We start from the raw sequence: 55,579 nt of genomic DNA, 5'->3' as shown, positions 1-55,579 counted from the left end.
TGAACTCAGGTTCAGTTATCACAAACTGGGAAACACATGAGAAGTATGGATGGGGCAGTCCTGCCGTGTTCCCGAAATTCTCTATCTTAGATCCACAGAATACATTCACTGTGCCAAGGGACCAGACGATTTACGGTATGGTCGATATGATGTCACATGTATTTGAACAGTATTTCAATAATGCAACACACACGCCGCTGCAAGACAGAATGTGTGAATCTACACTGAAAACTGTCATTGAAACAGCTCCTAAACTTCTTGACAATCTTGAGAGCTATGAGCACAGGGAAACGATCCTTTATTCCGGAACAATTGCCTTGAACGGAATGCTTCAAATGGGTTACCGCGGCGACTGGGCTACTCACAATATTGAACACGCAGTTTCTGCTGTTTATGACATCCCGCACGCAGGGGGTCTGGCCATCCTGTTCCCTAACTGGATGAGGCATAATATTGATGTGAATCCGGAACGCTTCGCCCAGATGGCTGTACGCGTATTCGATGTAAATCCTGAAGGGAAGTCTGCTAAAGAAACCGGCCTTGAAGGAATCGATAAACTGTCCGAGTTCTGGAGCAGCATCGGAGCACCTTCCCGTTTAGCGGATTATGACATCGCCGATGAAAAAATCGATGAAATGACCGAAAAAGCCATGGCAAATGGAGAGTTCGGTAACTTTAACTCATTAAAACATGAAGACGTGAAAGCTATTCTAAAAGCTTCACTTTAATACAAAAACAGGCTGATTCACCGGTGAATCAGCCTGTTTTGATAAAAATTAAAATGTATCCGTTTACAGTTCAGTCCTTTCTTGATTCTCTCTTTTTGTTTCGGTAAAGTGTTTACTGTAGGCAGCTTATAGAAAAGATGAAGCCGAAGTTCAAGATTTTCGTTTAGTTTTGCCAGCTGACAGGTAAGAATAAAAACGACTAAAATCAATTGGAGGAAAATAATATGACACATGTACGCTTTGATTATTCAAAAGCATTGCCTTTCTTTGGCGAACATGAACTTACATACTTAAAAGATGCTGTAAAAACAGCACACAAATCCCTGCATGAAGGAACAGGTGCAGGAAACGATTTTCTAGGGTGGATTGACCTTCCGGAAAATTATGATAAAGAGGAGTTCTCCCGGATTCAAAAGGCTTCTGAGAAAATTCAGAACGACTCCAATGTCCTTCTTGTCATTGGAATTGGCGGGTCTTACCTTGGTGCGAGAGCGGCTCTTGAAATGCTGAACCACAGCTTCTACAATGCCCTTCCTGGGGAAAAACGCAAGACTCCTCAAGTCCTTTTCTTAGGAAACAACATCAGCTCTACCTACATGACTGACTTGATGGATCTTCTTGAAAATAAAGATTTCTCCATTAATGTTATTTCCAAGTCAGGCACAACGACGGAGCCTGCCATCGCGTTCCGTATCTTCCGCAAAAAATTAGAAGAAAAATACGGTGTAGAAGAAGCTAGAAAACGTATCTACGCAACAACGGACAAAGCAAAAGGTGCCCTTAAAACACTTGCTAATGATGAAGGATATGAAACTTTCGTTGTACCTGATGATGTAGGAGGACGTTATTCTGTCCTGACAGCTGTCGGTCTTCTGCCGATTGCAGCAAGCGGTATTGACATTGAATCAATGATGAGCGGTGCTGCTGCAGCCCGTACCGACTTTGATACAGAAGAGTTGGAATCAAACCCTGCGTACCAGTATGCGGCAGTACGAAACGTCCTTTATAACAAAGGCAAAACAATTGAAATGCTGATCAACTATGAGCCAGGCCTGCAATACTTCTCCGAGTGGTGGAAGCAGCTGTTTGGTGAAAGTGAAGGAAAAGACCAAAAAGGAATTTTCCCTGCATCAGCGAATTTCTCTACAGACCTTCATTCTATGGGACAATATGTCCAGGAAGGAAGAAGGGATCTGTTCGAAACAGTAATCAAAGTTTCTGAACCGCGCCACGAGCTGACGATCGAGGAAGCTGAAAGCGATTTGGACGGCTTAAATTACCTTGCTGGTCAAACTGTTGATTTCGTTAACAACAAGGCATTTGAAGGGACTTTGCTTGCCCATACAGATGGCGGTGTGCCAAATCTTATCGTTGAGATTCCGGCTATGGACGCATACACATTCGGTTACCTTGTGTACTTCTTTGAGAAAGCTTGTGCCATCAGCGGTTACCTGCTTGGCGTCAATCCATTCGACCAGCCGGGAGTGGAAGCATACAAAGTAAATATGTTCGCTCTTCTTGGAAAACCAGGATTCGAAGAAAAGAAAGCTGAGCTTGAAAAGCGACTTAAATAATATTGAAAAAGAAGCTGACATCCGTATGGGTGTCAGCTTCTTTTTGTGTCTCAAAGTACTTTTTCGCGTTTTATGACTTATCCCACCCACTCTGGGAAAAACTAACCGAAAAGAAAGGAGTGTTAGGAATGATTGAACTTCCTTCTAAACTGGAGGGGCAGCATTTTCAGCTATATAAGTTGGAGCAGCTGTTAAAGCCGCTGGGATATGATATCGGCGGCAATTGGGATTATGACCATGGTTATTTCGATTATAAAATTGATGACGAAGTCGGATATCAGTTTCTGCGTCTGCCTTTCGCATCTGTAGATGGACAGCTCGATTCAAGAGGAGCGACCGTGGAGTTCGGAAGGCCGTTCCTGCTTTCACATAAATACCAGCGGGGACTGGATGACCATGCGTCGACTGGTACGTTTTCCGGGACAACCAACCAGTTCTCGGAACCCCAGGATCCAGACGCCAGTTTTCCTGATGAATATATCTCTGTCGGGGTCGAATTGGTAAAAGAACTGGAAGACCAGCTGCTCAGATAATCACTTCTCACTCGAGATGACCAGCAGCCCGTCATCTGGGTTGATTACAGTCTCACGGGGAGGGTTCACAGTTGTGTGCCCTCCTTTTTTGACGCCCAGAAGGATGATATTCTTTTCTAAAAGGATGCTGCTCAATTCGCTGAAGGTTTTTTCACACCATTCCGGTGCTGTTCCGACCACTTTAAGGTTATTGCCTTTTAAATGGTTTAACAGCTCCAATATAGTGGTGCTCATCCCTTTGGATAAAATGCTGTCCATAATGATGTAGCTTGTCTGCTTATTGGTTTGGATGACCTCATCGGCGCCCGCCCTTTCAGCATTCGCTATATGGTCACTGGTCAAAATTTCCGCAACACAATACAGTTCAGGCGCGATTCCCTTCATTGCCAGCAAGGTCATCACGGAGTTCATATCAGCATCTATTTCATTTTTATTTTGGTCGGCTGTTATGACGGCTATGGAGGCCTCTCTGATCCCTGCCTTTATGAGGATATCATCACGGAATGCCTCACCTTTTATAAAGTGGATATAATGATTTCTGTACGGATTTTCTTTAAGAGTGTTATCAATCAATGTGATGTCATGTTTACTGTCAAATGTATACAGCTGGTCAATGATTTCCCTGGAACGCTCATTCCATCCGACAATGATGGTGTGGTCTTTCCCTGAGTAGGAAGCTTTTCCTTCCAGATAGGCATTCTGGTTCGTGACAGTGGAAGTTGCCAGTGATACAAAGTAAGTGGTTAAAAAACCGGCTCCTAATAGGATCAACAGCATTGCCATAATTCTGCCCGTTGCCGTCAACGGGACATAATCTCCATAACCCACTGTGGAGGTTGTAATGATAGCCCACCAGATCCCATCAAAAATCGTTGGGAAATTTTCTGGTTCAATTAGATGAATCAGTATGCCAAAGCCGGAAATAGCAGTCATGGCAATTAGAAATGTCCTCACCAGGATTGGCCATCTTAAAAATCTCTGATAAAAAGAAATACTCATTTGTAAAGCTCTCCTTTCCCACATTCCTATACATTATTCCCGGTTTTCATAAAAATAAAAGGCCCCTCCAGAGGAGAGCCCCAATATAAATTACTGAATATCGATTTTCTGGATTTGCTTGAAACCATCCAAACTGTAAGCCTGAATTTCCTCAGGTGATAATGTGTAGAGGTTTTCACCTATATAGATCATTCTTTGGATCTGGTTCTCCCAGCGTTCATAGATTTCATTCTTTTCGGATTGAACCAATTTGGCTTTTTGAACAATGCCTTTTTCAGGAGTGATCTCAAAAGCAAGAGCCCCCTGATAATCAAAGACCTGTTCATACATGCTGCCTTCTTTTTCATGATAAACGGAAACCGGAAAACCAAACAAGTTTCTTTCACGATGCTGGAAAAGTGCTTTATGGTCTTCGAGCAAATAAGAGTGGGTTCCGCGTCCGCCGATGATTTCGGTATCCTTCTCTTTAGGATTATGAAAATCAGAAACATCGAATAAGGAAATCTTCATGCCGGCTGTCAGGACCCTGGGTTCTGCATTTGGCATTTTATCATCCTTGACCAGTTTCGTGTCATAACCGAATCCGATCAAGTGATTTTCGTCCAATGGATGAAGATAGCTGCTGAACCCTGGAATTTTCAGCTCTCCCAAGACTTCGGGAGAGTGAGGGTCACTCGTGTCTATCACGAATAGGGGATCGACCTGTTTGAATGTTACCATATATGCTTTGTCCCCCATGAACCGCACGGAATAAATCCGCTCGCCCTTGGCCAGGTCCTCGACTTTCCCGATAGGCTTCAGATTTTCATCCAGGATGTAAAGGTTATTGGCTGAAGGAGTCCGTTCATCTCCCCACGAATTCCCCTTTGTCGTTGCAATCCTGAAATTCCCTTCATATTCATCCATCGAAAACTGGTTGAGAATGGTCCCTTTAACATTAGCCATGGCTGCAAAATCGATATTGGATTTGTCAATTGAAAATTTATACACCTCGGTATCAGCTGAATCCCATGCACTTTCCCTAGCCGGATTGTACCTGGTTAAAGCCAGGTAGAGATTCTCCTTAGACATATAGATTTGATGGCCGCTGCCAAGATAAGACTCAACATTGATCTCTGATGATAGGTTATCAAGGTCTAATGCAGCAAATAATGAGAAATTGGTTTCAGTGGATTGCGGCATATATTTAATGCTTTCATAATCCAATAACACGGGTTCCTCACCATTTAAACTATCCGTTATACGCGGCCGCAAATCAGCATTCTCTTTGTCTTCCAAAATCCAATAATCTGGGTAATGGTTAGCGACAAGATATACAAAAGAACCTACCTTCCGGGCTGCAGCATAATTTCCTTCCATGCCGAATTCCCGCAGCAGTTCCGGTTTCTTTTTATCGGCGACATCATAGATGTATGTTTTCATCATTCCATGCATCGGCATATCCAATGCTTGAACTGCTTCTTTTTCAGGGAAGGCACTATTGGAATATCCATCATTCCAGCTGTTTCCGATGACAACAAGTTTATTTCCTTGTAAAAACAAGTGCTGGGGGGAGAAGTTATGGTCAAAAGTAACAGAAGAGGCAACCTCCATTTCGGCAGCGGGGACCGCTTTTGTAATGATCAGCTTCTGGGAGGCAATCTGGTAAATGTAAGAACCGTCAGTTTTGACGAGATCCGCTTCATCCACGCCCTGTACTTGATTGTTGGTCGTACTGTGATCAGCCGAGGCAGATTCGCTCTCCATTGCAGCATTTCCGCCTGTATCAGCGGTATCGGCTGATTCTTCTGTTGCAGATCCGTCAAACATTGAAAACTTCGGTCTGTTCTCTTTTTCTCTTTTGATCGCATATTTGAAATATTGATTAAGGTCTTTTTTTGATTTTACTTCCGGGAGAGTGGGGACAACAGCAAATTCTACCGTTTTATCTCCGCGAACAGGAAGGCCCAGAGATGATTTGACCTCAGAGGAAATATGCAGGGTGAAAAATTCAGATTCAGCAGCATAACCATGTTCCGGAGGATGGATGGTGACACTTTTTCGATCCTCACTGATGGACACCTTGACAGGAACTTTATCTCCTTCAGCATCTACGACATAGAATGAATTCTCGTCTGTCTTTCTAATTGGCTCCGAAAATTCCAAGTTCCACGTTTTATCAGAAAGAACAATGTTCCTATCAGAACTTATGGCGCCGGTCTCGACAGCAGGCTGTTTAAAATAAACAAAAACAATCGTTACAGCAAGCAGGAGACCAGCGGCACCAATCCATAACTTTTTCATCTTCTTCACTCCTATCATTTCATTTGTTACTGAAGTAGACGAAGATGAAACAAGAATGTTACATAAAAGGGAAAATAAACCTCAGCGCATCTTTGCAATGACTCCATTATGAACCTTGATATATCCGGACTTCAGTATATCAAGCCCATTTTCATACATATATAATCCCATCTGTTCGACGGTCATCAGCTCGCGGTAGGTGTGATTCATCACATCTGCAAAAATATTATAGTAGATGCGGGATCGCAGTTGATTCCGGGGAGTCGTCATAATCACATAGCCATTTGGTTTAAGAAATTTGCGGTGCCATTCAACCACTTCAGGTTTATACTCATCCGGAAAATGTTCCAGGAGACCGACGGAGATCACGATATCAAATTCATTACCATAAGAGAGATTGCGAATATCATCCACTACATACTCAATATTAAGGTCGTCTTTATAGTAAACCTTCGGCTGTCCGGTATGGGGGTTGACGCCCAGGAATGGATAGGAATCTGGAAAATGTTCAAATCTGGTCGTCTTACAGTACTCATCATAATCGACCATCACGACCTTTGAACCAGGATACATAGCGGCAAGCTGCATAGCTTCGTATCCCTCGGCAGCTCCGAGAAATAGGATCCTTGGTTTAGAAACATCCAATCCTTCAAAAAGTGTCCGTTTGCCTCGGGGGTCCCAGATGCCGTCTTGAATCCGATGGACATAATTCCATAGCTGAATCCGCACAACATCGCCAAGGGCAGACTTGATTTCACCAGGTTTGAAAGATTTAAGACTGGCAACGAATCTTTCTTTCTCTTTTTGCTGTTCCAGCGGAATATCCTTTGAAAACCACTCATGAAAGGATTTGTTGAAATATTGCCAGGAAGTATGGGCGCTCATGGGCTTTCCGTGTTCTTCTTCATATTGCTTTCTGTCAGCAGAGTAATTCTTCACTTCAAAAGGGCGGCCGACATCTTTCCAAGACAGCAGGGACCAGTCACGGATGGTGTCCACCTTTACAAATTTGTTATATTCATTCTCAGAAAAATTTCGCAGGTCCATGCGGAAATTCTTCTGCATTTCACTCGTGCCGATATGTGATTCATCGAATGGCTTGATCTCTTCCAGCAGCAATTCAGCTTGTCCCATAGTTTCCTCCTATAAGTATCAGAATTTTCTTTCATTATAAAAGGTTGGGAAAGCGTTTACAATAAAATCAGGGAAAAAGAAAAAGAAAGATAGAAAATTTTTATAAAACTACTTGATAAAACGGATTAAAGTTTATATAATAAAAAGCGTCGAAACATTATATTACGGGGCATTAGCTCAGCTGGGAGAGCGCTTCGCTGGCAGCGAAGAGGTCAGCGGTTCGAGCCCGCTATGCTCCATTACTGGTAACAAACGGTCAGTCACTTTTTATAGAGGCTGGCCGTTTGTTTTTTATTGATGAGATTAGTGTTAAAATATATAGGTTCCAGTAAAAAAGCTTTGCTGGAGTATGTTTACATAGTTAATTTGTCAGTACATTAAAAAGGTCGTGTAAAAATGCGTGACAGTAAAAGGTTAGAGAAGTTAAGGAAAAAGCTATCATCAGTACAATTGATTGTTTTATTCTATGTGTTGGCAGTAGTTGTTTCTACGATTCTGCTGAGTCTTCCAGGTGTACACAGGCCCGGGGTGCAATGGTCGTTCATAGATGCCGTATTTACCTCAGTCAGTGCCATCAGTGTAACTGGGCTTACAGTTGTTTCTACTGCAGATACATTCAGTATACCGGGTTATTTCGTTCTGGCATTCATACTGCAATTCGGCGGGATTGGAATCATGACCCTTGGTACGTTTATCTGGCTGCTGTTTGGCAAGAAGATCGGATTGAAGGACCGGCGTTTGATTATGACGGACCAAAACCGTTCGACTTTTTCCGGATTGGTTCAGCTGATGAAGCAGATTTTGATCATCATCATCAGTATAGAGCTGATTGGTGCATTGATCTTGGGGATTCACTTCCTGCATTACTTCCCGACTTGGGAAGAGGCTTTTGTACAGGGATTTTTTGCATCGGTCAGTGCCACTACCAATGCAGGTTTTGACATCACTGGTACTTCTTTAGTGCCGTTTGCCAATGATTACTTTGTCCAGTTCATCAATATTGTCTTATTGATTCTCGGAGCCATCGGATTCCCGGTGCTCATTGAGCTGAAAGATTTCATCAAGAGCGGCGGAAGTTCCCATTACAGGTTTACGCTGTTCACTAAATTAACAACCCTGACTTTCTTTATTCTTATCATTATAGGAGCAGTACTCATTTACTTGTTTGAAAGAAACCATTTCTTTACGGGAAAACCATGGCATGAGTCCTTATTCTATTCTTTATTTCAGTCGGTCTCCACACGGAACGGCGGACTTGCCACAATGGATGTAAGTGAATTTTCAAGCCCGACGTTGCTGATTCTCAGCGGGTTGATGTTTATCGGGGCATCGCCAAGCAGTGTCGGCGGGGGAATCCGTACGACAACATTTGCCATTATGATCTTAAGCATTTTCTTTTATGCAAAGGGGAAAGACACCATCAAGGTATTTGGACGCGAGGTGGACCCGGATGATATACACAGATCTTTTATAGTCATCACTACAGCTGTCATGATTTGCAGTTCCGCGGTTATGCTGATGACCTATCTCGAACCGTCGTTTAGTATCATGGAGATTATTTTTGAAGTTTGCTCTGCTTTTGGAACCACTGGATTATCTATGGGAATAACAACAGAATTGGGTACGGCCGGAAAATGGATCATCATTGCCTTGATGTTCATTGGAAGGATAGGGATCTTCTCGTTCTTATTCTTGATTCGAGGAAAAGCTGTGAAAGAATCTTATCACTATCCTAAGGAAAGAGTGATTATCGGGTGATAAGCAAAAAAAGAGTAGTGGCCAGAAGAAAAAGGTCCTACTCTTTTTTTTTTTATACTTTCTGAGAATCATTGCTAATGAGGTTGATCAGCTTATCATAAGAGGAACGTAATTTTTCACTCATTGCCTTGATCACATTCTGTTTAAACTTAACATTTTGCATAAGCAAATGTTCAATGAACAATAAAGGGACTTTCATTAAAATAGTTTGATCTGTTGGCCTGATCACCAGATGGTCGGTATCGGATTCAAGAAGGGTGAAGGATTCCCCTTTTTCAACAGATTTTACTTTTAGGGGGATTTGTTTAGCATTTTCATAGTAAAGTTCCAATTCCCCTGTGAGTACGATGATCAATTCTTCTTCTGAAAGACACTCTTTAATATGTTCAGGTGTCTGGACTTCTATCAGCGTTGAGGCAGCTACTACTTTCTTCATTACTTGATTATCGAGGCCTTGAAAGATTGGCAGACTTTTCAAGTAAAGCATATATTGGGATTTCACCACAGATCTTCCTCCATCTTTCGTTAATTTCCATAGTAGATGAGCAATCAGCAGGTTTGACATAATGAAAGGAAGAGTGACGAGCAGCACGTGTAAATCAAGTAGTCAGTTGCCTCAATTTTTTCATAACGCTCCTCCTTTAGCAGTGGAAAGTCACCCTCTAAGAAATGGCACGTGGAAACAGTATATTGTTTTCCAGGTGAATATGCTCAAATAAGTCGCTTTCCAGGGCCTCCAGCCGCTGATAAACCAGTCTGTATGTCCCGCATGCTCCTTCAGGAGGGGTAAAATCATTCGTGACTTCCCGAAGTTCTTTCAGTATCTTGCCTGCAGAAACGTGCTCTGTTTCAAGTTCATTGATTATTTCCTGAATTTTTTCCTTGCTCTCAGCTGTTGGATTTTCCTCGTAAGACAAAATTAATGGAAAGTCTTCCGTTTCTTCTTTGACCGTATGTTGTATCAACTCCGATTTAATGTCGTAAAACAGCTTATGGATTCTGCCCAAATGAGGGTGGCGCTCACCGTGGACACGGTATACCTTCGTGACATAAGGGCTTAACAAAGGCAGTTCTTCATTTAGGTACTTGTGATGCTTATCGATGATATAGTCAATCAACTCTGAAGAAGAACTTTTCTCCCAATCAATTGTTTTTTCATTTAAATCTCTGGAATTCTTATATAGGTTATTTAGTTCTGAAAGTACTTCGTTTGAAGAAAGCTTTCTTTCTTCAATTGCTTCGATTAATGGGCGGTTTCCCCCGCAGCAGAAATCAATGCGGTAGGATTTGAATAGATCACTGGCTTTCGGGAATTTCTTTACGATGTCACTTATTAAAGCTTCTCCTGTAAATGTTTGTTCCATTGTAATCCCTCCATTTAGTCTTTCTGATTATAAGATATCAAAAGAACCCTTGATGTTTTGTGATGCATATCACATAGCAGTGAAAAAAATTAAGATACTTCAGATTCGAGGAGGTTGCAGTCGATGATGAGGCATCCTTTTTCATCGATTTCCAAGAGCCCTTTTTTTCGAAGGTAGTTAAGGTTCCTGCTGATGGTTTCCCTGGTGGTTCCGATCATGTTCGCGAGTTCCCTGTTGGTAAACTGGGTGGTGATTTTCCACTTTTCACCGTGGGCGCATCCGTTTGAACTGGCTAAACGGATCAGCAGCATAATGATTTGTTCATAGGTATTGTGAAGAATCTGTTCTTCAAGCCTGTTGTGCAAATCTACAATTTTTTCCCCCAGGACCTTGAATATCTTTATACAGAGCTCGGGATTGTGAAGGAGGACCTTTTCAAACTCTGCGATTGGTATGACGATGAGCTGTGCATTCTCGATGATTTCTGCATTGGCAGGGAAGGAACCCTTGCGGAAAAAGCCGGCATGAGGGAACATATCCCCGGCTTCCAGTACAGAAACAATTTGTTCCCTGCCCGATAAATCCGTCTTGTAGATTTTCACTTTACCGGAGTAGATAAAGAATACGCGGTCCAGTTTGTCTTCCTGCATGAAGACAATGGAACGCCTGTTATAGATTCTCGAAGATGAGATATTGATAAAGGGCATGAGTTCGTCCTTTGAAAGATCCTTGAACAAAGATACTGCTTTCAAATGATTTTCAATGTCATTTCTCTTCATGAAAAACCTCCTTCTGCCTTATTGATGAGCAGCCTTTTTCTTCCCGCGAATACTTTTAGGTATATAAACACAGGCGGGTTCACTCTCTAGATAATCTCCTGTGAGAGCATAAGCCCTTGAGCGGGAACCCCCGCATACATATCTGAACTCGCATTGTCCGCATTTTCCTTTATAGGAATCTGGATTTCTCAGCTCTTTAAAGATAGGGGAGTGACGATAAATCTCGGGAAGCGGTGTCACCCGGACATTCCCTGCTTTAACAGGAAGAAGCCCGCTCGGATAGACGTCTCCGATATGTGAAATGAAAACAAAACCATTTCCGTCATTGACCCCTCTGGGAGCCCTGCCCAGACCATCAAAACTGCCGGTCTTTCCTGCTTGAAGAGCATCTTTATATTGGATGGACTTGGTTTCATCCTTGTTCCGCTGCATTTTATCCGTAATGACTACCCTGCGGTAATGCTGTGCGGCCGTGGTTTTAATATCAAAAGGAACTCTTTTGCTTAAGTCATTCAGCCAGCGGAAGACTTTTTCGTGCTGAACGGGAGTGATCATATCTTTTTCTTTTCCCCTTCCTATTGGTACCAGGAAAAACACACTCCATAAGACGCAATTCAGTTTTTCAACCAGTTCGGCCATTTCTTCCAAAACATCCACATTATATCTTGAGATGACCGTGTTGATTTGAAGAGGCAGCTCCAGCTCATGGATATACTCAATGGCATTCATCGTCAGATTGAATGAGCCGCTCGTACCACGAAAGTGATCATGAATTTCTGCCGTCGGACCATCCAAACTGAATGCCCATCTGGAAAGCCCTGCATCCTTGGCTTTTTTGATCGCTTCTTTTGTTACATTAGGAGTTGCGCTTGGTGTCATGGAAACTCTCAGGCCTTTTTGGATGGCATAAGAGGCGATATCATAAACATCCGGACGCATCAGCGGATCGCCTCCGGTAAAGACGAGTAAAGGGTTATCCATCTCATAGATGGAGTCAATCAATTTCTTCCCTTCTTCAAAATCCAGTTCCAGGGGGTGACGGTGATGCTGTGCTTCTGCCCTGCAGTGCAGGCAGTGGAGTTCGCAGGCTCTCGTCAGTTCCCAGATGACGATGAAAGGATTTTCATTAAAGTCCCGATCAAACATTGAAACTCCTCCATTCCTTAATTTACTTCCATGGTAAGGAAAAGAAGACAATGTGTAAGTGAAGTACATCACATAGAGAAAAGAAAAGTTTCATTATAATGAGGCCGAAAGATGAAAAAAGGGGGAGAGTAAGTTGAAACCACTACTTCCAAAACAGCATGGTGCCTGGGCGATGTTACTGGTTCCATTTATTTTGGGGATAACCGAAAGTTCATTTAAATTTCCGCATATCCCATTATTGATAGGCTGGCTGTTTCTTTACCTCGCTACTTATCCAATGTTGATGCTGGTAAAAGGAAAGAAAAAAAGTGAGTATGTAAAATGGTCGTTCATTTATTTGGGTATAAGCCTGGTTATGCTTATCACTGTGCTCCTGTTCAACTGGAGAATGTTCTATTTTGGTGTTGCTATGATTCCATTTTTCCTGGTCAATATTTATTTTGCAAAAAAGAAAAAGGAGAGGGCTTTTACCAATGATGTTATAGCGATTATTGTATTTTGTATCGGCGGACTGGCCAGTTATTACTTGGGAGCTGGAGTGATTGATACAGAGGGATGGTCACTGGCGGCCTATTCATTTTTGTTCTTTCTGGGAAGCACTTTTTTTGTGAAAATGATGATAAGGGAGAAGAAGAATAAGACATTCCGTTTGTATTCTTGGGGTTACCATATATTGCTGCTGATCATGCTGCCAATATTCAGTCCAACATATCTAATGGTCGTTCCGTTCATTTCTAGTATTGTCAGGGCATTTTTGTTATATGGACGGAAGTTGAGCATCATGCAATTAGGAATCAGTGAGATTATTAATTCAGTATTTTTCTTGATCAGTATGATCATTCTTTTATAAATTGACTAAGCAAAAAAAGGAATTACCACACTCGGGTAATTCCTTTTTTTGATATTAAACTGTCTTCTTTTCAATGAGAGCAGCAAGGTTTTCGTAGTGTTCGAACAGCAGGGAGCCTTCTCCGTAGATAGCTTGTGTTTCAGAATCCTGATCCGGTTCTTGGATCGGCAGCTGTGCCAGCAAATCTGCTCCGAGGGTTTCTGCCAGGATTTCTCCTCCACCGCTTCCAAATAGATGATATTTCTTCTGGCTGTCCTCGGGTTGGAAGTAGGACATATTTTCGACTACACCAAGAATGTCATGCTTTGCCTTAAGTGCCATTGTTCCGGCTCTTTCAGCAACTAGTGCCGCGGTTTGATGGGGCGTTGTCACAATGATTTCTTTGCTTTGAGGAATGTGGTGGTGCATATCCAAGGCAATGTCACCGGTTCCCGGAGGCATATCCAGAATACAGTAATCTAACTCACCCCACATGACATCTTTACTGAAATGTTCCACCATCTTTCCGAGCATCGGCCCTCTCCACACGACGGGTTCATTATTTTTTATCAAGAATCCCATCGACATGACCTTGACCCCGTGTGATTCGACAGGAATGATCTTTCCATTGAACGTTTTAGGGCGGTCTTTAAGATTCATGATTTTAGGAACGCTGAATCCGTATATATCAAGGTCAATTAATGCGACGTTCTTACCTCTTCTTGCCAGGGATATAGCAAGATTCGTTGATACTGTGGATTTTCCGACTCCGCCTTTTCCGCTGGTAACTGCAATAACATGTTCTGCTAACATTTTTAACACCTCATAAAATTTATTTGATGAAATTCCCCGCCATGTGATGAACTTCACAGTGCAAACTGAACTCTTTCATTACAATGAAGGAAATTGCTGCATCAGTAACTTGATTCAACCCTAACAAAAATTGAGTTCCTTAGATGTAAAAAAAGTCACATGGGGGGTTTGGAATAGTGAAGTCATTAGAACGTTCATTTTATTCTAAAACGAGCAAATACGCTTTCTTCATTATTTTGTTTCTATTGTTTACGATCTGGGTCGGGACTGAAAAGTTTCTTCATTTTGATATGGCGCTGTTGGGATATCTCATCTCTTCATTAATATTTGCTATAGGCTTGACTGTAAGAATGTGTTCGTGGCTGCTCAGGCCAGCGACGAACCAGGTGGTCAAAAGAAGTTTTCAAAACTTGAGAACGAAGAAAAGGCAAAAACGGAATGTAAGGGCAATCCTCAAAACAGCCTTTGAAAATATCTTTCTGCAAAAGTTCATTTGTAAAAGAGGAATCTACAGAGGGGTTCAGCATTTCCTGATTGCCTGGGGATGCATCGGTTCATTTGCCATTACATTCGGTTTGACATTTGGCTGGATGCACTTTGAACTGGTCGATCCGGAAACCTACGTGATAGTCGTAATGGGAGTTGATACGATTACCATGGCAGCACACGGACTCTTTGCCGAAATGGTGTACAACGGATTGAATATCACGGCCACCATGGTCTTGATTGGAGTCAGCATGGCTTTGGCGAGAAGGATTGCCAGCCAGGATGTAAAAGTGACACAAAGGGCAGAATTCGACCTTTTCCCATTGGCGTTGCTATTAGCCGTTACGGTCACTGGATTGGTCCTGACAGTTTCTTACGCTTTGCTGGACGGATGGATGCATCACTACCTGACACTCATCCATCAAGTTACGGTGGTTGTCCTTCTCATTTACTTCCCATTCGGAAAACTGTTCCATCTTCCGATCAGGCCGCTTGCAACAGCTGTCCCGATGAACTACCAGGAAGAGTGGAAGGTGGATACAAAACCTTGTAGAAGCTGTGGAACTGCCTACAGTTCAAACGATCAAATCACTGATGTCCAGGAAATCCTTCATGTACAGAGTTTCGATCTGCAGCTCGCAGATGGCAGTTACCTATCAGACTATTGCCCTGCATGCCGAAGACGAATCAGGGTCATGAAGCAGATGAACATGGAGTCAAAAGTGCAGGCAAAAGAAAAGCCTATTTTGACGAATAACGGAATCCACCTATCTGGTTTCAGTAAAACAAGACAGAATGATTATTATAAATTTCCTGAACATGTCCAGAAAGAGCTGGAAAAGTACGAAAAGGGAGGAAGTAAATGATGAGCCAGTTTTTAGCAAAAGAAGGAGTTAAGAACCTCCATAAGCCGGGGGAAAAACTCGTCACAACTCATTGCTGTTACTGCGGAATGCAGTGCGGCATGCACATCAGGGTGAATGAAAAAACCAATAAAGTAGTCGGAGTCGAACCCCGTTATGATTGGCCGGTGACGAACGGCAAAATGTGTCCAAAAGGGGTAACCGCTTATCAGACTGTTGACCATAAAGATAGAATCCTTAAGCCTCTAATCAAAAAGAATGGTGAATTTGTAGAGTCTACTTGGGAGGAAGCGCTGGATCTTATAGAAGAAAATTTTAAAAGAATCCAGAGAGAAAGCGGCAAGGATGCCCTGTCTGTATTCGGCGGCGTATCCATGACAAATGAAAAATGTTATCTCGTTGGTAAATATGCGAGGGTGGGCCTTGGAACAAGATTCATCGATTACAATGGACGCTTCTGTATGAGTTCTGCTGCCGGCGGTTTCCTGAAAACACTTGGTATAGATAGAGGGTCTACAGTGCCTTGGCCTGAATTGGAACATACAGACTGCTTCTTCATCGCTGGATCGAACACAGCCGAATGTCATCCGACAAGCATTCAATGGCTGTGGAGGGCGAAGGACAAAGGGGCAAAGTTGATTGTCGCTGATCCAAGGGAAACTCCGACAGCCAGGGTTGCCGATGTCCACCTTGATTTAAAACCGGGTACAGATTCCGCTTTGGCGAACGGGATGCTCCATATCTTGATCAAAGAAGGGTATGTGGACCATGAATATGTCGCCAAGCGATGCAATAATTTTGAAGAATTAAAAGCAAATGTAGAGAAATTCACACCTGAATATACTTCAGAAATTACAGGGGTTTCTATCGATAAAATTATAAAAGCCGGTCACATCTATGGCATGTCACCACGCTCAGTTGTCATGTTCGCCAGAGGGGTCGAGCAGCAAACCAAGGGTGTCGATAACGTATCTTTATATACATCAATGGCTCTTTTGAGAGGACAAATTGGAAAGTTCGCCTCCGGAGTAGCGACCTTCACTGGCCAGGGAAATGGACAGGGCGGAAGGGAGCACGGTCAAAAAGCCGATTTGCTGCCAGGTTACCGGAAATTGACTGATCCTGCAGCAGTGGAGTATGTCTCCAAAGTATGGGGAATAGATCCGAGCGAAATGCCAAAGCCTGGTGTGTCGGCATATGAGATGTTTGATGAAATGTTAAATGGCACCATTCGCGGAATGCACGTCATCTGTAGCAATCCTGCAGTATCCGCCCCAAATCTTGAGCATGTCTGGAAAGGGTTCAGGTCATTGGACTTTCTGGTGGTCAGTGATTTCTTCTTATCAGAAACCGCCCAATTCGCAGATGTAGTCCTGCCTGCAACGACATGGGCAGAAGACGAAGGGACGACAACTAACCTTGAAGGCAGGGTCATCCATATCCGCAAGGTAACAGAACCGCTTGGAGAATCCCAGCCTGACTGGAAAATCATCGGGATGATTGCAGATAGAATGGGAAGAGGAAAATATTTTCCTTATAAAGAGGCAAGTGAAATATTTGATGAATTCCGTCTTGCAACCAAGGGAGGCAAAGCGGACTACTACGGTATTACATGGGAACGAATTGATAAAGAAAATGGCGTATTCTGGCCTTGCCCTTCAGAGGATCATCCGGGAACACCAACCATGTTCCAGGAATCATTCGGAACACCGGATGGTAAAGCCAACCTGGCAGTCATCGGCTGGAAAGATGCCGGGGAAATTCCGACAAAAGAATTCCCACTGTTCCTGACAACTGGAAGGGTTGTCTTCCACTATCTAACAGGAAACCAGACCCGGAGAGTGGATTTCCTTATGCAGCAGTGTCCCGAGCCGTATGCCGAAATGCATCCGGCGCTGGCAAGTAAATATGGCCTGGCAGATGGAGATATGGTAAAGCTGACTACTCCAAGGTCTCATATGACTATTAAAACACGTATAACGAAAGCAATCAGGAAAGATACCGTTTTTGTTCCTTACCATTGGGGAGAAGAATTGGCTGTAAACCAATTGACAAGTGACTGTCTGGATCCGACTTCACGGATGCCTGAGTTCAAAGTCTGCTCATTGAGAATGGAAAAAGCGTAATAGAATGACCAACGGGAAAGGAGCCAGAATGATGAACAAAATAATGTACTTGGAATTTGAACGATGTATCGGCTGCCGGGCATGTCAAGCTGCCTGCCGGGAATGCGGGGATCACGATGCGAAAGAACGAAATTACGTAGAATATGTAGACTTTACAGAGAGCCGCCAGACCTATCCGATGTTATGTATGCAATGTAAAGACCCTGCTTGTGCGAGGGTCTGTCCGGCCAATGCCATCCAAATTACAGAAGAGGGTGTTGTGCTTTCTGCAATGGAGGAGAAATGTATCGGCTGCCGTAACTGCACATTCGGCTGTCCGTTCGGTATCCCGAAATTCGATTTTGAAGAAAATAAAATGTACAAATGTGATATGTGTTATGACCGCTCAAAACATGATATCGCACCGATGTGTGCATCTGTTTGTCCAAGTGACGCGATCCGATTCATCGATTTTGACGAAATGCAGCAGCTGCGCAGGAAACGTTCTCAGATGAATCTTGTTGAAGGCAAGAAACCGCAAGAAGGCAATAAGTGGGATTATGTACCGGAATTCTTTGGAGTGTACACGGATTAACCGGGAGAGGAGTGCTCGTAAATGAGTAATAAACAGAAAAGAAACAGCAAAGATACCCAAGATGATATGATCAACCTGGTGGATAACCTGAACAGGGATGAAGATCTGAAGTTTAACCGCAGAGCGTTTTTGAAATCGGCGGTTGGCGCTTCCATTACATTAGGCCTGGCGACATTGCCATTTTCCGTATTGGCTTTAGGGGAAAAGGAAGAAGATGAAAATAGGAAATTAATCGGCAAACTCTCTGATATTCCAAAAGACAGTTCCCTGAATTTCAATTACCCTACTGAGGATGAACCGGCTATCCTTGTTCATACGAAGGATGGGAAGTTGAAAGCGTATAATAATAAATGCACTCATCTCCAATGCCCTGTGTTCTATGAAAAAGAAGAATCGGTTCTGTTATGCCCTTGCCATAGAGGATTCTTCAGTGTAGACAATGGCCATCCCATTGCCGGGCCGCCGCAAAGAGAGCTGCCATTAATCGAGCTGGAAGTAAAAGATGGATATGTGTATGCAGTCGGAAGGAAAGTCCGCCATGGCGAATAAAAAGTACTGGATCGGCATTTTTCTAACCATGGCAGTGAACGTTGTCATGCTGCAATGGACCATAGAAGCATACTTCGGACAGGAATATGAACATGTCTGGACCTATTCCGTCATCGCTTTTGTTTCTTCCATCATCTGTTTTGTGATTTATTTACGATGGAGGAAACAGGAGTATAAGAAGTGAGAAACGGAAAAGAGAGAACCTGCCATTGGGGTGGTTCTCTCTTTTCTTATGTCCAGTTTTATTGATCGGAAACTCGTTTTGCGGGCCAGCATCCCATCCAAACTGGAATCTCAATGGGCCGGAAACTCCTTTAGTGGGCCAACACCCCATCCAAACTGGAACCTCAATGGGCCGGAAACTCCTTTTGCGGGCCAGCATCCCATTCAAACTGGAACCTCAATGGGCCGGAAACTCCTTTTGCGGGCCAACACCCCATCCAAACCGGAATCTCAATGGGCCGGTAACTCCTTTTGCGGGCCAACACCCCATCCAAACCGGAATCTCAATGGGCCGGAAACTCCTTTTGCGGGCCAACACCCCATCCAAACCGGAACCTCAATGGGCCGGAAACTCGTTTTGCGGGCCAGCATCCCATCAAAAACCGAAACTCAATGGGCCGGAAACTCCTTTTGTGGGCCAGCATCCCATCCAAACTGGAATCTCAATGGGCCGGAAACTCGTTTTGCGGGCCAGCACCCCATCCAAACTGGAACCTCAATGGGCCGGTAATGCCAAAATGCTGACATTTAAACAAAAAAGAGCTCCGGGCATCTTAGCCGGAACTCTTCTTAGTAATTTACCACTCATTAGTAGGTTCAATCTTTAAAGACTCACCCTTATAAGATCTTTCGCCGAATAACGTAATGACCGCACACTCTTTAATTTTATTTGTTTCCTCATCTTTCTTGGACTCAACATAAAGACCTGAAGCAAGTTCCTTGTCATTTTCATCCAGCACCCGGACTTTTTTCCCTTCCAATGACCTCAGCTTTGCATCTTGAAGAAATTCATGCCATTGAGACCAGTTGGTCAATATATATGCGCCTTCCCCATCTTTTAAATACCCGAGCAAGCTGTTGGAATCATCGAATTTGAGCTCACCGGCACGGATGATTTCCTTCAATAAATTATGGATGGCGGTGTATTCTTCCAGGTTCAATCCCGGCGAGAATTCAAATAGGAAACTGCTGCTCTCGGAGTCATATTCCCCTCTTAGAAGGTCCCGATTGTTCTCCTTATATATATAGGAACCGGTCCTATTTGAAAATCCCAATTTCAATAATGGCAAATGTAACTCTTCAAGATTCTGTATATCTACTTTTACAGATAGCATTAATTTTCCTCCTTACCATGTGAAATACATCACTGCACTCTTCTTCCTGCACTATTAGTATAGGTTATAGAAAATATTATAGCTGTGATATTTATTACTCATAACATATAGTCATTGTACTTATTATTTATAGATTGAAAGGGAGCCGTTAAAGTGGATGATCGTTATTCAAGACAGATCCTGTTTAATCCCATTGGGGAGAGCGGGCAGAACAAAATCAGGAATAAGCACGTCCTAGTCGTTGGATGCGGTGCGCTGGGGACTTCCAATGCGGAGTTTCTCGTCCGTGCAGGCATAGGCAGGTTGACACTTGTTGACCGTGATTATGTGGAGTGGAGCAATCTGCAAAGACAGCAGTTATTCATTGAAGAAGATGCGAGGGTTCAAATGCCAAAGGCCATAGCCGCCAAAAGGGCGTTAAACCGGATCAATTCAGAAACAGAAATAGCAGCCCATGTAATGGATGCAAATGCTCAATCGCTTCCGCCTTTACTTGAGAATGTCGATCTCATCATGGATGCTTCTGACAACTTTGACATCCGGATGGTCATAAATGATGTATCGCAAAAATTCAATATTCCATGGATTTATGGATCATGTGTCGGCAGCACGGGGATGTCTTACACGATCATTCCGGGAGTAACACCTTGTCTTAACTGCCTGATGCAGGGAATCCCGCTATCCGGTGCTACCTGTGATACGGCTGGCATCATACCTCCTGCTGTCGGAATGGTGACGTCCCTCCAGACGGCGGAGGCATTGAAGATACTTGTTGAAGATCATGGGGCTTTGAGAAAAGGGCTTCATACATTTGATCTTTGGAATAATCAGTTTTATACAATGGAAGTAACAAAGTCGAAGAGAGACAATTGCCCGGCTTGCGGGAAGAACCCTGAATATTCTTATCTAAAATATGAAAATATGACGAAGGCGGCTGTACTTTGCGGAAGGAACACTGTCCAAATTAGGACGGGCGGCAAAGAGGCAGATTTACATCGACTCGAAAAGCAGCTGTCACATATGAAAAAACTTAATAGTAACCCTTATTTACTTTCTTTTGAATATGAAGAATACCGTCTCGTTTTCTTCTCAGATGGAAGAACGCTGATACATGGAACGGCGGATATTGAAAAGGCAAAGAGTATTTATTATAGATTAGTAGGCTAGAAAGGAATGGAACGAATGCTGACTAAAAGAACTCCGATTAAAGTAATAGAAGCTGTGGATAAGGTGATGGAATTTGCTTTTGCTGGGGAAAGTGAAATCGTGGATATAACAAAAGCGCATGGACGGTATTTAGGCGAGGACTTAGTCGCAGATCATGACGTTCCTTCTTTCAATCGTTCTCCTTATGATGGTTTTGCCATCAGAGCGGAGGATACAGAAAACGCCAGCCGGGAACTACCGGCAAAGCTTAAGGTTGTAGGGGAAATCGGTGCAGGCAGTGTATTTTCGGAGAAGGTCGAAAGCAACCAGGCAGTCCGGATTATGACGGGAGCACAAATCCCAGATGGCTGCAACGCGGTCGTCATGCTGGAATTGACGAAATCAAGTAATCAAAATGATGTCAGCTATGTAGAGATCAACCGCAAATACCAAGAAGGTGACAACATTTCTTTCAAGGGAGAAGAAACGAGGAAAGGCGCCGCTCTTGTCCCGAAAGGAACGTTTATTAATCCGGGTGTCACGGCTCTATTGGCCACTTTCGGATACCGGGATGTAACGGTCATTCGGAAACCAAAGGTAGGCGTCATTGCAACAGGCAGTGAACTGCTGGAGGTAAACGAGTCCTTGGAACCGGGGAAAATCAGGAACAGTAATACGTATATGATCCTCTCCCAAATTGAACGGGCTGGCGGAGAAGGTATTTATTTTGGACAGTTCCAAGATGACCTTGAAGAATGCTTTCAGCAAGTAAATACAGCAATGAAGGAAGTCGATTTCCTTATCACAACAGGAGGAGTATCTGTCGGTGACTATGACTATCTCCCTGAGATCTATGAGAAAATGGGGGCGAATGTCCTTTTTAATAAAATCGGAATGAGGCCTGGAAGTGTTACGACAGTAGCTGAAAGAGACGGGAAGCTACTCTTTGGTCTCTCCGGCAACCCTTCAGCCTGCTATGTAGGATTTGAATTATTGACGCGCCCGGTTATCCAAACATATCTGCATGTGAAAGAACCTCATTTGAAAAAAGTCAGAGGAATATTGGGTGCCGACTTCAAGAAGCCGAACCCATTTACGCGATTTGTAAGGGCAGCTGTATTTTTTGAAGAAGGCAGATTGACTGCTGTGCCGTCCGGGTTGGATAAATCAAGTGTTGTTTCTTCGCTTGCCTCTGCTAATGCATTCATTGAACTGCCCGGAGGAACAAGAGGATACGAAAAAGGTATGGGAATTGAAATTCTGCTTTTGGAAGAAAGGTAGACTTTATATATACAAGGAGAATGTAAAATGAATAGATTTGAAGTCGTGATAGAGCCGATAGTAACAGAAGAAGTCATAGCCAAGGTGGAAAGAAGAGAAGCAGGAGCCATCACGACCTTTATCGGTACGGTAAGGGAGTGGACGAAGGGGAAGCGGACTCTTTATCTTGAATATCAGGCGTATATTCCGATGGCTGTAAAAATGCTGGAGAAGATTTCAACAGAAGCGGAAGAAAAGTGGCCGGGTGTCCAAATGGCTATAACCCACAGGATCGGCAGGCTGGATATTTCAGATATAGCGGTTGTCATAGCCGTTTCTTCCCCACACAGGAAATCGGCCTATGAAGCAAACGAATATGCGATTGAGCGGATTAAGGAGATTGTTCCGATCTGGAAAAAGGAACATTGGGAAGACGGAGAAACATGGATTGGCGATCAGCGTGAGACAAAAGCCTATCCATCCGGGAAGCCGGACTTAAAGGGAGTTGGAGAGAAATGATTAAAGTTTTATTATTTGCCCACTTGCAGGAAGAAGCGGGGCAGGCACAGCTGGAAATAAATAAGGAAGAAATTACAGTCGAAGATCTGAAAAAACTCCTAACCGCACAGTATCACTTATCCAAGATGGATCATGTCATGGCTGCAGTGAATGAACAATATGCTGTTCCGGAAGACATTGTAAAATCTGGTGATACGGTTGCGTTGATCCCGCCGGTAAGCGGAGGGTGATTAAAACAAAAAAGCTCATAAGAGGAAAACTGCCTCTCATGAGCTTTTTCTACTGCTTTACGACGCATTCGCCACATGCTTCCAAAGATCTTCTTTTTGATCGTCACTCAGCACGTTTTCTGCCATAGGGAAGAGAACCTGCTCTTCTTTCATGAAATGGGACGACAGCACATGATAGGCTTCAATTATCAGCCGGCAATTTTCTATGGCGGCACTAGTTTCCTTCCCATCCGTGGAATGTTCAGTATTACCGAGGAACTGATTGATGAGGCGTTTTGCTTCCTCATGCTCGAGTTCCATGACAACCAGCGGCCCTGAGTGTCGATCCATATGGACTGCCATCATATTGAAAAGGTATTCTTCTTCCTTTTCAGAGTGAGCATGAAGTTCCTTGAAGAAGCTCAGGACGTTATCTCTTAAATCAATGATTTCCTCTATTTTATAAATGCCTTTTGATAAAGATGAAATTAAACCTCGTGCTTGATCATATATATCCTTTTTTTGTTCGTTTAAGGCAACATGTTCATTTTTCAATAACTGAAGGCCGGGGGATAGAGGCAGTCCTTCAATGAATTGACCATTATGATGACATGACAACATAACTTTTACTCCTCCTTTTGGGTAATCCTCTCACTATCAATTCTACAAGTTTAGATAAGAAGCAGCCGTGATGCCCATCACAAATCAGGTGGATTTTTTAATCTTTTTTTGCTGTTTTGTTGCTTCTTACAAAAAGCCGGTCAGCCAGGAGTGATTTTTTTCACAAGGCAAGGGAGCCGCTGATGATAAAATTTAAGCAGAACTAAAAAAGAATGGAGTGCAGACAATGGCTCATGACCATATACCAAACAACGAAATGCAAATGCGTTGCAAAATAATAACGGTGAGTGATACCAGGAACTGGGATACTGATAAAAGCGGGAGCCTGATGAAAGCGAAGCTGTTGCAGGAAGGGCATATCATCAGTGATTATGTAATTGTAAAAGATGAGAAAGGGGATATTTCTACAGCTGTGCAATCAGGGCTGGATAATCATGATATCGATGCGGTCCTGCTAAATGGCGGTACTGGAATAGCGATGAGGGACGTCACGATTGAATCGGTCAAGCCGCTTCTACAAAAAGAACTTCCGGGTTTCGGTGAATTATTCCGCTATTTAAGTTATACAGAAGATATCGGTTCATCTGCCCTTTTATCCCGTGCGATTGCAGGTGTAAGCAATGGGAAGGCAGTTTTCTCTGTACCAGGATCAACCGGTGCAGTCAGATTGGCGATGGAGAAGCTTATTTTACCTGAGCTGCGGCATATTACAGCTGAGTTAAATAAAGATAAAAGGTGAGTGCAGGGCGTTGAGTAGAAAAATATTAATCTTATTAGTGGGATGTATCCTTTTCCTGTCAGCCTGTACAGGTTCTGATTCAGAAAGAATCGAACTGACCATTTCCGCTGCTGCAAGCTTGAAGGACAGCCTTGAAGAGATCAAGGAGCAATTTGAAATTGAATATCCAGAGGTCAAACTCTCTTATAACTTTGGTTCAAGCGGTTCTCTCCGTAAACAGATAGAACAAGGTGCTCCGATTGATATATTTTTATCAGCTTCAGAGAAAGATTATCAAACCTTAGCAGACATTGGGGCCGTATCAGCTGGAGAAAGATTGTTTTCAAACAGTCTCGTGCTGGTTGTCAGCCAGGATAGCCAGGCAGCAGGGCTGAACGATCTATTAGAAAGTGATCTTACACTGGCAATCGGGACACCTGAAACCGTACCTGCGGGACTCTATGCCAAGCAGGCATTGGAAAATATGAATCTTTGGGAGGAAGCGGTTCTCAAAATGGTATTTGCCAAAGATGTTCGTCATGTTTTGACCCTTCTTGACCACGGGGCAGCCGATGCCGGGATTGTCTATGAAAGCGACACTATGGCGGTTCAGGACATCAAGGTCATCCACAAGTTTGAAGCGGATACTCACTCACCAATCCTGTATTGGGGCGGAATGGTCGGGGAAAGTGACCAACATGAAGAATCCAAGCTTTTTCTGGATTTCCTAAAAGGAAAAAATGCTTTAAAGATATTTAAGGGATACGGTTTTAAAACAGAAATAAATGGAATTCAGTAGGTGTAAAAGATGGCCGGATTTTGGTTTCCCATACAATTATCAATACTGGTTGCTGCTTCAGCAACAGCGACTACATTCATTATCGGTGTATACTCAGCCTATAAGTTAAAGGCTTCCAATAAAAAAACAACGAGTGTAGTCGAAACATTGTTTCTATTGCCTTTGGTATTGCCGCCTTCCGTTATAGGATTTTTATTATTGATTGTTTTCGGGATCAACAGTCCAGTTGGAGAATTCATTGATTTCATGTTCGGACAAACAATCCTATTTACTAAAGCAGCTGCAGTAATAGCATCAGTGGTGGTGGCATTCCCTCTGATGTACCAGGCAGCCAAAACTGGATTTTCCGGTGTCAATAATGATATAGAAGAGGCGGCACGGGTCGATGGTGCAGGGGAGTGGAAGGTGTTTTATTATGTGTCTATCCGGCTTGCTGCCAAATCACTTATGATGGGGATTGTCCTCAGTTTTACAAGGGCACTGGGAGAGTTCGGGGCAACCTTGATGTTCGCGGGAAATATCCCTGGAAAAACACAAACCATCTCGACTGCCATCTATCTTGCCCTGGAGTCAGGAGAAACCCATCTTGCCTGGCAGTATGTTTTGGTAAGCATCTCACTTTCATTCTTATTGCTGCTGCTCATCAGGGGTATGGAACAAAGATCATAAATAGGAATTTATTAAAGTCGAAAGAAATCCCCCCGGTTATTCACACCGCGGGGATTTTGTTCATGCTTTAGGAAATTATAGCAGTCTTAGGGGGTTGGATAACAAAGAGTCGTGGAATACATCAAAAGCTGAAAAAATGAAAATGATGTCCCGCGCTCGGTGCGCGGGATACACCAAAAGCTGAAAAAAAGAGAATGATGTCCTTAAAGAGGGTCTATGCCGTCATCAAAAGAGGATCGAGTAAAAATTGATGTCCTTAAAGAGGGTCTATGCCGTCATCAAAAGAGAAGCGGGTGGAAAATGATGTCCTCAAAGAGGGTCTATACCGTCATCAAAAGAGGATCGTGTAAAAAATGATGTCCTCAAAGAGGGTCTATGCCGTCATCAAAAGAGAAGCGGGAAGGAAATGATGTCCTTATAGTGATGCCGTCCCAGCATCCTCTTAAATCCCTTGCAGTACTCCACCAACTAAAGCATCCATTCCTAAATTCCAGAATCCCCCCGGTCATTCTTCCGAGGGGGATTTTGTTCATGCTTTTCGTTTATAGTCGCCATTCTTTCCCCCTGTTTTTTCAAGAAGGAAGGTTTCGCCGATCACCATACCTTTATCTGCTGCTTTACACATGTCGTATATGGTAAGTGCCGTGATGGATGCGGCAGTCAGTGCCTCCATTTCAACACCTGTACTCCCTTTGGTTTTTACCTCGGTGAGGATGATCAGCTCATGTGTATCATTCTCGATTTTCCAATCAAAGCGGATATCGACACCGCTGATGGGAATCGGGTGGCACATGGGAATGACGGAGGAAGTCTGTTTGGATGCCATGATACCGGCTACTTGTGCAACGGCTAAGACATCTCCTTTACTGAAATGATTGCCGACGATTTTTTCGTAGATCTCTTTATTTACCTTGATGCTGGACTGAGCAGCCGCTGTACGCGTTGTGTCATTCTTGTCTGATATATCAACCATCTTGGCCCTGCCTTGCTGATTGAAATGGGTTAATTCTGACATCATAGTCACCTCTTGAGTATATTTTTGATCATGCAGATTGTGTTGAAAGGAATATATTCTTCCTTTATACTAACCCCTAAAAGATAAACAATCATTTGGAGCTGAAATAAATGAATATCATTCAGGTTGTCGGATACAAGAAAAGCGGTAAAACGACTCTATCTTCGAAGTTAATTAAAATGGCCTCTGATATGGGATACCAGGTTGGTTCCTGCAAGCATCATGGACACGGTAAACCCGATATTTTGCCTGGAACAGACAGCGACCGTCACCAAAAAGCTGGAGCTATCATGTCCGGTGTTGAGGGCGGGGGCACTCTTGATTTGTCAATCCTCAACAAGAAATGGACCCTCGGGAATATACTTGAATTTTACCGGCTGATAGAATTGGATCTCATTATCGTCGAAGGTTTCAAGAAGGAGATTCACCCTAAAATTGTCTTGATTAGAAGTGAAGATGACCTTCATCTCACAGCCGATCTCGATAATATTATTGCGGTTGTTGGTGATCCAACTTCTAAACTGAAGCATGAAAACAGTGTTCAGTACTTCAAATCCTTCCATCAGGAGGATTTCGATAAATGGTATATTGATTATCTATCAAGGTGAAAAAAGCTGTCCTATCAAACCTGAAAGGACAGCTTTTTTACATTAATTGACTTTCCTTTTCTCAGTCGTAATATCACTGAATTGGCCAACGTAGTATTTCACTTCTCCCGCATCGTTACTTACTTCACTGATTGTCAGCCATTCAAGATAAATCTCACCGTTCTTTCGCTTGTTCCATATCTCTCCCTGCCAGAAACCGTGCTCCCGGACCTGTTTCCACAGTTGAGTGTAGAATGATTTGTTATGTTTTCCTGACTGAAGTACATTTGGTCTCTTGCCGACCACGTCTTCCTGTTCGTATCCTGTCAGTTTTGTAAAAGCAGGGTTGATCTTTTGTATCACACCACTTGAATCCGTAATGAGCATGCCTTGGGCAGTGCTCTTAATAATCTTGCTCTCAACGCTCAGCTTTTCCTGGAAGAACATCCACAGCACAATAATCAAACTGGCTAAAGCAAATTCTGATAAGGCCATGAAACCAATCGCATAATGTCCGGTTGCTCCAAAAACAGTTGTCAGTACCAAAGGAGGGAAGAAGCCTCCAAGTCCCCCGATGGCTGATACAATCCCATTCACGATACCAGCTTGTTTAGAGAAGTACATCGGCACAAGCTTAAAGACAGTTCCGTTCCCGATACCAGCACAGAAAGCCACAGTCAATACGCCGATGGTATAAAGCTGCAGGGTAGGTGAGAATGAAAGCAATATTCCTGAGAAAGTCAAACCGGCGAACACGAAAATCAGAATAGCGAAAGGATTGAATTTATCGGACAGGTAGCCTCCAATCGGACGCATTAATGTAGCGAGAGCTATAAACCCGGCCGTGCGCAGCCCTGCATCCACAGGAGTCATCCCGAAATGGTTCACAAGGAAGTTTGGCAGATATACGGTAAAAGCCACAAACGCACCAAATGTTATGAAATAAAACAGGCTTAAACTCCACAGAGTCGTATTCTTATAGACTTCTTTAATTTGATTCATGATTGGGAGATTTACTTTTTTCTCATGTTTATCACCCAAAACCAAATTCAGGAGACCAAACACAATCAATAATACCAGATAAAGCCTTACCGTCATCTGCCAGCCAATAGAACTGGCAATGACCGGTGCGGCAAATGCTGTTATCGCCGTCCCTATATTTCCTGCTCCGTAGATCCCGTTTACAAGGCCATGTTTGCCAGGGGCAAAGTATTTTGGCAGAGAAGTTACACCGATTGAAAAGGTCGCTCCGCCGATACCAATAAATAGGCCGCCAATAATTAAATCGATTAACGAGTCAGCAATACTGATATAGAACACAGGAATCATTAATAGAAAGAAACTTAAGGTAAAGGTAACACGTGCCCCCAACCTATTTGTATAAAAGCCTAATGGCACTCTCAGCACTGAACCGAGAATGACTGGTATGGCCGTGACAAGTGCTGCTTCCTGGCTGGTAAGTTCAATATCCTGTTTAATATCGGGCATTAATGATGAAATGATGACCCAGATCATGAAGCCTGCTACTAAACTAGATGTTTGAAGAGAAAGTTGTATTTTTGGACTCTTCATTGTAAATTGCTCCCTTCAAGGACGATAGTATATTTCTTGATAAGGGTATCGTAGCAAAAGAGATTCTTGAGGGTTGTGAAGTACATCACAGCAGACGGATAAAAAAAAGCAAAATAAAAAGCTACCTCAATATTCAAGATAGCTGGGGAATTAATTATATTATTGAACTATAATAGCGTTAATCTATATTACAAATGCTGATTGGGCAGTCTTCACAGCCTATTTCATCTTTAAGGTACTGTAAGTCTTTCACAATGATTCTTCCATCGGACGTCATGCCAATGGCTCCTCTTTTTTTCAGCTCACTCAGCATACGATTGACACTTTCACGTGTGGCGGCACAGAATTTGGCAAACTCCTGATTAGTAAGATGGATATCAATCAAGATTCCCTCATCTGTATTCACCCCGTAGCTGTTGGTGAAGCGGATTAATGTAGAGTAAAGAGCGCCTTTCTTTCCGTTCATGACCAAGTCCCTGATTTTAGACTGGTTTTTTCTAAGGTGGGTGCTGATCCATTTCATGAATTCAAACGTCAGGTTGGCATTTTTAACTAATTCAGCTTCCAGGAAATCTTTTTTTATCACAAGTACTTCACTGTCGGAAAGTGCCAGGGCACTGAGCATATATTTAGCATCTGTTGTGAACAAGGTCAACTCACCGATGATATCGTTGGCCTTGCAGATCCTCATGTTCAATTCTCTGCCTTCCATTGTCAGTTTGCTGATCTGGAAGAGGCCTGATTTTATCAAATATAATTCAGAGGCATCTTCGCCTTCCTGAAACAAAAAGGTATCACCTTTGATTTTTCTTGGGGTACTGATGGACATCAGTAAATTTTTCAGTTCTTCGGAGATTAACTCTGTGTCACTTACCCTGAACGAGTTTATTGCCATTCTCAATCACTCCACCCTATTAATAAGTATTGTTCCAGTGACCGTGTAACATTGAATCATTTTATATAGGGACAAACCATTCAGTTAGTGACTGTATCATTTATCACACTGACATTTAAAATATCATGTTACCATTTAATATACAATAGACAATTAAGAAGAAAGTTGTGGAATTTTTATGACCAATAACCGGATTGCAGGCATTGTCATGGCAGGAGGATATTCAAGAAGGTTTGGCAGTAACAAAGCCATAGCGGAATATAAAGGTAGACCTTTTTATGAATATTCAATTGAAGCTTTGAAAGGGATTACAGAAATCACCATACTTGTGACCAATAAAGATTTGTATCCCTTTTATAAAAAAGAGACGGACTTGCAGGTGGTAATGGATGAAGAGGAATACAGAGGGTGCGGTCCTTTGGCCGGTCTGTATACAGCAATGCGAGCCTATAAAAGTGAATGGTATCTGATCACTCCCGTCGATGTACCGATGATGACTTCGCTGATCTTAAAAAAGCTCCTTCGCTATACAACAGGGGAGCATCAGGCAGTCATTCCCATCATAAATGGAAAGAAGCAGCCATTAATAGGGCTTTATCATTATTCAATCCTTGAAAAAATCCATCAGCTCCTTAAAAATAACGATTTAAAAATGCACTTTCTCCTTTCTGATATTTCAGCTCTGTATATTGAAAAAGAGTTTTTCGGAGAAGAAGCGTCTTTTCATAATATTAACACCCGACAGGATTATGAACATTATTTGGTCTGAGTGTGATAAATGTCATACCTGTCTGCGAAAAATGATGATAAGATGACCAACATCAGAAATAAAAAAGGAGAGAGTCAGATTATGCATACGACCGATACCTTGTCCCGTCCATTAAGGGACTTGAGAATCTCCGTTACTGACAGATGTAATTTTCGCTGCAGCTACTGCATGCCTAAGGAAATATTCGGACCCGATTATCCGTTTATGAATAAAGACGAAATCCTATCATTTGAAGAAATTGTCCGGACCGCTGAAATTTTCGCTGAGCTGGGTGTTGAAAAGATCAGACTGACTGGCGGCGAGCCCTTGCTTCGAAAGGATTTGACTGACCTGGTTAGACATCTCTCGGCAATCCGGGGGGTTAAATATGTCACTCTGACGACCAATGGCGTTTTCCTGGCTAAATATGCACAGGCGTTAAAGGATGCAGGTATATGCAGAGTGAATGTAAGTCTTGATACATTGGATGACGAGGTCTTTAAATCGATAAATAATATGAATACGGGGGTCTCTCCTGTATTAAAAGGAATTTTTAAAGCAAGAGAAATCGGTCTGGAAACCAAGATCAATATGGTCGTCAAAAAGGGACTGAATGATGATCAAGTCATGCCGATGGCAGAGTTCTTCATGAAGGAAGGCATCACCCTTCGGTTTATCGAGTTCATGGATGTAGGCTCGACAAATGGTTGGAATTTAAAAGATGTTATCACCAAGAAAGAGCTATACCAGATGATTAACAATAAGTTTCCGCTTGAGCCGGTCAGCAAAGATTATTTCGGTGAAGTGGCCAAAAGATACAGATATAAAGGTTCCAGTTCAGAGGTTGGGTTTATTTCCTCTGTTTCAGAAACTTTCTGCGGTTCATGCACGAGGGCACGGCTTTCTACAGACGGCAAACTATATACGTGTCTGTTTGCATCCTCAGGATTCGATCTCAGGGCAATGCTGAGAAGTGGGTTTTCTTCCGAACAAATCCTGAAAAAAGTCCATGATATCTGGGAAAGACGGGATGACCGTTACTCAGAAATCCGGACGGAAGCAAGCAAGACCAGAGAAAAAATTGAGATGTCCTATATTGGGGGATAGAAGGAAGGACCGGGGACGGTTCTTCTTTTTAGGTTTAAATAACGAAAAACAACAAAATAATTCTTTTTGTGTGATTACAATCACTTAGTTGGTGAGAGGAAGTTGATATAGTGAAATCAGAAAAGTGAAAGGAGCATTTATATGAAAAAAGGATTATGGTTAGTGCCGTTTTTACTCATTGGTGTGTTGATGACAGCCTGTGGTTCAGAGGATGCAAGCAGCAGTGAAGGGAACACTGTAACAGTTGAGGCTTCCAACTGGGAGTTTGATAAGCAGGAGTATACAGTGCCGGCAGGAGATGTCACAATCAATTTGAAAAATGCGGACGGGTACCATGGAATAACAATTGAAGGCACAGACGTGAAAATCGACGGTGAAGGAAAAGCAACAGCCAACCTGAAAGCGGGAGAATATACAATCAGGTGCAATGTTCCATGCGGAGAAGGGCATCAGGAAATGACTGCGCTGTTGGTAGTGGAATAAGATACATTCTGATAAAGAGCTGCTCTGAAAATGGAGCGGCTCTTTTTGTGTTTTTATTGACACAGTAGTTGTGATTTGAATCACAAAAATGATAATCATTATCAATTATTATTATGGTAAGAAGTTAATAAGGAGGGATTTCATGAAATCTGCTAGAGAAGAAGGCGCTAATCGGCAAGAATCCAAAATTGGTACATGGATCTCGGTTGGAGTTGTAGGACTGGTCATTCTTTTAACATATTTTCTTTTGTTTGGATTCTATATGGACCGAGTATAGGGAGGGATGGAAAATGCATTTAGATGAAAAAATCTGGCTTACACTTAGTTTTGGACTGATTATGGGATTTATGATTATTACCGGTTATCAGGCCTATGCATTTGGAATGGGGCCGCCAAGCCACAAGGAAACAATTGATCCTCAAAAAGTAGATGAAACGGCACCATTTGATAATCCCGGCATCACCCAGGTAGGTGAAAATGAGTATGAAGTGGTGATGACACTGCAGTTATTCACCTTTACACCTTCAGAAATAGAGATTCCTGCCGGAGCGACTGTCCATTTCACTTTGACTTCAAAAGATGTCGTTCATGGATTCCAAATTGCAAATACGAATGTGAATGCTATGGTCATGCCGGGACAAATTCAAAAGATTACCCAGAAGTTTGATGAACCTGGCAGCTATCTCGTTCTTTGCAATGAATACTGCGGTGCCGGCCACCAAGCAATGAGCACCACTATAACAGTCAAATAAAGGAGGGACGCAAAAATGGAAGCAATTCAAATCGACTCATTCAGTGAAAAAACAAAAAAAGTGCTGGGGATCAGCCCGCAAGATTCACGCTTGACGAAATCATATATATCTGTTGCTTTTGTGGCATTGCTGCTTGGAGGAATCCTGGGGTTATTGCAAGGATTAAACCGCGCGGGAGTATTGGAACTACCCTCATGGGCGAATTACTATCAAATCCTGACGGCTCATGGATTTCTCCTGGTAGTCGTCCTTTCAGCCTTTTTTACCATCGGTTATTTCTACGCGGCATTATCACATACCCTTGGAGGAATCCTTCCCTTTACAAGGAAGATGGCTTGGGCAGGATTTTGGATGAAAATCTTTGGATTTGTCATGGCTGTGATCCCTATACTCCAAAACGAGGCATCTGTCATGTACACATTCTATCCCCCAATGGCTGCGTCCCCGTATTTCTACATTGGATTGGTTTTTATCGTACTGGGTGTTTGGATGGCAGCGATTGGAGCATTTTTCAATGTTGCCGACTGGAGGAAAGCGAATAAAGGGGAGCATCTGCCGATTCTTGCCTACTTTGCCACAGGTGTTTTTGTCCTCCTGTTTTTCGGAAGCCTGCCTGTCACTGTCGAAGTTTTGATGATTATTCCTTGGGCATTCGGCTGGGTTGAAACAATCAATGTCATGGTTGCACGTACTTTGTTCTGGGCTTTTGGACACACACTGGTAAACATTTGGTATCTGACTGCCATATCCGCCTGGTATGTAATTGTTCCAAAAGTCATCGGTGGACGCCGCTTCAGCGACACATTGACCCGGGTTGTCATCATTGGGCTGGTCGTCATGAATATAACCGGAGGATTCCACCATCAAATTATCGATCCAGGGATATCACAATCAATCAAGTTCATGCACGTATTCATGAGTTTGGCTATCGGGTTTCCTTCCTTAATGACTGCTTATGCCATGTTTCGGGTGTTTGAACGGACTGCCAGGAAGCAGGGAGGAAAAGGATTGATAGGCTGGTATAAAAAGATGCCCTGGGGAGATGTAAGGTTCCTTGCCCCGTTTGTTGCCATGGTTGCCTTCATACCTGGAGGAGCGGGAGGAATCGTACAAAGCACAAACCAATTGGATCAGGTCGTTCACAATACGATGTGGATTGTCGGCCACTTCCATTTGACATTAGGGACCACCGCGATTCTTACTTTCTTTGGAGTCAGCTATTGGCTTGTGCCGTATATTTCAGGCCGTATTTTAACACCGGCTATTAACAGGCTGGGTGTCATCCAGACCATCATTTGGGCTGTCGGAATGCTGTTTATGTCTGGAGCCATGCATTATGCAGGCTTGCTCGGATCACCAAGAAGGACTTCTTATACAACGTATGGAGATCATGCCACAGCGCTGAGCTGGGATCCATACTTGTTCTTGCTGGCGATTGGAGGAACCTTACTGATGATAGGGGTGATTATCCAGGTTTATGCCGTTTTCCATCTTATGTTCCGTGCACCAAAAGGAGAGACCGAGTTTCCGATCGCAGAAGAAGAAGACAACGCAAGCAGCACTCCATACTGGACAGAACGATGGGGTGTGTGGATCATTGTCATGCTGGTCTTGGTAGCCATGGCATATGTTCTGCCAGTTGTCGATATGGTCATCAATGCTCCTCCGGGATCTCCTCCATTTAAAACCTGGTGACCCATTTTTCAGCAGCAATTGAGGAATCCAAAAGGAAGTGATCCAGTGGGGAAGGCTCAACCAACCATATTGTCTTGTGTTTTTGTCCTGGTGTTCGGTGTGGTTTTATTTTATATAGGAACGGATGGCTTTCAAGCCTATACTGCAGAAACTGCCAGAGTGAATCGGCTTATTGATCATCAGCCGGCATTTCCTGATGTAATATTGGAAGACAGTTTTGGAAGGAAATACAACATTACAGAATTCAAGGAAAAGTACGTCTTCATCACTTTTCTATATACGGCCTGTACAACGGTATGTCCACAGTTGGAATACAATATGTCCAAAGTTTATGATAGACTGCCTGAAAAGTATATTGGTGACGATATTGTATTCTTAAGCATCAGTTTTGATCCGGAGAGGGACGGACCAGGCACATTGGATAAGTATAAAGACTATTTTCATAGTGACGGGGAAGCCTGGAGAATGGCAAGGATTCCCGATCCAAAGGAGCTGATCCGGCTTCTGGATGAGTTCGGAGTCATTGTCATTCCAGACGGTAACGGTAACTTTGCGCATAATTCTGCATTCTATCTGGTTGATAAAAAAGGGAATTTGATTGATGTCCTGGATTACACAAAGGTCGAGGAAGCAGCTGCTGAACTGAAGGCTATTCTGGAAAAGGAAGAGGGAGATTGACCATGGACAATCAGTTTCTAGTAGGATTGCTGCTGCTCATAGCTTTGGCTCTTCCTCCTGTCGCCAACTTAATGGAGTCGATTATGCTGGTTCATATGCATATGCAGATGCCGCTGCTTGTTGCAGCCGGGTTCTTAATGGGAAGTTATATTCAAACGAAGTTCCCTCGATTTTTCAATAAGTGCAATGAGAATGGGGTCCCAGGAATCCTGCTATTTTCTATCATATTGGTTTATTGGATGATTCCGAGAACTATGGATGAGGCATTGACGTTAATGTCAGTAGAAATATTTAAATTCATCAGTCTGCCTTTTCTGGCAGGAATACCGCTGCGCAACAGCTGGGGGAAACTCCGAACTGCAGTAAAGAATACAGTAATTATCAGTTTTACACTCCTGTTTATCGCGGGAGGATGGTTGTATATTAAAACTCCAAGCACCTTATGTAATAACTATTTGCTCACCGACCAAATCATCCTGGGATGGGGGTTCCTGACAATGGCCGTCTGCATGGTCCTTTACCTGGCTTATACATTTCTTATTGATCCATCTCAGTATGAATGACAAAGAAAGATGCACAGAATATGTGCATCTTTTTGTTTTGGCTGATGGGTATCACTGTAAATTCATGATGATTAATTTCTCAAGCCTTTCAAAATGAGGTTCCTCAAATAATTCTTCTCCTTCTTTTAAAGAAGAGAATGCACTCTCCACCAGGAAACGGCGTGGTGTCTTGGAGTGCAGCAGCTCCTCCTGGATAAAATCCAGAAGTTCCTGATATTTCACCTGCTGTTCTATGTCAGTAAGCTGCTGTTTTAAAAAGAAAACGGTATGATGGAGCTCCTGTCTGGAATCCTGGCTGTCCGTTTGATGTTCAGGAAACCAGACTTGAAGGAGTTCGGGTTGGAATAACGGTTTAGTTCCTTTTTCAAGTTCCTCCGCAATATTGACGATCCGGTCTACACTGTAGTGGACAACCCTGTGCAGCCCGGTGGTCGTGTTATTGACCAATGAGTAATAGCGGAGGTTATGGTGAAGGATGCCGAGAAACGTGATGGCGCAGTCCAAAAGATAAGGTCTTTTGCTTTCGCCAAAAATGTCCAGGAAACGGCCGTGCAGCCAGTAAATCATCTTAAGCTGCCCTCTTTTGACCGAGTTCTTTAGATCCTCGTCTTTTGACATCATGACTTCTTCATAAAGGGTTATTAATTTGTTCTCTTTATTCTCGATCATTTGAAGCTCGATCTGCTTGATGAAAATATTTATATCAGAAGGATCCTGGCCTATCAGCAGGTCATTCCTTTTCTTTACTATTTCATTGTAAATGGACTTGAACAATTCAATTAACAATTCATTTTTCGAGGAGAAGTAATTGTAGAATGTCCCTTTAGAAATACCGCTGTCATCCAAAATGTCCTGAATGGATGTTTGCTGGAATCCCTTTTCGATAAACAGTTCATGTGCTTTTGTAATCACATGCTGCTTTCTTTTGTTCATTTTTTTCACCCCTGACTATACTCCCTGTATAATGTTGATAATAACCTAGTATCAAGGATTCTACAAACCTTTATAAAAAAAATTAAATTTCCAATTGAATTTTTTGTACCGATGGTATATGATATATCTTGTTTAAAATGACAGTACAAAAAAATGAACTAATAGTATAGGGGGAAACTAAATGGAAGGTACAACAAAAAATGTACGTCCTCAATATGGGATATTGGCGGTCCTTATGGTCGGAGCTTTTATCGCATTTCTAAATAATACATTGCTTAATATCGCCCTCCCATCCATCATGATGGAGCTGGAGGTCGAAGCGTCTACGGTACAGTGGTTGACAACCGGCTTCATGCTGGTGAATGGAGTATTGATTCCAACAACCGCTTTTCTTATTGAAAAATATTCGGTCCGCCGCTTGTTCCTTGTGGCAATGAGTTTGTTCACAATCGGTACATTACTGGCAGGGGTTGCTCATGTATTCCCGGTTCTGCTCGCGGGACGCATGATCCAGGCATCGGGTACAGCGATTATGATGCCGTTATTGATGAATGTTATGTTAGTCAGCTTCCCGGTTGAAAAACGCGGTGCTGCAATGGGTGTTTTTGGTTTGATCATGATGGCTGCTCCAGCAATTGGCCCGACATTATCCGGCTGGATTGTCGAGAACTATGACTGGAGAATGCTGTTCCATTTCGTAACGCCAATCTCGATCATCGTTCTTTTACTTGGTTTCTTCCTATTGAAGGATAAAAAAGAGAAAGTCGATATCCGCTTGGATTTATTGTCAGTGATCCTTTCCAGCGTTGGGTTCGGAAGCTTGTTATACGGCTTCAGTTCAGCAGGTACAAAAGGCTGGGATAGTCCTTGGGTTTACGGAATGATTGCATTGGGTGTAGTTTCCTTGGTGATCTTCATTACACGCCAATCGAAGCTTGAAAGACCGATGCTGAACTTCAAGGTATTCAAATATCCAATGTTTGCTCTATCATCATCTATTACGATGGTTGTCAATATGGCATTGTTCTCTGGGATGTTGATGATCCCGATTTATGTACAGACAATCCGCGGAATTTCTCCTTTGGATGCCGGATTGCTTATGCTTCCTGGTGCGCTTGTGATGGCATTCATGTCACCGATCACCGGAAGGCTGTTTGATAAATTTGGGGGCCGTGTCCTTGCTTCAAGCGGTTTGCTGCTTACTGTGGTCACAACGTATTTATTCAGTAAGTTGACTCAAGACACTTCTTACACAAACTTAGTCGTCCTGAATGCTGTAAGGATGTTCGGTATGTCAATGGTCATGATGCCGGTTTCCACAAATGGTCTGAATCAGCTGCCTAGACGCTATTATCCTCATGGAACAGCGATGAACAACACGCTGAACCAGGTGTCAGGTGCGATTGGAACAGCGTTGCTGATCACTGTAATGTCCAACCGTACGGTAACACATACGAAGGAACTTATGCAGGATGCGATGAAAAATGTGACCGGTCAGCCTTCAGAAGCAGCGATGGCTCAAATGCAGCAGCAGGTTACAATGGAGGGGATGCTTCACGGCATCAACGACGCATTCCTGGTTGCTTCAGGAATTGCGGCCGTGGCTCTGGTTCTTTCATTCTTTATTAAGAGATCAACGCAAGCTGAAGATCCGATTGAAGATCTTCCGGTTAATAAAAAAGTTGCTGCAGAAATTGCGGCAGGGAAATAATACTGATTTGGAAGAGGGACTACATGTCTCTCTTCTTTTTTGTGTTTTGGATATGAAGGGATTGTGCCGTTATAAATTGGACTCTTTTTTGTAGTAGTACGATTCGGGGAGAATCGTACCGTTATAAACTGGACTCTTTCGTGTAATGGTACGATTACAGGAGAAACAAACCGTTATAAACGAAACTCTTTTGTATAGTGGTACGTTTACAGAAGATCGAATCTACTCAAGCCTCTTTACTTTATCAATCCAAGGGTGATTTTATATAATTGGCTTACCGGCCAAGTGAATAAAGAAAGACCATGGCGTATATCTTATAGGTATGTTTGCTTGGCAAGGAATTTAATTATAAAGGAGAAATGCCAGATGAATTTCGTGACTCTAAATAATGGTTTGAAAATGCCTCAGCTTGGTTTTGGTGTGTGGCAGGTTGAAAATGATCAAGCAGCGACTGCTGTTTCAAAAGCAATCGAAACTGGTTATACATCCATTGATACTGCAATGATCTACAAAAATGAAGAAGGCGTTGGGAAGGCGATTAAGGATGCTTCTGTTCCGCGCGAAGAACTCTTTATTACGACAAAAGTCTGGAATACTGATCAAGGTTATGACAATACCCTTCGTGCTTTTGATGAAAGCCTGGAGAGACTGGGTCTTGACTATGTGGATCTGTACTTGATTCATTGGCCGACTCCTGAGTTTGATGAGTATGTAGATACATATAAAGCTTTGGAGAAGCTTTACAACGATGGCAAAGTGAAAGCAATCGGTGTCTGCAACTTTGAGATTGAACATCTTGAGCGCATCTTGAACGAGTGTGATGTCAAGCCTGTATTGAACCAGGTTGAATGCCATCCACACCTTGCACAAAATGAATTAAAAGAGTTCTGTGCTAAGCATGATATCTTTGTGGAAGCATGGAGTCCGCTGGAGCAAGGCGGGGAAGTGCTGCAAAATGATACAATCAAGAACATTGCAGAAGCTCATGGTAAGTCACCTGCACAAGTTGTTCTGCGCTGGCACCTGCAAAATAACACTATTGTCATTCCAAAATCAGTCACTCCTTCAAGAATCGAAGAAAACTTCAAGGTATTCGATTTTGAATTGACTGCTGATGAGATGAGCCAAATCAACGGATTGAACAAGGATCGCCGCAAAGGTCCGCATCCGAATGATATGAACGTAAGATAGTAAATACCCAAGAGGTCCATTCAAATTTCTTTGAATGGGCTTTTTCTTTTTTATTTATGTTCTGTTTTCATAATAACTTCTATAGATTTTATACAAACGATAAGATGTACCCTCTCCCTCTAATATTCTCTACACAAATATTCTCGTGAAGCTTTTTACGTAAACGGTAAATCAATGCATTGACTTCTTCTGACGTTACATCCGGGATTTCATCCACAGAATGCTTCCTTTCTTGCCAGACAGTTTCTTTTATCTTATCAATGGAAACAAACTGCTCGCGGTTATTTATCAGAAGCTCTATGCATTTAAACTCTTTTTCTGAGAAAACACAGGTATCCCCTTGTACTCTCAGCTCTTGTTTGACAGTGTCCAATATAAATTCTTCGGTGGTTAAAGGTGGGAACATGGGGGCGAAATCCGCTGTCAGTTCCAGGCTGGATAGGATAAATGAAAATTTGATCAGGCCTCCAGCCAGTGAGATAGTATCTGAACTATTTAATGGAATCATTTGATTGGCTGTAAGGCGCCGTTGATTTAACCATGTTCCATGCTTGCTTCCCAGGTCTTTGACGAAGAACTCTCCAGACTCGTTGGAAAGGATGGCAAGATGTTCCCTTGAAACATGGATATTCCGGAAAGAGATGTCGGGGGCCCAGTCTTTTGACTTTCTGCCAATTATGGTTTTTTTCAGGTTGATAGGGATGAATGCCCCTTTTTCAAAAGGGGTTCCTTGTTCAACGATAATAGATGAAGATGATGATTTCATTGTATTCTCCTATGACGGGTTTATTATTAAATTATCATTCACTTACTATTGAGCACCTTCCTAGTATTCTACTATAGTCTTCTTAGATAGTTTATACCGAAAATGGAGGTTAGGAAAGTGAACATTAAGAAACTATTCAAGAGGACTGCTTTCATCATACTCATTCTTTCTGTTTTTATTTTTGCAAATAACAGTTCGCAACTAACAAAGGAACGTAAAGGTGATCCCTTCCTTCTTGCCCACAGGGGAATGGCCCAAACTTTCAGTATGGAGGGGATTGAAGGAGATACCTGTACAGCAGAACGAATATACGAACCAGAACATCCGTATCTCGAAAACACACTTGCTTCCATAGGGGCTGCTTTTGATTCAGGGGCTGATATGGTGGAATTCGATATCAGACCAACGAAGGATGGGCAGTTTGCCGTTTTTCATGACTGGACTTTGGATTGCCGGACAAACCTGGCGGGGGAGCCGAAGGAGTATACGATGGAACAGTTAAAGCAGGCTGACATTGGGTATGGCTATACGGCTGACGGGGGAAAGACCTATCCATTTAGAGGAGAAGGAATCGGCCTGATGCCCTCATTGAATGAGGTACTGAGTACTTTTCCTGACAAGGAATTGTTAATCCATATCAAAAGCAATGATCCTGAAGAAGGGACCATGCTGGCGAAGAAGCTGCTGCAACTGCCGGAAAGCCAGCAAAAGCTCATCACAGTTTACGGAGGAGATGCTCCTGTTCAGTCATTAAAAGAAGAACTCCCCGATACGAGGGTGATGTCTAGAGAAACACTGAAAAGCTGCATTTTTCCTTATCTGGCTTATGGCTGGTCAGGAATTGTGCCTGGTGCATGCAGTAAAACCCAGATCCATGTTCCACAAAAATATACTCGATTACTATGGGGCTGGCCTGATAAATTCCTGAACCGTATGGATGCTGCGGGTACAAGGGTGATCATTGTTGCCGGGGATGGCACCTGGTCGGAAGGCTATGATTCCGAAAAGGACCTTAAACAGCTCCCTGCCAACTATACAGGCGGGATATGGACAAATCGAATTGATGAAATTGCCCCAATTTATAAATAAATTGGAAGGATTATGATACTATTTAAGAGTATAGGACTACAAAACTACTAGAATAGCAGATTATTACTATCATATCAGTGAAAAGGGGATAAGAGAATGACGTCAGCCAAAAAATCAATTCTGAGCATGGTCGGGGGTGTGATGGCCGCAGGAATTCTGGGCGGCAGTGTTGTGTCTGCTGATGAATCCGATAAAGAAACGGTGCTGGAAGCAGCAGACAATACCATCAGTCCTTTATATGTTCCTGTAGATGGCGGAGGCCATACATGGACTTATGTCAAAACGACTTATACTTCAACAGGATATATAAAGCTGTACAGTGACACCGATGCTTACTGGTATTATACGAAAGAAGTCTACTACGATAAAAGCGGAAAAACGATAAAAACCGTCTATGATAAGTTTGCACTATAATGATGAAAGAAGGAGGGCCGGCTAATCGGTCCTTTTTTCAATATAAAAAAGCAAACACTAATTGGACGTGTTTGCTTTGCTCATCAGCCGTACTTAACGGGCTGAATAAAAGTTAAGTTCCTTTAATGCTTGATACAGGGTCCCTTTCACTGTCAGGAGGTCAAGGCTTACCCCTAAAGAAACCATGGTATGTGATACCTCCGGCCGGATTCCGGTAATGATCGTCTTCACTCCGATTAAAGATAGGGCTTCAATGATCTTGAACAATTGATCCGCCACCATTGTATCAACAGTGAGTACACCTGACATGTCTATTACTAAATGACTTAACTTTAACTTTTCTGATTGCTTTAATGTTTCTTCCATCAGAAGACTTGCTCTTTCTGTATCGATATTTCCGATCAAAGGAAGTATCCCAACTTCCGGTCCTAATGGGACAACCGGGACTGACAATTCAAGGAAAGCAGAGCGGGCGTTTTCCAATGATTTTTGGAGGTTGTCCACATAAGTGAGGCCGAAATAGTACACGGCTTTATCCAATAAAGGATCAACTAGAGCTATAACTTCAAATAAGGTGTCAGTTGAAATTCCGGTTTCATTTGTGGCTTCCCTGACAGCCCTCCAGATATATTCCCGATAAAAACTTGTGTCCTTCAAGGCTTCATTTAATGGTGCGCCTAAATGGAAAAAGTACTCCCCGTTCCTGCTGCCCCATTCTTTGACTTTTTCGGATGATTTCTGTTTATCTTCATGATCAATCAAGGCTTCTCCGAACAGGCTGAGAAATTCCGCGCGGAGTTCAAGGATTTTGGGTTCAATTCTATCGAAGTTTTGTTTTTCCTCTTCAGTCATTGGCACGCCTGCCATCCTGTCCCTATGTATCTCGTTTGCAATATCATGTTTCTTATTCAACAGCATATTCCCTAATGCTTGAAGTTCATTAGTCATTTATACTTTCCTCCATGTATGTATTTACAGCCGCTCACTTCTTTATGAAAGGATAAGAACTATCGATATTATATCTTATTTTCCCTGATTTATAAAAAATGAACATCCCAGTAATTCTAGATAGCAATAATAAAAGATCTGGCATCGGCCAGATCTTTTCCTCATTATTTTAATTCTTCAAATAAAAGATACTTATCGTTTCCGGTCTGGGCAACCAGGATGGCATCATGGTCTTTAACGCTGAATACCTTAGTGCCTTCATCCAGACTGTTAGAGGTAAAGTCAGCAACGGGATGAAGGGCCTCTTCAATTTTCTCTGTTATTTCCCCTAGTTCCTGGTCAAGGGTTAAAGCCTTTTCTTCATGGACCCTTAAGTATTCCTTTCCGTTTACGGTCATCATCTCCCCGAATCCGCATAGTTCACCTGGCACCGATGCCTCTTCAGCACCGCATCCGCTAATGAACAGCAGGGCAGCACCCGTTAAAATGACTTTTCTCATCCTGAATCCTCCTTGGACAATTGGTATATAAGAAGGTTATTCGGGCTTGTCTGGGAAAATGATTCCCGGATAAAAAAGAAATGGTCCCACTTTTTAAAAAGCAAGGACCATCATTTATAAAAATTATTTTGGGTTTATAATCTCTGTTAAGAAAGTGATCTCATCTTCAATTAAAGCTCTGGTTCTCTTGTCCGGACATCTTTTATAGTCATCAAACAACCTGCCCAGTTCCTTAATGAAGATAAGGGTTTCAATGTCTTTGTCCATATATAACATCTCCGTTCTTATAGGTATTATCGCCTATTTTTTATTATTTTAAACAGAAAATAAAGAAAAAAATGGAATTTAAATATTCGGAATTTTATTGAAGTGCAGGAAAATGAGAACATGTTTAGAAGATTAAAAGGATAGGTGTTTAGTCTAAAAATCAGAGGTGTAAAATGAAATTAAAAATTCTTCATACAAATGACCTTCATAGTCATTTTGAGCAGTTTTCAAAAGCCGCATCACTAATTAGAAAACGCAAAGATGAGCATACAATCGTATTGGATGGCGGTGATTTCGCTGATTTTAAAAGTATTGAGCTGCAAGGGACGAGAGGGGCAGCTGCAATTGAACTGCTTGAGTCTGTCGGCTACGATGCCCTGACCATTGGGAATAATGAAACCTTCAACGGAGTGGATACACTACAATATATGGCAAGCATCAGTAATGTGCCATTCATCAGCAATAACCTTTTGAGAAAAGAGAAGGCACCGATAAAAGGAGTAGTCTCTTCAACAATCATTGAGAAAAATGGTCTCCGTGTCTTCATTACCGGATCCTCTCCTGACCTTGGTGACTTTAACGATGGACTGGGCGTCCATATCAGCTCTTTTAAAGAAGCGCTTGTTGAGGAAATGAATCGTTTTAAAGAAAGTTATGATTTGTGTGTTGTTTTGAACCATGTCGGGACTTTTGCCGATAAAGTGCTCGCTGAAGAATTGGATGGTATTGATATCATCATTTCGGCTCATGATCACCAGCTTTACCCGCAGGCTGAAGTCATCAACGGGACAATCATAAATAGTGCAGGATGTTACGGAGAGTATGTTGGTGTCATCGAGGTGGAAGTAACAAGAGACGGAGTTGAACTGCTTCATTCCGAAACCCTTTCGTCAAAAGATGAAGAAGAAGACAGGGATGTCGTTTCAATACTAAAACGGAACAAAGAGAAGGCGATCGCTGTTTTGAGCGAACCGCTTTACACACTTCCCATCCCTCTATGGCATGATGCAGTCGAAGAGAATCCGATAAGTAATTTGATTGCTGACGGGTTAAAAGACATGCTCGGTTGTGAAATAGGGTTAATCAACAGCGGGATCGTGAACGCAGGGGCTTTTGAATTTATATCCAACAAGAAGCTTATTGAAATCTGTCCCTCTCCATTGAATCCAACTTCCTTTGAAATACAGGGTAAATATTTGCGGGAAGCTATTGAGCAGTCGCTTGATGCACAAGTATGTCTTGCTGACGGAAAAGGACCCGGGTTCAGAGGAAGATTTGTCGGCAAACTGCATGTTTCTGGTGCAAAAGTAGAATATGACGGCACAAAAATCATCCGAATTTCCATCGGGGACCAACCGCTTGAGGAAGAAAGATGGTACCGGGTGGCAAGTTCGGACTATTTACAGAGAGGGTCTGGTTATCCATCTTTAGCGAATAACCAAAATGAGAAATATCTGGCTGAGGAAATCAAGGATGTCATCCGTATTTATGGGAAGGACCCTGTATTTTTAGAAAGTGCATTATTGAACCGGTGGTATGCAGACAAGGCCGTCACGATATAATGATTTCAGGATTTATAAAAAACTATATCCGGCCATTTTCTCTATTGTTATAATAAGTAGATGATATTTTCATATAGAAGTGGGTGAGCCGAGGTATGAAAGAAGGCATTAAGGCACTGGTAGAAGCGGTAAATCAGCTGCATGATATATTGATTAGAGTCTCAAACGACCTTCTGGGACTAAATCTTTCGGATAAAGATTTGCACTTTTGGATCATGGGTTTTATTGGAATAGGTGCCTTTTTTGTTGTATTTTTCATAACGAAATGGCTTTCGAAACTGCCTTTCGGAATTACAATGATTTCTTTCCTGTATACCATGACCTTCATGTTTGTTTTGGTATTCGCCATAGAAATTCAACAGGCCATTACAAATCGGGGAAATATGGAATTTGCCGATGCCGTTATTGGGTTATGGGGCTTCCTTGTCCTCTTTATGATCTATGCAGCTTTGGGTCTTTTGGTTATGTTAGGGAAGGCTTTGTATAAAAAGTACGCTGGAAAATCAACTGATATTAAAATGTAGCCTTCCTGCAGGGGAAGGCTGTATTTTTAAACTATTTTTGTTTTGCCGCACTCTCTGCACTTTCTGTAAAGCATTCCATCCTTAACAGTCGATTTGAACAGTTTATTTCCGCATTCGCATCTTCCGCTGACTTCATCAGGTTCGTCTTTGTAAAAAACAATGTTTTCATTATTGTTTTCTGTATTGCCAGTCACTTCACAACATCCTTCCGTTGCTTTTTCTCATTTATAAATATAGCAATTTTGAAAGGGAAATTCTATTATATCCGAAAATATAATTATGGTAATGCTTCTGGTTGAAACATGTTGGGGGCAAACGGGATTATCGGGCCAGTGAGGTGGAGAAAGCGGGAGGGTGTTGGGCCGCAAACAGAGTTACCGGGCCAGTGAGGTGGAGAAAGCGGGAGGATGTTGGTCCGCAAACGGGGTTATCGGGCCAGTGAGGTGGAGAAAGCGGGAGGATGTTGGTCCGCAAACAGAGTTACCGGGCTAATGAGATGAAGAAAACAGAAGAATGTTGGTCCGCAAACTCAGAGCTACATGTCTAACGAGGAAACTAATAAACAAATTTGAGTCAAAGGAGGGGTGTTAATGGATATTATTACGATAGTTCTCTTGTTACTCCTCCAAGCAGCAGGGGTAATCTACCTTCATTCTAAGCCGGCGGAAGAAGAAACAAACTTGTTTTTAAAGCTGATTGGTTACTCCATCCTTGGATCATTTTCTTTTGGGATCAATCAAATCAAACTGCCGGTTGGCTTTGCTGTATTTCTACTATTCTTTAAACCCAGTATGAATACTAAAGTTAAAAAGCAGGCAGCTTTGCAGGGGTTGGCAATTTTTCTTTTATCTATATCTATTCCATTTTTGCAAAAGACAATATATGAATGGCCGAGGAAAGTTCAGTTGGAGAATAAAAACTTCTACAGCATGAACCTTAGTGAAGAGTGGGAGCGGATCAGGGAGGAGCTTGATGCCCCATCTGGAAATTATAGTTCCGTAGATTATTTTGATACGGTAATCGATAAGGAAGGAAACCTGGTGAAATTCGAGTTAAGCTTAACAGAACAGCAGAATGAAGGCTTTGTTCATTATTTAATTGAGCTGGATGGTGACAAAGATTGGAGGATCAAAAGGTATAGAGTCAGTGATTGGATGATGACTCCTGAAAGTCAGGAGGCAGGAGATTTTTTAAGGCATCTTGACGATTTCAGTCCTGGAGTACTGGATGACCAATCCATAAAGTATTATTGGATAAAATCAGATGCCAGGATGACGGCCTATGCAATCAGGGATCAGAAGAAATACGTGCTGACTGAAGATGGGAAGGAAGAGATTGAAAATGAGCAGCTGCCCGTTGATGGAGTTTATATTGAAGTGTGCGGCTCTACTGGAGGGGCTGATGAACACGGAAATATTTTTGACTGCTCTCTTAATGAACATTATCTCTACAATGTTACTTTTAGGGGGTTGGACGTCAATGAAGGAAATATACTTGAACTGGCAAGAAAACATCCAGAAGTAGACCAATGGTTTTCTGAGCATCTCGGAGAGGCGATTGGGCTGGAGAGGAATGGAACCTACATCTTAAGACAGGATGGAAAGGAAACGAAAGTAACCGAACAGGAATATATTAGGGTCCTGAAGGAAACTCCTTTTGTTACGATTGATCAGCATGAAAATTATTGGACTGCTGTAGTGGAAAATCCTTATGGTGATGCCCCTCATACTATAGAAGTAAGAATTGATTCCAACACAGGTGAAGTCATCGACTTTACATATCAATAGGAGTTGAATTACTTACCTCGGTTCCATGAACAAGAGCGCTGCTTTTAAACAGCGTTCTTTATTTTTGTCTTGAAATGTTCTATCCTTCAGCACCCTTGTCATATTTTAAAGTACGGGCTTTTGTGTAAGCGCTTTTACTTCTAAGGGAAAGAAGGGGTTTGAATGCTGGGATTTTTGCAACGAATTGGTAAGGCGTTGATGCTTCCGATTGCAGTCCTTCCCGCCGCGGCATTATTATTAAGAATTGGTCAACCGGACTTATTGGACATTGCTTTTATTTCAGCCGCCGGGAAAGCAATATTTGATCATCTGGCCTTGTTGTTTGCGATTGGGGTGGCGATCGGACTTTCGAAGGATGGCAATGGTGCAGCCGGTTTGGCCGGGGCCATTGGGTTTCTTGTACTGGTAGAGGGAACCAAGGCAATAAATGATGTTATCAATATGGGAGTTCTGGGAGGAATTCTTGCTGGTGTCATCGCTGGTCTGCTCTATAACCGCTATCATGATAAAAAGCTCCCTGACTATTTGGGCTTCTTTGGCGGACGGCGGTTTGTGCCTATTGTCACTTCACTGGTTATGATTTTGCTGGCCGGGGTATTCGGCTATGTGTGGCCGCCGATCCAGGAAGCCATCAATGCAGTGGGTGAATGGATTGTTGGAGCTGGAGCACTTGGAGTTGGTGTTTTCGGATTCTTAAACCGTTTATTGATTCCGCTTGGACTTCATCATGTTCTGAATACGCTGGTTTGGTTTGAGTTTGGAGAATTCACAAATGCTGCTGGAGAGGTGGTTAAAGGGGATTTAACCCGCTTCTTCGCGAAAGATCCGGATGCGGGGATCTTCATGACCGGCTTCTTCCCGGTCATGATGTTTGGTCTGCCTGCTGCCGCATTGGCGATGATTGCCGCTGCAAAGAAGGAAAGACGCAAGTTGATCAGCGGGGCTATGATCGGTATTGCTTTCACATCATTCCTGACCGGGATTACAGAGCCTATTGAATTCTTGTTTATGTTCTTATCACCGGTTCTTTATCTTGCGCATGCGGTTTTAACAGGGGCAGCGATGTCACTGACGTATATCCTTGATATGCACCATGGCTTCGGCTTTTCTGCAGGAGTCATCGATTATATTTTGAATTTTAATATAGCACAAAAACCGCTGCTCCTGTTATTGCTTGGTATTGTGTATGGTGTCCTGTACTTTGTGATTTTCTACTTCATGATCATAAAATTCAATCTGAAAACACCTGGCCGAGAAGATGAGGTGGAAGGGGAATTTTCACAAAGTTCTTCTGCGGGGGGAGATTATAAAGAACTTGCCGGCAAATACCTGGCTGCTTTAGGCGGAAAAGGGAATGTGGCTGCGATTGATAACTGTGTCACCCGCCTTCGTTTGATTGTGAATGACACCGCCGGAATTGATGAGGCAGAGTTGAAACGCCTTGGCGCAAAAGGAGTCATCAAGTTGAATCAAAGAGACTTGCAGGTTGTGGTGGGAACCGATGTGGAATTCCTGGCCAATGAGCTGAAAAAATTATAATGAAAAAGCAGAGGCACAATGGGCTGAAGGGGTTCGGATTTAGACTGCTAAAGGGTGTGCTACAAATAATAATAACCTCTGGTTGTTCAAATAAGGGGAGTTTTTCCCGTTATCCTGCAGAATAGGGGGAGATTCGGAAAAATAAGAGTAACTTTTCCCCTTATGGCAAAGTCAAATCGTCCATTTTTATGCTTTTGGAGTAAATAAGGGGAATTCTTCCCTTTATTTACTCTCTTTTTCGTGCTGATCCCTCAATAAGAGGAATTTCTCCTCTTATATTATACTTCAAAACAGACCCCAAAATAATGGCTGCCTCTGCTTGATTCTGCTGTAAGAGTGTCACTGTGTAAGGAGCAGCACTCAGCGTGATGACCGGGACCGTTCTGGGTTGATAGGTCAAATAGACCGTTCAAATAATTGGAGGGGTCCTTTTTGCTGAGATGACTCACAGCCCGGAAATGATATAATAAGGATACAGTACAATACAGGATGGGGCAGCGGCTCATACTCCCGGATGAAGGGAGGTGATACGCTTATGGTTGCCATTGGAGATGTCCTCCAGATTATGATTGCGTTTGGAACGCTCGTTGTCGCGATAATCGCGGTGACAGAAAAAAAGAAGTAACCATCCCATCCCCGGCCAAAGGTTAAAGATGATTACTTCATATGTTTAGCTTATGTTGAGCCGCTGCATATCCATGCAGGTATTTGCTGTAAGGGAGTCCTGATTGCCGTCAGGGCTCTCTTTTTATTTTATGATGATACTTTCATTATATACTTACCTTATTTTTTCGTAAAGCAAACAAGTTCATTAAACCCCTGTTGAAAACAGTTACCTTTTAGAATCTAATAGAACTAAAAAAAAATTAAAATTTGATGACGCTTACATATATAAGGCTTTGTCTAGTCATTTCGCCCCTCCAAACCCGAATTTAGCACATTCCGGTTGTTTAGAAAGTCCCTGAGGTGGAATAGTCCCAATGTAACATAAAACTCAACAACTTCCTTACAAAGGTGTTACATAACATTGACAAGGAAGAAAAACTTAGGAGGTAGGAAATGAATCTAAAGAAAATGTTAGTCGCAGTTCCATTAAGTTTGTCGTTATTAGTTCCTGGAGTGGCATCAGCCAATAGTTCTGATGTACCAACAGTTGATACACCTGCTGTCGAATTAAGGGCAGACCTTGACAGGTTGTTCTCTGAACATGCATATCTTGCTATGACGGCAATGAGGAAAGGCGCTAACGGAGATGAAGATTATGCTCAAGCAGCAGAAGCTTTAAGTGGAAACACAGAAGATTTGACTGCTGCTATCACTAGTGTATATGGTGAGGAAGCAGGGGAGCAGTTTAATGAATTCTGGAGCAATCATATCGGTTACTTTGTAGATTATGTAAAAGCTTCTGTTAACGGAGATGAGGCGGCTAAACAAGCTGCATTGGAAGAATTGCAAATGTATAAGCAGGATTTCTCAACGTTCATTTCTGGGGCTACGGACGGAAAGGTTCCTGCCGACGTATTGGCTTCCGGTCTTCAAACTCATATCGATCAGTTGATTTCCGGTTTTGACGCGTATATGGCAGAAAACTATGACGAAGCCTATTCCACTCAAAGTGAGGCAATGGAACACCTTTATATGACAAGCAAAGCATTGTCGAGTGCCATTGTGAATCAATTCCCGGAAAAATTTAATGACACAAAAGCTGTAACGAATGCTGCGAACCTTCGTTCAGATCTGAATTTCCTTCTTTCTGAGCATTTTGCACTTGCCCAGCAGGCGATGCAGAATGGTATAGATGGAGCACCTGAATTCCAAGCAAATGTAAATGTCCTCAATGAAAATACTGAAGAGCTCTCGGCTGCAATCGGTTCAGTATATGGAGATGAAGCAGCTGCCAAGTTCAAAGAAATGTGGAGCAATCACATCTCATATTTCGTTGATTACGTAAATGGAACAGCAAATGACGATGAAGCGGCGAAAGAAGAAGCATTGAATGAGTTGAATCAATACCGCCAGGATTTCTCAGAATTCATCAGTACGGCAACGGAAAACCGAGTGGAAGCTGAAGCCCTCGCGGCAGGTCTTCAAACCCACGTTGATCAGTTAGTTGGAACTTTTAACAGCTATGTGGAAGGTGACTATGCAGCAGCATGGGATACTGCACGAAAAGGTTACGGCCACATGTTTACACCTGCTAAACTATTCAGTTCAGCATTTGTAAACCAGTTCCCTGATAAATTTGCAGGTATGCCGGAAATGCCAAACACAGGTATGGGCGGAATGAGCGAAACTTCCAGTCCGTGGGTTCTTTGGACACTTCCTGGTTTATTGTTAGCAGGTCTTGCATTATTCAGACGTAAATCAGTGACAGAATAAATTCTGAAAGGAAGGGGGATTCCCCTTCTCTTTCTTATTGTACATAGGAGGAGAAAAGATGAAACCGTGGCTGAAAAAGACCATAATTCTTTACTGGATTCTCCTTTTAACAACTATTGGCGCCACTACAAGTGCAGCACCTCCGGAAAGGAAGGTTTCTGCAGACCCGATGCAGCCAACGGCAATCCCCTCATTTTCTGAGAAGAAATTAAATTATAATCCGGGACTAAGCCATGATTATGAGTCAGTGGAAGTAATACCGGAAAAGATCAGGATTCCGTCAATTGGTATGGAAGCTCCTGTTAAGAAGGTGGGAATACTGGAAAATGGTGAAATGGAAGTCCCGGATAATATCAATGAAGCCGGTTGGTTTGAACCGGGGGTGATGCCTGGAGGCAAGGGGAATTCAGTTCTTGCCGGACATCTTGATGGCAAGGGTAAGCCTGGTGCGTTTTATCACATAAGAGACTTGAAAAAAGGGGATACAGTTGAGATTTCGGGGACGGAGGGTAAGACATTAATATTTGAAGTCCTGGGAGTTGAATCATTTTACACGAATGAGGCCCCGCTTGAACGTATATTTGGTTATCACTCTGATTCACGCTTGAATCTGATCACTTGCTCGGGGGATTTCGATCATAATGAGCATGAGTATGAGGAACGGCTTGTTGTATTTACGCAATTGGTTAAATCAGAATAAAATAAAAAAAGAACTCCTTTGAAAGGAGTTCTTTTTTGCTAATTCACTAATTACTTAGTTACGTTAGCAGCTTGAGGTCCACGAGCGCCTTCTTCAACTTCGAAAGAAACTGTTTGACCTTCTTCTAGAGTTTTGAAACCTTCGCCTTGGATAGCAGAGAAGTGAACGAATACATCGTCTTGACCTTCTACTTCGATGAAACCGAAACCTTTTTCTGCGTTAAACCATTTTACTTTACCTTGTAACATATGTGTTTCCTCCTGCGTGGCTTTTGCCACAATGTATTACCATTCTTGCTCTGAATAATCTATCAAGACGAATCTATCAGCGTTACCGAACAAAAACAATTAAGTTAATCTTAGCATCGTTCCTCCGTTTCGTCAAGAGACCGAAATGTGGCTCAGCAGCCTCACTCTATTTAGCTGAAACCTTGATGTGCCAAGCTTTAAATCTCTGGATCAGATACCCGTTCTATTCAAACACCGTCATTTCCAATTTTTATCAGTGTGCTGCCTGGTCAATATTTTCTATTTGGTTTAAATGAAGAGAAACAACCGATTTTGTATCATCAACATAAAAGATCAGAGTCTGGGTATCAAGATGAAACTGTATAAGGCGGCCTGAAAAAGAAAATCTTCCTTTCTTTATTCTGAGGTATTCTACATTCAAAAGCTTGTTTTCCTTCTGCCACTTTTGGAATAAGTCCTGCCAGTCTCCCATAAAGTCCTCCCTTAGATATAATTTAATAAAGTTCTAAAATAAACTTAATGATGAAAAGAAAACTGCATATAAATAAAAAAAGACGTGCTTTAACAAAGCACTGAAAGTCTGCACCTTTTTCATACAAGAACAGTGCATTTCGAGTATTCCCTGCAGGAGAGCGGTTTAACCAGCTGGAATTCAGGTTAAATAACATGAAAAATTATTATTAAATAAAGGATGGAACGATGGTAAAAGGGAGAGGCAGGAGAGACGATGTCATTTTTTACGGATGAAATGATCACTTCCACTATAAGATTGTTTGTGATTGTTCTTTTAAGCGGGCTGATAGGGATAGAAAGGGAAGCAAAGAATCATCCTGCTGGTCTGAGAACCCATATAGTTGTGGGAGTCGGATCGTGCATGTTGATGCTGGTTTCGATCTTCGGTTTCGAAGATTACCTGAAGGAACACAATGATTTACGAGGTTTCGATCCAAGCAGGATTCCTTCCTATGTTATTTCAGGCATAGGATTCCTTGGTGCAGGGACGATTCTTGTACAAGGCGGAATTACAGTAAAAGGGTTGACCACTGCTGCGAGTATTTGGGTGGTGGCCGGTCTCGGTATAGTAGTAGGGATTGGAATGTACTACGAAGCTGTATTAGCGACAATCATCATCGTCGCCACACTTTTCTTCCTGAATCGATTTGAAAAGCTGTATAAAAAGAAGATTGACATGAAAGATAATTTGCTTTTGACCCTGACCATTGATAAAGGGGAAGGGAATATCGGTAAGATCAATGATGCGTTAACTTCAACAAACATGGAGATTTCCCAATATAATATAGAAGAAGACCAAACGGAAAAAGGATCTTTTTTAAAATATACTCTTTCCCTATCGACCAAGCATCCAGTTCATCCATCAGAAATAATGGAGAAAATGCAGGAAATGCCATTTGTCAAATCAACAGAAGTTAATAAAAGAAGTTAAAAAAATCGACCAGGACCGGTCGATTTTTTATTTATTTATGAAGGACTTTGGATCAACAGTATAGAATTAGATTCCGCTAAGATGAAAATATATAGGTACCAATTCAAAGGAGGTCTTCAAGATGCAGGATTACCGCATGAATCCGTATTTCATTCTTGTTATTGGAGTGATTTCAGTTTCTACATCAGCCATCTTAGTAAAGGTTTCAAGTGCAGACGCAGGTGTGATCGCCTTTTACAGGCTCCTGTTCACCATACTGCTGATGTCACCTGTTTTTTTTATAAAGTATTGGAAGGAATTAAAGAAGATCACAATGAAGGATTGGGGATATGCGATGGCAGCCGGATTCTTCCTTGCCTTTCATTTTATCCTCTGGTTTGAATCATTGAATTACACATCTGTAGCAAGTTCTACGGTGCTGGTCACGCTGCAGCCTTTATTCGCATTTCTTGGTACGTATTTATTCTTCAAAGAGAAATTCAGTAAAACAGCACTCCTGTCCGGTGCCCTTGCTATCAGTGGCAGCATTGTCATCAGCTGGGGGGATTTCCGTATAAGTGGAATGGCTTTGTGGGGAGACCTGTTGGCGCTTCTGGCTTGTGCACTGGTCACCGCCTATCTATTATTCGGTCAAAATGTCAGGAAGAGGCTCTCATTGGTAACCTACACATTCATCGTGTATTTGATAAGCACCATCGTCTTGTTTATATATGTGTGGTTAAAAGGAGAAAAGCTAGGACCTTATCCAAAGGAAGAGTGGGTATACTTTCTGCTGCTCGCCATCATTCCGACGTTACTTGGACATACATTATTCAACTGGTCCTTGAAGTGGCTGAGCACGTCCACTATTTCTATGGCTATCTTATTCGAACCTGTAGGTGCCTCGATCCTGGCTTACTATCTCTTGGGAGAAGCGGTGATCATGTCTCAAGTAATCGGCGGGGGAATCATCTTGTTGGGAATCTTCCTATTTGTTAAGGAAGAACGAAAGATAAGGAAATTAACGGCGTTACAAGTGAAGGGTGGATAAACAAAATGGAAAATGCATTTAAAGTTTTTCCTGTATTGCAAACTGAAAGATTAATGTTGAGAGAAATTTCCCCGGAAGACTCGCAAGCTATATATGAAAACTTTTCAGATGATCGAGTGACAGAGTACTACGACCTGGAGACGTTCACCGATATATCACAAGCGGATGCCCTCATACTGAAATTGAACTCAGGATTCAAAAGCCACAATCAAATCAGATGGGCAATCACCTTGAAACCGACAGATACCCTAATAGGGACTTGCGGTTTTCATGCTATCGAAAAAGAACATTTTAAAATAGAAGTTGGATACGAACTCAATCCGGCATACTGGGGAAAAGGAATAATGAACGAGGCGTTAAATGCAATTTTCACTTTTGCTTTCGATGAAATGGGAGTCAATCGGATAGAGGCGTTTTATGATCCGGGTAACGATCGATCAAGAAATGCACTTGAAAAATGCGGGTTTGTATATGAAGGAACTCAGCGGAAACGTTTCTTTGAAAAAGGAAAGTTTGTCGATGCGTCACTCTCATCTCTGTTGAAGGATGAATATCAAAATTAAGAGTTTTATTATGCTGTGAAAAATAAAAAGGAGGAAGGACGTGATGGCCGTCCTCCTCCTTTTATATGAAAAC

At 42.5% G+C, this 55,579-nt stretch carries 63 protein-coding genes and 1 tRNA gene (2 of these 64 cut by a window edge); 42 read left to right on the top strand and 22 right to left on the bottom strand.

Annotated features, from left to right (window positions below):
- The 3 genes from ACOJQI_RS19020 to ACOJQI_RS19010 form a co-directional block, all read left to right on the top strand.
- A protein-coding gene (locus tag ACOJQI_RS19020; RefSeq protein ID WP_421380998.1) for an iron-containing alcohol dehydrogenase crosses the window boundary here: on the top strand, window positions 1-728 show its 3' portion. 436 nt of this gene lie to the left of the window's left edge; 728 of the gene's 1,164 nt are visible here — the last part of the coding sequence; its start codon lies off the left edge, out of view; the stop codon is at window positions 726-728.
- A gap of 224 nt (window positions 729-952) precedes the next feature.
- A complete protein-coding gene (locus tag ACOJQI_RS19015) occupies window positions 953-2,302 on the top strand; it encodes a glucose-6-phosphate isomerase (protein ID WP_421380995.1) in 1,350 nt (449 codons plus the stop codon).
- 128 nt (window positions 2,303-2,430) lie between these two features.
- Window positions 2,431-2,835, top strand: a complete 405-nt coding sequence (locus ACOJQI_RS19010) for a YugN-like family protein (protein WP_421380992.1) — start codon at window positions 2,431-2,433, stop codon at window positions 2,833-2,835.
- Here ACOJQI_RS19010 and ACOJQI_RS19005 read toward each other — a convergent pair whose 3' ends face one another.
- The 3 genes from ACOJQI_RS19005 to ACOJQI_RS18995 form a co-directional block, all read right to left on the bottom strand.
- Window positions 2,836-3,834, bottom strand: coding sequence for a potassium channel family protein (locus ACOJQI_RS19005; protein WP_421380989.1), 999 nt, complete (start codon window positions 3,832-3,834; stop codon window positions 2,836-2,838).
- Window positions 3,835-3,924: 90 nt separating this feature from the next.
- On the bottom strand, window positions 3,925-6,117 hold the full coding sequence (locus tag ACOJQI_RS19000; RefSeq protein ID WP_421380986.1) for a beta-propeller domain-containing protein: 2,193 nt from the start codon (window positions 6,115-6,117) through the stop codon (window positions 3,925-3,927).
- An 81-nt stretch (window positions 6,118-6,198) separates the two neighbouring features.
- On the bottom strand, window positions 6,199-7,251 hold the full coding sequence (locus ACOJQI_RS18995) for a class I SAM-dependent methyltransferase (protein WP_421380983.1): 1,053 nt from the start codon (window positions 7,249-7,251) through the stop codon (window positions 6,199-6,201).
- A 166-nt stretch (window positions 7,252-7,417) separates the two neighbouring features.
- On the opposite strand from ACOJQI_RS18995, the gene ACOJQI_RS18990 reads away from it, so the two are divergent.
- Together ACOJQI_RS18990 and ACOJQI_RS18985 are read left to right on the top strand one after the other, a co-directional pair.
- Window positions 7,418-7,490, top strand: a tRNA-Ala gene (locus ACOJQI_RS18990).
- Between the two features lie 157 nt (window positions 7,491-7,647).
- Window positions 7,648-9,009, top strand: a complete 1,362-nt coding sequence (locus tag ACOJQI_RS18985; RefSeq protein ID WP_421380980.1) for a TrkH family potassium uptake protein — start codon at window positions 7,648-7,650, stop codon at window positions 9,007-9,009.
- Between the two features lie 52 nt (window positions 9,010-9,061).
- On the opposite strand, the gene ACOJQI_RS18980 is transcribed toward ACOJQI_RS18985, so the two are convergent.
- The 4 genes from ACOJQI_RS18980 to ACOJQI_RS18965 form a co-directional block, all read right to left on the bottom strand.
- On the bottom strand, window positions 9,062-9,514 hold the full coding sequence (locus tag ACOJQI_RS18980) for a hypothetical protein (protein ID WP_421380977.1): 453 nt from the start codon (window positions 9,512-9,514) through the stop codon (window positions 9,062-9,064).
- Between the two features lie 157 nt (window positions 9,515-9,671).
- On the bottom strand, window positions 9,672-10,373 hold the full coding sequence (gene ric / locus ACOJQI_RS18975) for an iron-sulfur cluster repair di-iron protein (protein WP_421380975.1): 702 nt from the start codon (window positions 10,371-10,373) through the stop codon (window positions 9,672-9,674).
- An 89-nt stretch (window positions 10,374-10,462) separates the two neighbouring features.
- A complete protein-coding gene (locus ACOJQI_RS18970; protein ID WP_421380972.1) occupies window positions 10,463-11,152 on the bottom strand; it encodes a Crp/Fnr family transcriptional regulator in 690 nt (229 codons plus the stop codon).
- Between the two features lie 18 nt (window positions 11,153-11,170).
- Complete coding sequence (locus ACOJQI_RS18965) at window positions 11,171-12,298, bottom strand: TIGR04053 family radical SAM/SPASM domain-containing protein (RefSeq protein WP_421380969.1); 1,128 nt, start codon at window positions 12,296-12,298, stop codon at window positions 11,171-11,173.
- A gap of 133 nt (window positions 12,299-12,431) precedes the next feature.
- On the opposite strand from ACOJQI_RS18965, the gene ACOJQI_RS18960 reads away from it, so the two are divergent.
- The gene (locus ACOJQI_RS18960) at window positions 12,432-13,148 is read left to right on the top strand and encodes a YwiC-like family protein (protein ID WP_421380966.1); all 717 of its coding nucleotides are present in this window, start codon (window positions 12,432-12,434) and stop codon (window positions 13,146-13,148) included.
- A gap of 54 nt (window positions 13,149-13,202) precedes the next feature.
- Here ACOJQI_RS18960 and ACOJQI_RS18955 read toward each other — a convergent pair whose 3' ends face one another.
- Window positions 13,203-13,940 carry an Mrp/NBP35 family ATP-binding protein gene (locus ACOJQI_RS18955; RefSeq protein ID WP_421380963.1) on the bottom strand — a complete coding sequence of 246 codons (738 nt, stop codon included), beginning with the start codon at window positions 13,938-13,940 and terminating at the stop codon, window positions 13,203-13,205.
- Window positions 13,941-14,116: 176 nt separating this feature from the next.
- Between ACOJQI_RS18955 and ACOJQI_RS18950 the strand changes: the two genes are divergently transcribed.
- From ACOJQI_RS18950 to ACOJQI_RS18930, 5 genes are read left to right on the top strand one after another with little or no spacing between them, the layout of a single operon-like run.
- Window positions 14,117-15,292, top strand: a complete 1,176-nt coding sequence (locus ACOJQI_RS18950; RefSeq protein WP_421380960.1) for an MFS transporter — start codon at window positions 14,117-14,119, stop codon at window positions 15,290-15,292.
- Window positions 15,289-17,415, top strand: coding sequence for a formate dehydrogenase subunit alpha (fdhF, locus tag ACOJQI_RS18945; RefSeq protein ID WP_421380957.1), 2,127 nt, complete (start codon window positions 15,289-15,291; stop codon window positions 17,413-17,415). Before ACOJQI_RS18950 ends, fdhF begins: the two co-directional genes overlap by 4 nt.
- A gap of 28 nt (window positions 17,416-17,443) precedes the next feature.
- A complete protein-coding gene (locus ACOJQI_RS18940; RefSeq protein ID WP_421380954.1) occupies window positions 17,444-17,989 on the top strand; it encodes a 4Fe-4S dicluster domain-containing protein in 546 nt (181 codons plus the stop codon).
- A gap of 21 nt (window positions 17,990-18,010) precedes the next feature.
- Window positions 18,011-18,538, top strand: a complete 528-nt coding sequence (locus tag ACOJQI_RS18935; protein ID WP_421380951.1) for a ubiquinol-cytochrome c reductase iron-sulfur subunit — start codon at window positions 18,011-18,013, stop codon at window positions 18,536-18,538.
- On the top strand, window positions 18,528-18,722 hold the full coding sequence (locus ACOJQI_RS18930) for a hypothetical protein (protein ID WP_421380948.1): 195 nt from the start codon (window positions 18,528-18,530) through the stop codon (window positions 18,720-18,722). The genes ACOJQI_RS18935 and ACOJQI_RS18930 overlap by 11 nt, the downstream gene beginning before the upstream one ends.
- Before the next feature lie 616 nt (window positions 18,723-19,338).
- Here ACOJQI_RS18930 and ACOJQI_RS18925 read toward each other — a convergent pair.
- Window positions 19,339-19,875 (bottom strand): hypothetical protein, encoded by a 537-nt coding sequence (locus ACOJQI_RS18925; RefSeq protein ID WP_421380946.1) that lies wholly within the window; start codon window positions 19,873-19,875, stop codon window positions 19,339-19,341.
- Between the two features lie 153 nt (window positions 19,876-20,028).
- Between ACOJQI_RS18925 and ACOJQI_RS18920 the strand changes: the two genes are divergently transcribed.
- The 4 genes from ACOJQI_RS18920 to moaD are packed head-to-tail and all read left to right on the top strand — an operon-like array spanning window position 20,029 to window position 23,030.
- Window positions 20,029-21,042, top strand: a complete 1,014-nt coding sequence (locus tag ACOJQI_RS18920) for a MoeB/ThiF family adenylyltransferase (RefSeq protein WP_421380943.1) — start codon at window positions 20,029-20,031, stop codon at window positions 21,040-21,042.
- An 18-nt stretch (window positions 21,043-21,060) separates the two neighbouring features.
- Entirely contained in the window at window positions 21,061-22,302 is a 1,242-nt protein-coding gene (gene glp / locus ACOJQI_RS18915) for a gephyrin-like molybdotransferase Glp (RefSeq protein WP_421385512.1), read from the top strand.
- 27 nt (window positions 22,303-22,329) lie between these two features.
- Entirely contained in the window at window positions 22,330-22,800 is a 471-nt protein-coding gene (locus ACOJQI_RS18910) for a molybdenum cofactor biosynthesis protein MoaE (protein ID WP_421380940.1), read from the top strand.
- A complete protein-coding gene (moaD, locus tag ACOJQI_RS18905; protein WP_421380937.1) occupies window positions 22,797-23,030 on the top strand; it encodes a molybdopterin converting factor subunit 1 in 234 nt (77 codons plus the stop codon). Before ACOJQI_RS18910 ends, moaD begins: the two co-directional genes overlap by 4 nt.
- Window positions 23,031-23,087: 57 nt before the next feature.
- Here moaD and ACOJQI_RS18900 read toward each other — a convergent pair whose 3' ends face one another.
- Entirely contained in the window at window positions 23,088-23,630 is a 543-nt protein-coding gene (locus ACOJQI_RS18900) for a hemerythrin domain-containing protein (protein ID WP_421380934.1), read from the bottom strand.
- A 226-nt stretch (window positions 23,631-23,856) separates the two neighbouring features.
- Here ACOJQI_RS18900 and ACOJQI_RS18895 point away from each other — a divergent pair, with 226 nt between their 5' ends.
- From ACOJQI_RS18895 to ACOJQI_RS18880, 4 genes are all read left to right on the top strand, one after another.
- Entirely contained in the window at window positions 23,857-24,369 is a 513-nt protein-coding gene (locus ACOJQI_RS18895; protein ID WP_421380931.1) for a MogA/MoaB family molybdenum cofactor biosynthesis protein, read from the top strand.
- 10 nt (window positions 24,370-24,379) lie between these two features.
- The gene (modA, locus tag ACOJQI_RS18890; RefSeq protein ID WP_421380928.1) at window positions 24,380-25,147 is read left to right on the top strand and encodes a molybdate ABC transporter substrate-binding protein; all 768 of its coding nucleotides are present in this window, start codon (window positions 24,380-24,382) and stop codon (window positions 25,145-25,147) included.
- A 9-nt stretch (window positions 25,148-25,156) separates the two neighbouring features.
- On the top strand, window positions 25,157-25,816 hold the full coding sequence (gene modB / locus ACOJQI_RS18885) for a molybdate ABC transporter permease subunit (protein WP_421380925.1): 660 nt from the start codon (window positions 25,157-25,159) through the stop codon (window positions 25,814-25,816).
- 216 nt (window positions 25,817-26,032) lie between these two features.
- Entirely contained in the window at window positions 26,033-26,173 is a 141-nt protein-coding gene (locus ACOJQI_RS18880) for a hypothetical protein (RefSeq protein WP_421380922.1), read from the top strand.
- A gap of 172 nt (window positions 26,174-26,345) precedes the next feature.
- Here ACOJQI_RS18880 and moaC read toward each other — a convergent pair whose 3' ends face one another.
- The gene (moaC, locus tag ACOJQI_RS18875; protein ID WP_421385511.1) at window positions 26,346-26,831 is read right to left on the bottom strand and encodes a cyclic pyranopterin monophosphate synthase MoaC; all 486 of its coding nucleotides are present in this window, start codon (window positions 26,829-26,831) and stop codon (window positions 26,346-26,348) included.
- Between the two features lie 110 nt (window positions 26,832-26,941).
- Here moaC and mobB point away from each other — a divergent pair, with 110 nt between their 5' ends.
- Complete coding sequence (mobB, locus tag ACOJQI_RS18870) at window positions 26,942-27,439, top strand: molybdopterin-guanine dinucleotide biosynthesis protein B (protein WP_421380919.1); 498 nt, start codon at window positions 26,942-26,944, stop codon at window positions 27,437-27,439.
- A gap of 42 nt (window positions 27,440-27,481) precedes the next feature.
- Here the strand turns inward: mobB and ACOJQI_RS18865 are convergent, their stop codons facing one another.
- Together ACOJQI_RS18865 and ACOJQI_RS18860 are read right to left on the bottom strand one after the other, a co-directional pair.
- The gene (locus ACOJQI_RS18865) at window positions 27,482-28,990 is read right to left on the bottom strand and encodes an MFS transporter (protein ID WP_421380916.1); all 1,509 of its coding nucleotides are present in this window, start codon (window positions 28,988-28,990) and stop codon (window positions 27,482-27,484) included.
- A gap of 178 nt (window positions 28,991-29,168) precedes the next feature.
- A complete protein-coding gene (locus ACOJQI_RS18860; RefSeq protein ID WP_421380913.1) occupies window positions 29,169-29,885 on the bottom strand; it encodes a Crp/Fnr family transcriptional regulator in 717 nt (238 codons plus the stop codon).
- A gap of 178 nt (window positions 29,886-30,063) precedes the next feature.
- Between ACOJQI_RS18860 and ACOJQI_RS18855 the strand changes: the two genes are divergently transcribed.
- The 8 genes from ACOJQI_RS18855 (at window position 30,064) to ACOJQI_RS18820 (ending at window position 35,911) form a co-directional block, all read left to right on the top strand.
- Window positions 30,064-30,654: a molybdenum cofactor guanylyltransferase gene (locus tag ACOJQI_RS18855; protein WP_421380910.1), complete on the top strand. Its 591-nt coding sequence runs from the start codon at window positions 30,064-30,066 to the stop codon at window positions 30,652-30,654.
- 81 nt (window positions 30,655-30,735) lie between these two features.
- Window positions 30,736-31,740, top strand: coding sequence for a GTP 3',8-cyclase MoaA (gene moaA / locus ACOJQI_RS18850; protein ID WP_421380907.1), 1,005 nt, complete (start codon window positions 30,736-30,738; stop codon window positions 31,738-31,740).
- 141 nt (window positions 31,741-31,881) lie between these two features.
- The gene (locus tag ACOJQI_RS18845) at window positions 31,882-32,223 is read left to right on the top strand and encodes a cytochrome C oxidase subunit II (protein ID WP_421380904.1); all 342 of its coding nucleotides are present in this window, start codon (window positions 31,882-31,884) and stop codon (window positions 32,221-32,223) included.
- Between the two features lie 142 nt (window positions 32,224-32,365).
- The gene (locus tag ACOJQI_RS18840) at window positions 32,366-32,500 is read left to right on the top strand and encodes a hypothetical protein (protein ID WP_421380901.1); all 135 of its coding nucleotides are present in this window, start codon (window positions 32,366-32,368) and stop codon (window positions 32,498-32,500) included.
- A gap of 13 nt (window positions 32,501-32,513) precedes the next feature.
- Window positions 32,514-32,975, top strand: a complete 462-nt coding sequence (locus ACOJQI_RS18835) for a cytochrome c oxidase subunit II (RefSeq protein ID WP_421380898.1) — start codon at window positions 32,514-32,516, stop codon at window positions 32,973-32,975.
- Window positions 32,976-32,990: 15 nt separating this feature from the next.
- On the top strand, window positions 32,991-34,670 hold the full coding sequence (locus ACOJQI_RS18830; protein ID WP_421380895.1) for a cbb3-type cytochrome c oxidase subunit I: 1,680 nt from the start codon (window positions 32,991-32,993) through the stop codon (window positions 34,668-34,670).
- 45 nt (window positions 34,671-34,715) lie between these two features.
- Window positions 34,716-35,348, top strand: coding sequence for an SCO family protein (locus ACOJQI_RS18825; RefSeq protein ID WP_421380892.1), 633 nt, complete (start codon window positions 34,716-34,718; stop codon window positions 35,346-35,348).
- Window positions 35,349-35,350: 2 nt separating this feature from the next.
- Entirely contained in the window at window positions 35,351-35,911 is a 561-nt protein-coding gene (locus ACOJQI_RS18820; RefSeq protein WP_421380889.1) for a hypothetical protein, read from the top strand.
- Between the two features lie 51 nt (window positions 35,912-35,962).
- On the opposite strand, the gene ACOJQI_RS18815 is transcribed toward ACOJQI_RS18820, so the two are convergent.
- Complete coding sequence (locus tag ACOJQI_RS18815) at window positions 35,963-36,844, bottom strand: TetR/AcrR family transcriptional regulator (RefSeq protein ID WP_421380886.1); 882 nt, start codon at window positions 36,842-36,844, stop codon at window positions 35,963-35,965.
- Between the two features lie 181 nt (window positions 36,845-37,025).
- Between ACOJQI_RS18815 and ACOJQI_RS18810 the strand changes: the two genes are divergently transcribed.
- Window positions 37,026-38,555, top strand: a complete 1,530-nt coding sequence (locus tag ACOJQI_RS18810; RefSeq protein ID WP_421380883.1) for a DHA2 family efflux MFS transporter permease subunit — start codon at window positions 37,026-37,028, stop codon at window positions 38,553-38,555.
- Window positions 38,556-38,921: 366 nt separating this feature from the next.
- Window positions 38,922-39,746, top strand: a complete 825-nt coding sequence (locus ACOJQI_RS18805) for an aldo/keto reductase (RefSeq protein WP_421380880.1) — start codon at window positions 38,922-38,924, stop codon at window positions 39,744-39,746.
- Window positions 39,747-39,834: 88 nt separating this feature from the next.
- Here ACOJQI_RS18805 and ACOJQI_RS18800 read toward each other — a convergent pair whose 3' ends face one another.
- Window positions 39,835-40,512 carry an FHA domain-containing protein gene (locus ACOJQI_RS18800; protein ID WP_421380878.1) on the bottom strand — a complete coding sequence of 226 codons (678 nt, stop codon included), beginning with the start codon at window positions 40,510-40,512 and terminating at the stop codon, window positions 39,835-39,837.
- A gap of 102 nt (window positions 40,513-40,614) precedes the next feature.
- Between ACOJQI_RS18800 and ACOJQI_RS18795 the strand changes: the two genes are divergently transcribed.
- Window positions 40,615-41,601, top strand: coding sequence for a glycerophosphodiester phosphodiesterase family protein (locus tag ACOJQI_RS18795; RefSeq protein ID WP_421380875.1), 987 nt, complete (start codon window positions 40,615-40,617; stop codon window positions 41,599-41,601).
- A gap of 96 nt (window positions 41,602-41,697) precedes the next feature.
- Window positions 41,698-42,015, top strand: coding sequence for a hypothetical protein (locus ACOJQI_RS18790; protein WP_421380872.1), 318 nt, complete (start codon window positions 41,698-41,700; stop codon window positions 42,013-42,015).
- Between the two features lie 93 nt (window positions 42,016-42,108).
- Here ACOJQI_RS18790 and ACOJQI_RS18785 read toward each other — a convergent pair whose 3' ends face one another.
- From ACOJQI_RS18785 to ACOJQI_RS18775, 3 genes are all read right to left on the bottom strand, one after another.
- Entirely contained in the window at window positions 42,109-42,963 is an 855-nt protein-coding gene (locus ACOJQI_RS18785) for an STAS domain-containing protein (protein WP_421380869.1), read from the bottom strand.
- 164 nt (window positions 42,964-43,127) lie between these two features.
- Window positions 43,128-43,463 (bottom strand): hypothetical protein, encoded by a 336-nt coding sequence (locus ACOJQI_RS18780; protein ID WP_421380866.1) that lies wholly within the window; start codon window positions 43,461-43,463, stop codon window positions 43,128-43,130.
- 123 nt (window positions 43,464-43,586) lie between these two features.
- Window positions 43,587-43,730 carry a hypothetical protein gene (locus tag ACOJQI_RS18775; protein ID WP_421380863.1) on the bottom strand — a complete coding sequence of 48 codons (144 nt, stop codon included), beginning with the start codon at window positions 43,728-43,730 and terminating at the stop codon, window positions 43,587-43,589.
- 173 nt (window positions 43,731-43,903) lie between these two features.
- On the opposite strand from ACOJQI_RS18775, the gene ACOJQI_RS18770 reads away from it, so the two are divergent.
- Window positions 43,904-45,292 carry a bifunctional metallophosphatase/5'-nucleotidase gene (locus ACOJQI_RS18770; protein WP_421380860.1) on the top strand — a complete coding sequence of 463 codons (1,389 nt, stop codon included), beginning with the start codon at window positions 43,904-43,906 and terminating at the stop codon, window positions 45,290-45,292.
- A gap of 95 nt (window positions 45,293-45,387) precedes the next feature.
- On the top strand, window positions 45,388-45,816 hold the full coding sequence (locus ACOJQI_RS18765) for a hypothetical protein (protein WP_421380857.1): 429 nt from the start codon (window positions 45,388-45,390) through the stop codon (window positions 45,814-45,816).
- 26 nt (window positions 45,817-45,842) lie between these two features.
- On the opposite strand, the gene ACOJQI_RS18760 is transcribed toward ACOJQI_RS18765, so the two are convergent.
- Window positions 45,843-46,010 (bottom strand): hypothetical protein, encoded by a 168-nt coding sequence (locus tag ACOJQI_RS18760; RefSeq protein WP_421380854.1) that lies wholly within the window; start codon window positions 46,008-46,010, stop codon window positions 45,843-45,845.
- Between the two features lie 396 nt (window positions 46,011-46,406).
- Here ACOJQI_RS18760 and ACOJQI_RS18755 point away from each other — a divergent pair, with 396 nt between their 5' ends.
- The 5 genes from ACOJQI_RS18755 (at window position 46,407) to ACOJQI_RS18735 (ending at window position 52,221) form a co-directional block, all read left to right on the top strand.
- Complete coding sequence (locus ACOJQI_RS18755; protein WP_421380851.1) at window positions 46,407-47,603, top strand: hypothetical protein; 1,197 nt, start codon at window positions 46,407-46,409, stop codon at window positions 47,601-47,603.
- Window positions 47,604-47,765: 162 nt separating this feature from the next.
- Window positions 47,766-49,142, top strand: a complete 1,377-nt coding sequence (gene nagE / locus ACOJQI_RS18750) for an N-acetylglucosamine-specific PTS transporter subunit IIBC (RefSeq protein ID WP_421380848.1) — start codon at window positions 47,766-47,768, stop codon at window positions 49,140-49,142.
- Window positions 49,143-49,677: 535 nt separating this feature from the next.
- On the top strand, window positions 49,678-49,767 hold the full coding sequence (locus ACOJQI_RS18745; protein WP_240628433.1) for a putative holin-like toxin: 90 nt from the start codon (window positions 49,678-49,680) through the stop codon (window positions 49,765-49,767).
- Between the two features lie 434 nt (window positions 49,768-50,201).
- Complete coding sequence (locus ACOJQI_RS18740) at window positions 50,202-51,521, top strand: copper amine oxidase (protein WP_421380845.1); 1,320 nt, start codon at window positions 50,202-50,204, stop codon at window positions 51,519-51,521.
- Between the two features lie 58 nt (window positions 51,522-51,579).
- Complete coding sequence (locus ACOJQI_RS18735) at window positions 51,580-52,221, top strand: class F sortase (protein WP_421380842.1); 642 nt, start codon at window positions 51,580-51,582, stop codon at window positions 52,219-52,221.
- A 50-nt stretch (window positions 52,222-52,271) separates the two neighbouring features.
- Here the strand turns inward: ACOJQI_RS18735 and ACOJQI_RS18730 are convergent, their stop codons facing one another.
- Window positions 52,272-52,469 carry a cold-shock protein gene (locus ACOJQI_RS18730; protein ID WP_421380839.1) on the bottom strand — a complete coding sequence of 66 codons (198 nt, stop codon included), beginning with the start codon at window positions 52,467-52,469 and terminating at the stop codon, window positions 52,272-52,274.
- 253 nt (window positions 52,470-52,722) lie between these two features.
- The gene (locus ACOJQI_RS18725) at window positions 52,723-52,941 is read right to left on the bottom strand and encodes a hypothetical protein (RefSeq protein WP_421380836.1); all 219 of its coding nucleotides are present in this window, start codon (window positions 52,939-52,941) and stop codon (window positions 52,723-52,725) included.
- Between the two features lie 255 nt (window positions 52,942-53,196).
- Between ACOJQI_RS18725 and ACOJQI_RS18720 the strand changes: the two genes are divergently transcribed.
- From ACOJQI_RS18720 to ACOJQI_RS18710, 3 genes are all read left to right on the top strand, one after another.
- Window positions 53,197-53,913, top strand: coding sequence for an MgtC/SapB family protein (locus ACOJQI_RS18720; protein ID WP_421380833.1), 717 nt, complete (start codon window positions 53,197-53,199; stop codon window positions 53,911-53,913).
- A gap of 121 nt (window positions 53,914-54,034) precedes the next feature.
- Complete coding sequence (locus tag ACOJQI_RS18715; protein WP_421380830.1) at window positions 54,035-54,943, top strand: DMT family transporter; 909 nt, start codon at window positions 54,035-54,037, stop codon at window positions 54,941-54,943.
- A gap of 5 nt (window positions 54,944-54,948) precedes the next feature.
- Window positions 54,949-55,506, top strand: coding sequence for a GNAT family N-acetyltransferase (locus ACOJQI_RS18710; protein WP_421380827.1), 558 nt, complete (start codon window positions 54,949-54,951; stop codon window positions 55,504-55,506).
- Window positions 55,507-55,567: 61 nt separating this feature from the next.
- Here ACOJQI_RS18710 and ACOJQI_RS18705 read toward each other — a convergent pair whose 3' ends face one another.
- Window positions 55,568-55,579, bottom strand: the 3' portion of a protein-coding gene (locus ACOJQI_RS18705) for a hypothetical protein (protein WP_421380824.1). 165 nt of this gene lie beyond the right edge of the window; 12 of the gene's 177 nt are visible here — the last part of the coding sequence; its start codon lies off the right edge, out of view; it ends in the stop codon at window positions 55,568-55,570.

This window comes from Bacillus salacetis (assembly GCF_049177075.1).
Taxonomy (GTDB): Bacteria; Bacillota; Bacilli; order Bacillales; family Bacillaceae_B; genus Rossellomorea; species Rossellomorea salacetis_A.
The sequence above is the reverse complement of the archived record's forward strand: the minus strand, read 5'-3'. Positions and strand labels throughout refer to the sequence as shown.

Coding starts and splice junctions, on each gene's coding strand:
- ric (WP_421380975.1), bottom strand. CDS start 10,373: ATGGAACAAACATTTACAGGAGAAGCTTTAATAAGTGACATCGTAAAG.
- ACOJQI_RS18710 (WP_421380827.1), top strand. CDS start 54,949: ATGGAAAATGCATTTAAAGTTTTTCCTGTATTGCAAACTGAAAGATTA.
- fdhF (WP_421380957.1), top strand. CDS start 15,289: ATGATGAGCCAGTTTTTAGCAAAAGAAGGAGTTAAGAACCTCCATAAG.
- ACOJQI_RS18815 (WP_421380886.1), bottom strand. CDS start 36,844: ATGAACAAAAGAAAGCAGCATGTGATTACAAAAGCACATGAACTGTTT.
- ACOJQI_RS18940 (WP_421380954.1), top strand. CDS start 17,444: ATGATGAACAAAATAATGTACTTGGAATTTGAACGATGTATCGGCTGC.
- ACOJQI_RS18955 (WP_421380963.1), bottom strand. CDS start 13,940: ATGTTAGCAGAACATGTTATTGCAGTTACCAGCGGAAAAGGCGGAGTC.
- ACOJQI_RS18970 (WP_421380972.1), bottom strand. CDS start 11,152: ATGAAGAGAAATGACATTGAAAATCATTTGAAAGCAGTATCTTTGTTC.
- ACOJQI_RS19010 (WP_421380992.1), top strand. CDS start 2,431: ATGATTGAACTTCCTTCTAAACTGGAGGGGCAGCATTTTCAGCTATAT.
- ACOJQI_RS18995 (WP_421380983.1), bottom strand. CDS start 7,251: ATGGGACAAGCTGAATTGCTGCTGGAAGAGATCAAGCCATTCGATGAA.
- modB (WP_421380925.1), top strand. CDS start 25,157: ATGGCCGGATTTTGGTTTCCCATACAATTATCAATACTGGTTGCTGCT.
- nagE (WP_421380848.1), top strand. CDS start 47,766: ATGCTGGGATTTTTGCAACGAATTGGTAAGGCGTTGATGCTTCCGATT.
- ACOJQI_RS18880 (WP_421380922.1), top strand. CDS start 26,033: ATGCCGTCATCAAAAGAGGATCGAGTAAAAATTGATGTCCTTAAAGAG.
- ACOJQI_RS18925 (WP_421380946.1), bottom strand. CDS start 19,875: ATGCTATCTGTAAAAGTAGATATACAGAATCTTGAAGAGTTACATTTG.
- ACOJQI_RS18765 (WP_421380857.1), top strand. CDS start 45,388: ATGAAAGAAGGCATTAAGGCACTGGTAGAAGCGGTAAATCAGCTGCAT.
- ACOJQI_RS18785 (WP_421380869.1), bottom strand. CDS start 42,963: ATGACTAATGAACTTCAAGCATTAGGGAATATGCTGTTGAATAAGAAA.
- ACOJQI_RS18860 (WP_421380913.1), bottom strand. CDS start 29,885: ATGGCAATAAACTCGTTCAGGGTAAGTGACACAGAGTTAATCTCCGAA.
- moaA (WP_421380907.1), top strand. CDS start 30,736: ATGCATACGACCGATACCTTGTCCCGTCCATTAAGGGACTTGAGAATC.
- ACOJQI_RS18730 (WP_421380839.1), bottom strand. CDS start 52,469: ATGTTACAAGGTAAAGTAAAATGGTTTAACGCAGAAAAAGGTTTCGGT.
- ACOJQI_RS18725 (WP_421380836.1), bottom strand. CDS start 52,941: ATGGGAGACTGGCAGGACTTATTCCAAAAGTGGCAGAAGGAAAACAAG.
- mobB (WP_421380919.1), top strand. CDS start 26,942: ATGAATATCATTCAGGTTGTCGGATACAAGAAAAGCGGTAAAACGACT.
- ACOJQI_RS18735 (WP_421380842.1), top strand. CDS start 51,580: ATGAAACCGTGGCTGAAAAAGACCATAATTCTTTACTGGATTCTCCTT.
- ACOJQI_RS18795 (WP_421380875.1), top strand. CDS start 40,615: ATGGAGGTTAGGAAAGTGAACATTAAGAAACTATTCAAGAGGACTGCT.
- ACOJQI_RS18810 (WP_421380883.1), top strand. CDS start 37,026: ATGGAAGGTACAACAAAAAATGTACGTCCTCAATATGGGATATTGGCG.
- ACOJQI_RS18865 (WP_421380916.1), bottom strand. CDS start 28,990: ATGAAGAGTCCAAAAATACAACTTTCTCTTCAAACATCTAGTTTAGTA.
- ACOJQI_RS18715 (WP_421380830.1), top strand. CDS start 54,035: ATGCAGGATTACCGCATGAATCCGTATTTCATTCTTGTTATTGGAGTG.
- ACOJQI_RS18930 (WP_421380948.1), top strand. CDS start 18,528: ATGGCGAATAAAAAGTACTGGATCGGCATTTTTCTAACCATGGCAGTG.
- ACOJQI_RS18820 (WP_421380889.1), top strand. CDS start 35,351: ATGGACAATCAGTTTCTAGTAGGATTGCTGCTGCTCATAGCTTTGGCT.
- ACOJQI_RS18985 (WP_421380980.1), top strand. CDS start 7,648: ATGCGTGACAGTAAAAGGTTAGAGAAGTTAAGGAAAAAGCTATCATCA.
- ACOJQI_RS18900 (WP_421380934.1), bottom strand. CDS start 23,630: ATGTTGTCATGTCATCATAATGGTCAATTCATTGAAGGACTGCCTCTA.
- ACOJQI_RS19000 (WP_421380986.1), bottom strand. CDS start 6,117: ATGAAAAAGTTATGGATTGGTGCCGCTGGTCTCCTGCTTGCTGTAACG.
- ACOJQI_RS18755 (WP_421380851.1), top strand. CDS start 46,407: ATGGATATTATTACGATAGTTCTCTTGTTACTCCTCCAAGCAGCAGGG.
- ACOJQI_RS18830 (WP_421380895.1), top strand. CDS start 32,991: ATGGAAGCAATTCAAATCGACTCATTCAGTGAAAAAACAAAAAAAGTG.
- ACOJQI_RS18895 (WP_421380931.1), top strand. CDS start 23,857: ATGGCTCATGACCATATACCAAACAACGAAATGCAAATGCGTTGCAAA.
- ACOJQI_RS19005 (WP_421380989.1), bottom strand. CDS start 3,834: ATGAGTATTTCTTTTTATCAGAGATTTTTAAGATGGCCAATCCTGGTG.
- ACOJQI_RS19015 (WP_421380995.1), top strand. CDS start 953: ATGACACATGTACGCTTTGATTATTCAAAAGCATTGCCTTTCTTTGGC.
- ACOJQI_RS18770 (WP_421380860.1), top strand. CDS start 43,904: ATGAAATTAAAAATTCTTCATACAAATGACCTTCATAGTCATTTTGAG.
- ACOJQI_RS18800 (WP_421380878.1), bottom strand. CDS start 40,512: ATGAAATCATCATCTTCATCTATTATCGTTGAACAAGGAACCCCTTTT.
- ACOJQI_RS18855 (WP_421380910.1), top strand. CDS start 30,064: ATGACCAATAACCGGATTGCAGGCATTGTCATGGCAGGAGGATATTCA.
- ACOJQI_RS18720 (WP_421380833.1), top strand. CDS start 53,197: ATGTCATTTTTTACGGATGAAATGATCACTTCCACTATAAGATTGTTT.
- ACOJQI_RS18835 (WP_421380898.1), top strand. CDS start 32,514: ATGCATTTAGATGAAAAAATCTGGCTTACACTTAGTTTTGGACTGATT.
- ACOJQI_RS18845 (WP_421380904.1), top strand. CDS start 31,882: ATGAAAAAAGGATTATGGTTAGTGCCGTTTTTACTCATTGGTGTGTTG.
- ACOJQI_RS18965 (WP_421380969.1), bottom strand. CDS start 12,298: ATGTTTGATCGGGACTTTAATGAAAATCCTTTCATCGTCATCTGGGAA.
- ACOJQI_RS18745 (WP_240628433.1), top strand. CDS start 49,678: ATGGTTGCCATTGGAGATGTCCTCCAGATTATGATTGCGTTTGGAACG.
- ACOJQI_RS18775 (WP_421380863.1), bottom strand. CDS start 43,730: ATGGACAAAGACATTGAAACCCTTATCTTCATTAAGGAACTGGGCAGG.
- ACOJQI_RS18790 (WP_421380872.1), top strand. CDS start 41,698: ATGACGTCAGCCAAAAAATCAATTCTGAGCATGGTCGGGGGTGTGATG.
- ACOJQI_RS18840 (WP_421380901.1), top strand. CDS start 32,366: ATGAAATCTGCTAGAGAAGAAGGCGCTAATCGGCAAGAATCCAAAATT.
- moaD (WP_421380937.1), top strand. CDS start 22,797: ATGATTAAAGTTTTATTATTTGCCCACTTGCAGGAAGAAGCGGGGCAG.
- ACOJQI_RS18780 (WP_421380866.1), bottom strand. CDS start 43,463: ATGAGAAAAGTCATTTTAACGGGTGCTGCCCTGCTGTTCATTAGCGGA.
- ACOJQI_RS18740 (WP_421380845.1), top strand. CDS start 50,202: ATGAATCTAAAGAAAATGTTAGTCGCAGTTCCATTAAGTTTGTCGTTA.
- ACOJQI_RS18805 (WP_421380880.1), top strand. CDS start 38,922: ATGAATTTCGTGACTCTAAATAATGGTTTGAAAATGCCTCAGCTTGGT.
- ACOJQI_RS18935 (WP_421380951.1), top strand. CDS start 18,011: ATGAGTAATAAACAGAAAAGAAACAGCAAAGATACCCAAGATGATATG.
- ACOJQI_RS18910 (WP_421380940.1), top strand. CDS start 22,330: ATGAATAGATTTGAAGTCGTGATAGAGCCGATAGTAACAGAAGAAGTC.
- moaC (WP_421385511.1), bottom strand. CDS start 26,831: ATGTCAGAATTAACCCATTTCAATCAGCAAGGCAGGGCCAAGATGGTT.